This is a genomic window from Sandarakinorhabdus sp. (assembly GCF_040398665.1).
Taxonomy (GTDB): Bacteria; Pseudomonadota; Alphaproteobacteria; order Sphingomonadales; family Sphingomonadaceae; genus Sandarakinorhabdus.
This window is the reverse complement of sequence record NZ_JBBATQ010000001.1, coordinates 278,798-321,871: the sequence shown is the minus strand read 5'-3', so window position 1 is coordinate 321,871 and position 43,074 is coordinate 278,798. Positions and strand designations below refer to the sequence as shown.

Sequence of the window (43,074 nt, the reverse complement as noted above, 5' to 3'; positions counted from 1 at the left end):
CGGCGAAGAAGCTTGCTGCGAAAAAGACCTCGGCCGACCCGGCGTGAACCCGAGTAATTTGGCTCCGAGCTTGTTGGCAACGCAGGGGGGCACTGGTTTGTGGCGGAATCCGTACAGTCTTCCCGATCGGGAACGTCAGCGCCTGTTCGGACCGTGATCTGCATCAAGCTTCCCGATCGGGAAGTATCTTGTTGGCAAAGGCTTAGAGTTGTGTCTATATTCCCGATCGGGATGAAAGGGACGACGCACCATGCTTACCGTAGCAGAACTGGCCAAGGAAATTGCGGCCTCCCGAAAGCATGTGGGCCTGACACAGCGCGAGTTGGCACTTGCGATCGGCAGCGGTGAGCGCTTCATCGTCGAACTGGAAGCCGGCAAGCCGACCGTCAGGCTAGGCATGGCACTGGCAGCCGCCCATGCCGTTGGGCTGCGCATCGTCATTGCAGGCCACGTCAAAAGACAACCAGAGTGACCATCCCGATCTGGTCAGACTTCGGCCAAGTTGCCGATATCGTGCCTGATGTCGATGGCGGCCATCTGCGTTACACGCCGGCATGGTTGTCCAATCCGGCGTCATGGCCCATCTCGCTGTCAATGCCGCTCACCCAGGCTGAACATGTTGCGGATCGGCTGTTGCCCTGGCTGATGAACCTGCTGCCCGAAGGCGAGCCGGGAATAATGGCCCGTCGGCGATTGGGCATGGCCGCCGACGATGTGATCGGTCAAATCCGCGCGCTGGGTCGAGATCTGTCCGGTGGATTGTCGTTCGCACCGCCATCGCCGGGGCGGTATCTGCCTATTGGTGATGCAGATGATCTGGGCAGGATCATAAACGAATTGCCCGCGCGCCCGTTTCTGATCGGAGATGAAGGCGTGGCAATGAGCCTTGCCGGTGCACAAGAGAAACTACCGGTCGCCATTTTCGATGACCAGCTGTTCATCCCGGCCGATGGCGCTGCTTCCACTCATATTCTCAAGCCGGACAATCACCGGCTGCACGGCAGCGTGCAGAATGAGGCTTTGTGTATGGTGCTGGCCGCGCGCTGTCGCCTGCCAGTCGCGCCGGTCACGACCGGCATTGCCGGCGACCGCACGTATCTGATGGTTGAACGATTTGATCGCACCAGGTCTGGCGATCTGGTGCTGCGCCGCCATCAGGAGGATTTTTGTCAGGCGTTAGGCCGCACACCTGGTGAGAAATACGAAAACAATCAGACCGGTCGTCCCGGGCCCTCGCTGCAAATGCTGTTTGATCTGGTCAGGCAGCATATGACGGCTGCCGACACGATCCGGCTGCTCGATGCGGTGATCTTCAATATCGCCATCGGCAATGTCGATTCTCATGCCAAGAATTACAGCCTGTTCCTCGACCAGCAGCCTCCTCGTTTGACGCCACTTTACGACCTGATGAGCGGAATTGAATGGCCCGGGATCACGCGCAACCATGCCCAGCGCGTTGGCGACGAGCGGGTAGGCGCGCACATAACCGGCAAGCATTGGCGGCGCTTTGCCCAGGCGGCCGGGCTGGCGGTGCCTGCCACCCTCAAACGCGTCAAAGCCGTGTGCCATCAGGTGACAAAGCATATTGGCGCTTCGGCAACGCAGGTGGCTGTAATGCCGGCCGGCCCCGGCCCGATGCTCGATTTGTTCGCGAACAGCATCGCCGAACGTGCTGCGCTGGTCGCTCGCAATGCCTCACGGCTGGACGATCTATAGGATATATTTCGACAAGTCGCTGTTGCCTGCGATGGCGCCCAGTTCGGCGGTGACCATGGTCTCGTCCACCGTCACCGTCTCGCCCCGCCGTTCATCCGCATCGAAGCTGATCTGCTCCAGCAGTTTTTCCAGCACGGTGTGCAGGCGGCGGGCGCCGATATTTTCCACGGTTTCGTTCACTTGGGCGGCGATGCGGGCGATGGCATTGATGCCATCGTCGGACACGGTCAGCGTCACGCCTTCGGTGGCCAGCAGTGCCGCATATTGGCGGATCAGGCTGGCTTCGGTATCGGTCAGGATGCGGCGGAAATCGGCTTCGGTCAGGCCTTTCAGTTCGACGCGGATGGGCAGGCGGCCTTGCAATTCGGGCAGCAGATCGGACGGCTTGGCGACATGGAAGGCGCCCGACGCGATAAACAGCACATGGTCGGTCTTCACCGGGCCGTACTTGGTCGAGACGGTGGTGCCTTCGATCAGGGGGAGCAGATCGCGCTGAACGCCTTCGCGGCTCACGCTGCCGCCGCGCACATCGGATACGGCGATCTTGTCGATCTCGTCGAGGAAGACGATGCCGTTGGCTTCGGCATTGCGCACGGCTTCGCGGGTGATTTCATCGTCATCCAGCCGCTTGTCGGATTCCTCGGCCAGCAGCGCGTCCCAGGCGGCCTCCACCTTCATCTTGCGACGTTTGGTGCGGCCGCCCATGGCCTTGGCCATCATGTCGGACAGGTTGATCATGCCGACCTGGCCGGGCTGCATGCCGGGCATTTCGAAATTCGGTGCGCTTTCCTGCACCTCGATCTCGACCTCGCGGCCTTTCAGATCGCCGGCCTCGAACCGCTGGCGAAAGGCGATGCGCGTGGCCTCGCTGGCATCCTTGCCGACCAGTGCATCGAGCAGGCGCGCCATGGCGGCCTCCTCGGCCTTGTCCTTCACGCCGGCGCGGCGGGTTTCGCGCACCAGCCGGATCGATTCCTCCACCAGATCGCGGATGATCGAATCGACATCACGGCCGACATAGCCGACCTCGGTGAATTTGGTGGCTTCGATCTTGATGAATGGCGCGCCGGCCAGCCTGGCGAGCCGGCGGCTGATCTCGGTCTTGCCGCAGCCGGTGGGGCCGATCATCAGGATATTCTTGGGCACCACTTCGTCGCGCAGATCGTCGGGCAATTGCTGCCGGCGCCAGCGGTTGCGCAGCGCCACGGCGACGGCGCGCTTGGCATCATCCTGGCCGACGATATGGCGATCGAGCGCTGCAACAATGGCGCGGGGGGTCAGGGTTTCGCTCACGCTTCGGCCCCGTGGGCAATGATTTCCAAGGTCAATTCCTCGTTGGTATAGACACACAGATCGGCGGCGATCTTCATGGCGCGCCGGGCGATGGCTTCGGCATCATGATCACTGTCGGCCAGAGCGCGCGCGGCGGCGAGCGCGAAATTGCCGCCCGAACCGATGGCGGCAATGCCGCCCACCGGCTCCAGCACATCGCCATTGCCGGTGATCACCAGCGTCACCTGCGCATCGGCGACGATCATCATCGCTTCCAGCCGGCGCAGATAGCGATCGCTGCGCCAATCCTTGGCCAGTTCGACGGCGGCGCGCAGCAATTGGCCGGGGTGGCGCTCCAATTTGGCCTCCAGCCGTTCGAACAGGGTGAAGGCGTCGGCGGTGGCGCCGGCGAAACCGCCGATCACCTCGCCCTTGGCGCCGAGGCGGCGGACCTTGCGGGCGTTGGGTTTCATCACCGTCTGGCCCATCGTCACCTGGCCATCGCCGGCGACGACCACCTGGCCATTCTTGCGCACCGAAACGATGGTGGTGCCGTGAAATTGGGGGAGTTCGCTCATTTGGTCGTCCGATACTGCTGATACGCCTATGTAGGGCGCGCGCCGGGCGATGAAAGAGGCCGATCCTTTGTCGCAGGCTGGCGCAGACCAGCTTGGGGCTGGTAGAAACCCCTATGGCAGCGCCCGGCACCCTCATCACCCATGATCTCGCGCGCGCTCGCCCGGCGCCGCCCGGCGGGCCGGGGCTGGCGCTGTGGCACCTGGTTGGCCGCTTCGCGCTGTGGCTGGGCGGCTGGAAAATCGCCGGCAGCTGGCCGGCCGACGCCAAGATGGTGGTGACGGCGGCGCCGCACACATCGAACTGGGATGGCATCTGGATGCTGGCGGCGGCCGGCGCCTGGCGGGTGCGGTTGCGGTACATGGGCAAGAAAAGCCTGACGCAGGGCCCGTTCGGCTGGCTGGTGCGCTGGACGGGCTGCATCCCCATCGATCGCAGCCAATCCAATGATGTCGTCGCCGCCATGAAACAGGCCTTCGCCGCCACCGACAGCCTGTTCCTGGTGATCCCGCCGGAAGGCACGCGCAGCGCGGTGGAGAAGTGGAAATCCGGTTTCTACCACATCGCCGTGGGCGCGAACGTGCCGATCAGCTTTGCGGTGATGGATTACGCCACCAAGACGGTGCGCATGCCGGCGACCTTGTGGCCGAGCGGCGATTATGCCGCCGATCTGGCGATCATCCAGGGTTTCTATGCGGATGCCCACGGCAAGAACCCCGCCGACTTCGTGATGACAGGGAGATAGCTGGCCAAATTGATTCTGAATCTCGTTAGTGTGACAGATTTGCCACTTTTTGTGTCCAACGAGTCACGGCGGACTCAGTTCGTCGCACATGTCAAGGATTTTTTGTAGACACTACCATCTCTGGAATGATACCTTAAGGGTGCGGGGTTAATCTAGGGCTAAAGAAATGATTTTGACTGAAAAACAAAGGGTTGTTCGGTCGAACTATGAAGCGTTTGAAGTGCTTCTCCCGACCCTTTTAGCGACAAATTTTGGTCAGTACGTTCTTCTACGTGATGGACAATGTGCTGGGCTGTTTAACACTGCCATCGAAGCATTCGGTGCCGGTGAGGAGAAATTTGAAGATGGTCTTTTTTCTGTGCAAAAGGTAGAGTCTAAGGCCGTCGACTTAGGGTTCTTCTCTCATGCCGGATATACAAGGGCAGCATAATCGATCGCAGGTAATAGTGCCTTTGGCGTTGCGACCGGTGCTACCGCCGCAGGCTAGACCAGACTCTTTTTCTATGTCGAATCCGTTCAATCTTCAAGTTTTGGACGGACTATTTGATACCGGGGCGCAGACAACCTGTATCACTCCAAGGGCTGCTTCCAAAATCGGTCTTTCTCCATTAGGTGTTTTACCTATACAAGGAGTTGGCGGCGTAAATCTGCACAACTATTACTTATTTCGAATCGGGTTTGTTGATATGCAGGCGAATGAATTTGGCGGAACAAACCCCCACATTCATTTTGTTGAGAAAGACATAGAGGGTCCAGAATTCGACTGTGGTCCTAACGCTGGATTTGATATTTTAATTGGGATGGACTTGATATCCGCAGGTACATTGACAATTGGCCGAAATGGCCGATTTAAATTCAGCTTTTGAGGTGGTTCAGGCCCAGCCTTGCCGCATGTGTAGCAATGCTCTAGGCGCAGCGCGCAAGGAGCAGACCGTTGAACCCACGCATTGCCAGCATCCATCGGGCCACCAAGGAAACCGATGTCGCCGTCACCGTCAATCTTGACGGCAGCGGCGTGTATGACGTGTCCACCGGCATCGGCTTTCTCGATCACATGCTCGAACAATTGTCGCGGCACAGCCTGATCGATCTGACCGTGAAAACGAGCGGCGATCTGCACATCGATGGCCATCACACCACCGAAGACACCGGCATCGCGCTGGGCGAAGCGGTGGCACGTGCGCTGGGCGACCGGCGCGGCATCACGCGCTATGGCGACGCGCTGATCCCGATGGACGAAACGCTCACCCGCGTGGCCCTGGATATTTCCGGGCGTCCCTATCTGGTGTGGCGCACATCGTTCAGCCAGCCCAAGCTGGGCACGCTCGATACCGAGATGTTCAAGGAATTCTTCGCGGCCTTTGCCGGCAGCGCTGGCATCACGCTGCACATCGAAACGCTCTATGGCGTGAACAATCACCACATCGCCGAAAGCTGCTTCAAGGGCGTCGCGCGCGCCTTGCGGGCGGCGGTGGCCATTGACCCGCGCAAGGCCGATGCGATCCCCAGCACCAAGGGAACGCTTGGTGGTGCCTGATCGGGTTGCGCCCAAAACGGTGGCAGTTATCGATTACGGCGCTGGCAATCTGCGATCGGCGGCGCGCGCGCTGGAACGGGCAGGCGCGGACGTGGTGGTGACCGATGATCCGGCCGCGATTGCCGATGCTGCGCGCATCGTGCTGCCCGGCGTCGGCGCCTTTGCCCAGTGCATCAATCAGCTCAGGGAACGCACCGGGATCGAGGCGGCGCTGAACGAAGCGGTGAACCAGCGCGGCGTGCCGTTTCTGGGCATCTGTGTCGGCATGCAATTGCTGGCCAGCGAAGGCCATGAACATGGCGTGCACGCCGGGCTCGGCTGGCTGCCCGGCATCGTCAGCCGGCTGCAACCGGCGGACCCGGGCCTGAAAATCCCGCACATGGGCTGGAACCGCGTCACGCCGGTGAAGGACGCGCCGGTGCCGGCCGGCGATGCCTATTTCGTGCACAGCTTTGCCTTTGGGCCGTTTGACGCCGACGATACCCAGGCGGTGAGCGACCATGGCGGCGAATTTGCCGCCATCGTGAAACGCGGGCACATCACGGGTGTGCAGTTTCACCCGGAAAAAAGCCAGGCCTATGGCCTCGCCTTCCTGCAGAGTTGGTTGGCATCATGATCGTCTTTCCCGCCATCGATCTGAAGGGCGGCCAGTGCGTGCGCCTGGCCGAAGGTGACATGAACCGTGCCACGGTTTATGCCGACGATCCGGCTGCACAGGCGGCGCTGTTCCGCGCGGCGGGGGCCACGCATCTGCATGTCGTTGATCTGGATGGCGCGTTCGCCGGCGACAGCCGCAACGCCGATGGCGTGAAGTCGGCGCTGCGTGGCTTTGGCTCCGGCAAGGTGCAGGTTGGCGGCGGCATCCGCACTGCCGCGCATGTGGAGGGCTGGCTGGCGGCCGGCGTGTGGCGCGTGGTGATGGGCACCGCGGCGCTCGACAATCAAGATCTGGTGCGCGGCCTTGCCGCCGATCATCCGGGCTGCATCGTCGTGGCGGTGGACGCGAAGGACGGCATGGTCGCCACGCGCGGCTGGGCCGATGTCTCGGCGCTACCAGTCGCCAATCTGGCCAGGCGTTTCGAGGATGCCGGGGTGGCGGCGGTGCTGTTCACTGATGTCGGCCGCGACGGCATGCTGAAGGGCGTGAATATCGAGGCCACCGTGGCGCTGGCGGCGGCCACGTCGCTGCCGGTGATCGCGTCGGGCGGGGTGGCCAGCATCGCCGATATCCACGCGCTGGTCGGCCAGGCCGGGATCGAAGGCGTCATCACCGGGCGCGCGCTTTATGATGGCAGGCTTGATCTGGCCGAGGCCATAAGGGTCGCGGCATGACGCTCGCGGTCCGCATCATCCCCTGCCTCGATGTGGCGGGTGGCCGCGTGGTCAAGGGCGTGAACTTCGTCGAACTGCGCGATGCCGGCGATCCGGTGCAGGCCGCTGCCGCCTATGATGCCGCCGGCGCTGACGAGCTGTGTTTCCTCGACATCACCGCCAGCCACGAAAATCGCGGCACGCTGATCGCCATGGTCGAGCGCACCGCCGATGTCTGCTTCATGCCCTTGACCGTCGGTGGCGGCGTGCGTTCGGTCGAGGATGCCCGTGCGCTGCTGCTGGCCGGGGCCGACAAGGTGGCGGTGAACAGCGCCGCGGTGGCGCGGCCCGCGCTGATCGGTGAACTCGCCATGCGCTTTGGTGAACAATGCGTGGTGGTGGCGGTGGACGCCAAGCAGACCGCGCCCGGCAAATGGGAGATTTTCACCCACGGCGGCCGCACCCCCACCGGCATCGATGCGGTGGCCTATGCCATCGACGCCGCGAAGCTGGGCGCCGGCGAAATCCTGCTCACCTCGATGGACCGCGACGGCACCAAGGCCGGCTATGACCTGGCGCTCACCCGCGCCATCGCCGATGCAGTGCCGGTGCCGGTGGTGGCATCGGGCGGCGTGGGCGGCGTCGCCGATCTTGTCAGCGGGGTGCGCGACGGCCATGCTTCGGCGGTGCTGGCCGCCTCCATCTTCCATTTCGGCGAAGTCACCATCGCCCAGGCCCGCGCCGCAATGGCCGCCGCCGGCCTGCCAGTGCGCGCGCCGTTCGCGGGAGCGGCCTGATGGAGCGGTTCGATCAGTTGCTGGCCACCATCATCGAACGGCGCGCTGCCGATCCGGGCAGCAGCTATGTCGCCAAACTCACCGCCAAAGGCCGCGCGAAAATGGCGCAGAAACTGGGCGAGGAGGCCGTGGAGACGGTGATCGCCGCGGTTGCCGATGATCGCACGGAGATGGTGGGCGAAGCCGCCGACCTGATGTTCCACCTCGCCGTGCTGCTGGCCGACATGGGGCTGAGCTTTGACGATATCCGCGCCGAACTTGCCCGCCGCGAAGGCGTGTCGGGGATCGACGAGAAGGCGAAGCGGGCGACGTAGGGTCGGCTCTCCTTAACAAACCCAGTCATGCTGGCGAAGGCCAGCATCCAGCGTGGAGCCTGAAACGGACGACGAAAATCATGCGGAAATCGCGCATGGATGCTGGCCTTCGCCAGCATGACGTGGTGCTTTTGGGGAGCGGGTTGCACCGGCCCCGAGCCTGCCCCTCTTCACGCAATCCGGCTGAACGCCTTCAATCGCCGCGCCGTCGCCTGCGCCGCCTTCGCGTCACCGCGCGCCAGCACCGCCGCCAGTTCCAGCCCCTGCCGCTTCAGCAGGGCTTCAAAGCCGTCGTTCGCCGGCAGCGCGTCCAGCCCCTTCAGCATGCCGGCGGCGCGCGTCGCATTGCCGGGGTCCAGATCCAGCAGCGTGATGGCGAAGAACACCCGCGTCGATGGCAGGCCCGGCGACAAGCGCAGCGCCTGTGCATAGCAGCGTTCCATCTCGGATTTCTTCGCGCCCAGTGCCGTGCCGGCCAGGAAACTGCCCACCGTCGCCACCGCGCCGCCATGCCAGCCGCCCAGCGCGCCCCAGGCCAGGCTGTTGTCGGGGTGGGCGGCCAGGATGGTTTCAAAGCGGCGGCGGACATCCTTGGCCAGGCTGATGCCGCGGGTCAGTTGGGCGCGATAGGCGATGGCGACGGCCTTTTGCAGTTGCGCTTGCACATTGCCCGGTTCACGCGCCAATGCCTTGTCGAAATCGGCTTCGGCGGCGGCCACCTGCGCCAGCGCCCGCTCCTTGTCGGCCGTCTGATAGCCGGCGATGGACAGTTGCGCCCGCCCGGCCAGGATCAGCCCGCCCGCATCATTTTCCGCCCGCCCCTCGCGCACCGCCGCTGCCCAATCGCCAGTGCGGAACGCATCAATGGCCGCGGCATTGGCCGGCATGGCGATGATCAGCAACAGGGCGGACAGGGCGGTTTTCATGCGATAGGCTTTCATTGGGACAGTTGCGGCGCTTGTCCCGCAGTTTCGATGAACGGGCAATGAGGGTTGCCCGGTTCACAACGCCGCGCCATCATGGCCGTTCCCAGCGGATGGAGGCAGGCATGGGCGATTTCTCGGACAAATCGGAGATGGTGCCGGGCGGCGGACGCGGCATCGGCGCCGCCATCGAGCGCCACTTCGCAGTGGCCGGCGCGAGCACGTCCAATATTACCATGAGTGAATTGAAAGTTGCTGTCGTTACACCTACAATTGGGACCAAATACCTTAAACGAAATTTGGAATCGGTATCAAAGCAAACATACAAGACGAATCATGTCGTGGTTATTGACGGTCCTCAATATTATGATAATTTCGATTTAGCCGAATACAACGATAAGACCGTGATTAATTTACCCGAGAATACGGGTGCTGGTGGTTACAATGGCCATAGAATTTATGGCGCTATTCCGTTTCTGATTGATGCAGATTACTTTATTTTTTTAGACGAAGATAATTGGATTGACGAGAATCATGTTCAATCACTGGTTGATGCTGTTAAAGATAAAGATTGGGCTTTTTCGCTAAGAAAAATTGTAAATAAAGATGGGGATTATATTTGTAATGATGACTGCGAAAGCTTGGGATCATGGCCAACCTGTTTGAATGAAAATGAATTCTTTGTTGATGTTGGTTGTTATTTTTTACCCAAGAAATTGGCAGTTCAATTGGCACCGATTTGGTATAGACGGGCAAGGCATCCACAAGAACAACCGGAAGTTGACCGCTTATTGATGCACTTGTTGAGGCAGAATAAACTCAATTTTACGAATACTGGTGAATACACTCTAAATTATATGGTAGGAAATCGAGAGGATTCTGTCCAAGCCGGTTTCTTTGAAAGTGGTAATAAGTTCATGGAACAAAAATACGGTGGTATTTTCCCTTGGAGAAAAGAAAATCACAATAAATAAGCCAATGGCTTGAAGGTGGAAATGATAGGACCCTTGTGCGCAAATTATCGTAAAATAAATATGAAATAGAAATCAGAGACGTTGCCAAAAAATGTTTGATTCCGTAATATATTCTGGGGCCATTTTTATGGCCGTAAATTTCTGAAATATAACGCGCATTTGATAATTGTTGATATTGATGACGAGAATGTTGATAAGACAATTCTCTAATTGATGTAAGGCGAAGTTCTACATCAAATATTCAAACCATCGATATTGGTATTGGGATGATTGCCGCATTTTTGATATTTGCAGCCGGCGGCAAGGGACACAGATACATAATGTTAAGCTATTCCGGATCGGCTGATGCCGCCGCCGCCATCGCGGCCGAAACCGGCGCCACCGCCGTGCAGGCCGACAGCGCCAATCGCGATGAACTGGTCGCCGCCATCGTCGCGGCCGTCGCGCTCGATATCATGGTGATCAACGCCGGCGTCGCCATCATGGGCGATCCGCTGAAGCTCGATCCCGATGCCGTGGACCGCCCGATCGATATCAACGTGCGCGCGCCCTATTTTGCCGGCGTGGAGGCCGGGCGCCAGATGCACGACAATGGCCGCATCATCATCATCGGCTCGGTGAACGGCGATCGCGTGCCGGGGGCAGGCTTCACCGCCTACGCGCTGTCCAAATCCGCCGTCCAGGGCATCGGCCGCGGTCTGGCCCGCGATTTCGGCCCGCGCGGTATCACCGTCAACGTCGTGCAACCCGGCCCGGTGGATACCGACATGAACCCGGCAGAAGGCCCGATGGCCAAACGCATGCACGCATCGATGGCCATCCCCCGCCACGCCCACACCGACGAAGTCGCCGCGCTGGTGCTGTACCTCGCCAGCCCGGCGGCTGCGATGATCACGGGGACGACTCAGACGATCGACGGTGGGTTGGGGATTTAGGCGGCTCGCCTCAAGTTGAAGCAGTGAACTCCCTCTCCCTTGCGGGGAGGGCGACTCGGCGCCAGCCGAGCGGGGTGGGGGTTCCCGCACGTTGATGCCGAAATCACCACGCAATCGAACTTGCAGAAGGAAAAAGGAGCCTCCGGCGGCCAGGGTCGACGACCCTGGACCCATTTGTTTTGGGGCGGTGCGTGGGGGGAACGGGCGCTTGATATTCAACGCCGTTTCAGGCGAAGGGCGTGATCATGGCAATTCAGGTTTCAGTCAGCGAAGATGGGAGCATCAGCCTGCCTCTATCGGTTCGCATACGGCTTGGCCTAGCTGGCAGCGGGACGGTGTTTCTGGAAGAAACCGAAGACGGCGTGGTGCTGCGCACCGCCGCGCAAGCCGTGGCGCGCGCCCGGGCGCTGGCCAAGCGCTACACCGAAGGCAAAGGCGGCTCTGACGAATTTCTGGCGAATCGCCGTGCCGAAAGTGGCGCGTGAGCCACGACGGGGCGGGTCTTCGATGCGTCCGTGCTAATTGCCATATTGAGTACCTGCCGGCGTGGACAGTGGACCGGTCGTGGGTGATTCTGGCCGTGTCTTTGGGGTTTGAGGTACACTTGGTCCGCTGAACGCATCATCGCAATGGCCGGTAGGCAGTGGTTTCCTCATTGGCAGCGTCGGCGACGTGCGTCCCGCATGCTCCTAGGCCTTGCGCGCAACAACCGTAAGCCAAGGTCCCTGGACACCGTCATACCCGCCGCCCGTTATTTCTTTCACGGTGACGTTGGCCCACGGCGCTGCCGCCTGATAGGCCTGAAGGGCCTGAGTATATGAGAGATAATTGAAATAACGGCCGAAACGGTCCCGGCCAGCCTGTCCGCCGCCCTTGTAGCTGGCGAAGTGCAATCCGCCCGGGATCAAGGCGGCGTGAATAGCAGTCAGCACAGACGGCAGATCGTCGACCGGTACGTGTAGGAGCGATGCAGACGCATAGACGGCATCATAGGCATCCCGCGCTTCGAGTTCGTCGAACCGCATGACCCGCACCGGCATGCCAAGCCGCTCTTCGGCCTTTGCGGCTATTTCCGGTGTGCCATCGGTGGGGTGCACGTCGAATCCGCGCTTTGCCATGAACGCGGCGTCCAGCCCGCCGCCACAACCAAGTTCCATGATCCGAGCGCCGGGCGGCAGCAGATCAAGGAAGCCTTCCAGATGCCGGCTTATGCCGCCCATCGCCGATGCCGTGTAGACCGGCGCCTCATCCGAATAGAAACGCAGCGTTGCAGGATCGTAAGGCATCGGGTTCAGCTCAGGACGTCATTCGGGTTGGCCAAGAATAGCAGGCGTGGGGTCGACAGTCGTCCCCTGTGGGCGAAGCGGCGTCAGACCTCCAACGCATCCGCAATCAATGCCCGGCTTTGCGCCAACCCATAAAGCGCGATGAAGCTGCCCATGCGGGGGCCGTTGGGGGTGCCGATGAGGATTTCGTAGAGCGATTTGAACCAGTCGCGCAGGTTTTCGTAGCCGGCGGCCTTGCCGGTTTCGTAGACGACCGTCTGATAGGCTTCGGCCTCGGCGCCTTCGCCGACCTGCGCCAACCGTGAAGACAGATCGGCCAGGGCCGCCGCTTCGGCCGAAGTGGGCGCGCGGCGCTTCAACGTGGGCACCACGAAATCGCGCGCATAGGCGGCGGCGTGGTGGACCAGGCGGTCGAGTTGCGGGTGTGTGGCCGGTGATGTGCCGGGGGCATAGCGTTGCACGAAGCCCCACAGCCGGGCGGGATCGTCGGTGGCCGCCACCGACGCGAGGTTCAGCAGCAATGAGAAGCTGACCGGCAGATCGACGCTGGGCGGCTTGCCTTCGTGGATATGGTGCACCGGGTTGCCGAGCTGCTGGTCCAGCGGTTGTTCCGGGTAACGGCCGAGGAAATCGGCATAATCCTCGATTGACCGGGGGATCACGTCATAATGCAGGCGCTTGGCCTTGCGCGGGCTTTGGAACATGTAGAGCGCCAGGCTTTCGGGCGGGCCGTAATCCAGCCATTGCTCGATGGTCAGGCCATTGCCCTTGGACTTGGAAATCTTGGCGCCTTCGCCGTCGAGGAACAGCTCGTAATTGAACCCGGCCGGCGGCACCGCGCCCAGCGCGCGGACGATCTTGCCCGACAGCATGACCGAATCGATCAGATCCTTGCCGGCCATTTCATAATCGACGCCCAGCGCCAGCCAGCGCATCGCCCAATCGACCTTCCATTGCAGCTTGCAGGCGCCGCCGGTGACGGGAACGGTGACGCTGTCGTTGGTGCCGGGGCGGATGTAGGTGACGGTGCCGGCATCGACGTCGCGCGCCACGATCGGCACCTGCAGCACATGGCCGGAAACCGGATCGATCGGCAGGAACGGCGAATAGGTGGCGCGGCGTTCGGGGCCCAAGGTGGGCAGGATGATCGCCATCACATCATCATAATGCGCCAATATGCGCAGCAGCGTCGCATCGAACATGCCGCTGGCGTAGCAGTCGGTGGAGCTCATGAACTCATAGTCAAAGCCGAAGCCATCCAGAAACGCGCGCAGCCGGGCATTGTTGTGCGCGCCGAAACTGGCATGCGTGCCAAAGGGATCGGGCACCTTGGTGAGCGGCATGTTCAGCGCGGCGCGCAGCATCTCCGGGTTGGGGATGCCGTCGGGCACCTTGCGCAGCCCGTCCATGTCGTCGGAAAAGGCGATCAGGCGGGTGGGCACGCCGGGTGCCATCGCTTCGAACGCGCGGCGCACCATGGTGGTGCGCACCACTTCGCCGAAGGTGCCGATGTGCGGCAGGCCGGATGGACCGTATCCGGTTTCGAAGATCACCGCGCGGCCAGCGGGCACGCCATCGGGATAGCGCGCCAGCAGCTTGCGGGCTTCTTCATACGGCCAGGCCTTGTTTGCCAGCGCGGCGGCCTGCATGGTTTCAACGGATATGGTCATGGCTCTGTCTTGCTTGCATTGTGACGCCCATGTGGCGGGAGCGGCCGATGGTTGCAACTGAATTGGCCATATCGGCACTTGTCGCCAGCCATGCCGGCGTGTGGATCGCCGATGCCGATGGCCGCGTGCGCGGGGTGGGCCGCGGCGAAGCGATTGCGCGCGCCGGGGATAGCCCGCACCTGCTGCTGAACGCGCCGGTCACCGCCAGCCGGCTGGGGCTGGGGGAACTGTCGGGCCTCGATCTGCTGGAATTGTTCGCCTTTCTGTGCCCCGCGCGCTTCTGTGTGCCGACGCCGCGCGGGCTGGCGGCTGCCTTGGGCCTGCCCGAACCGGCCGGCGATGCCGATGCAGCCTTCCTGCAGCGCGCCGCCGGGGCGTTGCTGGCGCTGGCGGCGCGAAAGGATTGGCCCGAACGCCACGGCGCCTGGACCATATTGCAAAGCCTGGCGCGGCAACGCTGGGCGTGGGCGCCGCACCTGTTGCGCCTGATTGCCAAACCGGAAAAGCCGGAACGCCATGTGTTTCAATCGTTGCCGCAGTGGGAGGAAGCCGCGCCGCGCCCGGCGCCGCGCGTGGTGACGCTGCCGGCCGGCGAGGTGGCGGCGCAGTTGGCCCGTCTGGTGGGCGCAGGCGCCGAACAGCGAGACGGGCAACGTGCCTATGCCGCCGCCGTCAGCGCGGCGTTCGAGCCCCGACAGCGCGGCGATGGCCCGCACATGGTGCTGGCGGAGGCCGGGACCGGCATCGGCAAGACATTGGGCTATCTCGCCCCGGCCAGCCTGTGGGCAGACATGGCCGGCGGCGCGGTATGGGTGGCGACCTTCACCAAGGCGCTGCAACGCCAGTTGGACAGCGAAACCGCGCGCGTGTGGCCCGATGCCACCGAGCGGCGCGCCAAGGTGGTGGTGCGCAAGGGCCGCGAAAATTATCTCTGCCTGCTCAATCTGGAGGATGCCGTGCAGGGCGGCTTCGGCGGGCGGGCGGCGGTGTTTGCGCGGCTGGCCGAGCGCTGGGCCGAATATAGCCGCGATGGCGACATGGTCGGCGGCGATCTGCCCGGCTGGCTGCCGGCGCTGTTCGGGCGGATGAGCTTTGCCGGGCTGACCGATCGGCGTGGCGAGTGCATCTATGCCGCCTGCCCGCATTACCGCAGTTGCTTCATCGAACGCGCGACGCGGGCATCGGCGCAGGCCGATCTGGTGATCGCCAATCATGCGCTGGTGATGATCAACGCGGCGCGCGGCCGGGCGGAAGGCGCCGGGCTGAACCGCATCATTTTCGACGAAGGCCATCATCTGTTCGACGCGGCGGACGCGACCTTTGCCGTGGCGCTGACGGGCCGTGAAGCGGTGGAGCTGAAGAACTGGCTGCTCGGCCCGGAGCGCGCGGCCGGGCGGGGCCGGCGGCGCGGCCTGTCGGCGCGGTTGGCCGACGCGATCAGCTATGACGACGAAGCCGCGCGCGCAGTCGAGCGCATCACCGAAGCGGCGCGCGCGCTGCCCAGCGAGGCCTGGTTGCAACGTGTGGCGGCCGATGCCGGCGACGGCGCGCTGGAGGCGCTGTTTGCGGCGGTGCGCGCCCAGGTGCTGGCGCGCGCGCCGCCCGAAGATGCCGACGGCGGCTATGGCCTGGAAACCCAGGTCGCCGAGGTGCTGCCGCGGCTGGTGGAGGCGGCCGGCGACGCCAGCGCCGCGCTGGGCCGCATGGCCGGGCCGATGGCGCAACTGGAAGCGCGGCTGGCATTGTTGCTGGATGATCCGCCCGATTGGCTCGATGGCCAGGGCCGGGCGCGGGTGGAAGGCGCGCGGGCCGGCCTGGTGCTGCGCGGTGCGCTGTTGGGGGCGTGGCAGCAGTTGCTCGGGCGCTTGGGCGGCCCGGCCGATGCGGATTTCATCGATTGGCTGGAACTGGCGCGCGCCGATGGCCGGTTGCTGGATGTGGGGGTGCAGCGGCGCTGGCTTGATCCGATGCGGCCGTTTGCCGGTGCCGTGCTGGGTCAGGCGCATGGCGTGGTGGTCACGTCGGCCACCTTGCGGGCGCGGCCCGACGCGCTGGCGGATGACTGGCGCGATGCCGATGCGCGCACCGGCGCGGCGCATCTGCCGGTGCCGCCCAAGCATTTCGCCGCCACCAGCCCGTTCGATTATGCCGCCCAGGCGCGCGTGCTGATCGTGACGGATGTGAAACCGCGCGATATCGCGGCGCTGGCCCATGCCTATCGCGCGCTGATCGAGGCGGCCGGCGGTGGCACGCTGGGTCTGTTCACGGCGATCGCCCGGCTGCGCGCGGTGCATGCGCGGCTGGCCGATCCGTTGGCGCGCGCCGGGCTGCCGCTTTATGCCCAGCATGTCGATCCGATCGATACCGGCACGCTGGTGGATATCTTCCGCGCCGAACCGGGTGCGTCGCTGCTGGGCACCGATGCTTTGCGCGATGGGGTGGATGTGCCGGGCGAATCGTTGCGGCAGGTGATCATGGAAGGCGTGCCATGGCCGCGCCGCACCGTGCTGCACGCCGCACGGCGGCTGGCCGATGGCGGCAATGTATTTGATGATCGGGTGACGATGGACCGGCTGGCGCAGGCCTTTGGCCGCCTGATCCGCCGCGCCGATGATCGCGGCCATTTCGTGCTGCTGGGGCCCGCAGTGCCCTCGCGGCTGCTCGGCGCGTTTCCGGCCGGCGTGCCGATCGATCGGGTGACGCTTGATCAGGCGGTCGCCATGGTGAAGGCGGGGATCAACGCGTCTGGCCAACCGTCCGGCGATATGCCAAGCCTTGGTCGGTCAACTTCGCCGGGTGCCACTTGAAAACGCTCACGCTGCTGCGCCATGCCAAATCGGGTTATGACGATCCGTTGCTGCGCGATTTCGATCGGCCATTGAACGATCGCGGCCGGCGAGCGGCGATGAAGGTCGGGCAATGGCTGAACGCGGCGACCCGGCGCGGCGACATGCCCGATCACCGGCTGGTGTTTGCCTCGCCTGCGGTGCGGGTGCGCCAGACCATCGAGGGGCTGGAAGCCGGCATGAGCCGGCCGCTGGCGCCGGTGTATGAGAGCCGCATCTATCTGTCCTCCTCCGCCACGCTGATCGAATTGTGCGCGGGATTCTCCGATGAATTTGCCGATGCCATGCTCGTCGGTCACAACCCGGGGCTGGAGGATCTGCTGCTGGAACTGGTGCCGCCAGGCGGCGATTTGCGCGCCGAGGCCGAGCTGAAATACCCCACCGCCACGCTCGCCCGGCTGGACATCGCCATCGATCGCTGGGCGCAGATTGATGGCGGCCGCGCGGAACTGGCGCGCTTTGTGCGGCCGCGCGATCTCGATCCGAGCTTGGGGCCGGATGATTGATTGGCTGACTATGTCCTGCTGAACCTGTTGTTTGCAGGAAGCGGGCCACCTCACAACCGCAGCACGCGCCCCAATCGCCCGCGCGCTGCCCACATTACCGCCGCGCCGGCCAGCGGAAAGCACGCGTGCATCACCCAGAAGGCGGGTGCGTCCATGGTTTCGTAGAACCGCCCCAGCCAGCCGGACATGGTGCTGCCCAGGAACACAGCGAACTGCACCGCGCCCAGCATGACGCCGGTCACCGCCACCGGCGCGCTGCGCGAAAACAGGGCGTTCATGGTGGGCACCAGGTAGAGCCAGCCGGTGTTGAGCATCAGATGGAAGCCGACCACCCACAGGAACGGCGTTTTCGCCGACCCGCTGCCGGCCGCCAGCCACAGGAAGGCGACGCCCATCAGCGCCATGCCGATGCCGATCTTGCCGAGTTCTTTCGGCTCGCGCCCACGCGCCGCCTGCCAGCGCCACAGGGCGAGCACCGGCGGCACCGCCAGGATCGGCGCCAGGCTGTCGATGGCCTGCAACCAGGTGACCGGCACTTCGAGGCCCAGCACCATGCGATCAAGATGGTCACGGCCCCACAGCGCATAGACATTCCACACTTGGCTTTGCGCCAGCCAGAACAGGCTGGTGAGCAGCATCACCGCAATCAGCGCTGCAATGGTCTTGCCGTCGCCGGGCCCAAGCCGCGCGGCACGGCGGGTGGAAGGGGGTGTGTCGGCGGGCATCAGGCCATTGCCGATCAAAAGGGTGATCGCCGCCAGCGCCATGCAGGTGCAGGCCGCGGCGAAACCCCATTGCCAGTTCACCACCTCCCCCAGCGCGCCGATCAGCAGCGGGCCGAGGAACGCCCCGGTGTTGAGCCCGGCGGCGAGAATGGCAAAGGCCGCATCGCGGCGGCCATCGTCGCGCCCATAAAGATGCCCGGTCTGCGCATTCAGATTGCAGCGCAACGCGCCGGCGCCAAAGGCGCAGACCAGCAGGCCGGGCAGGAACAAGGACGGCGTGATCACCATCGCCATGCCGGCGCTCGCCAGGATCGCGCCCAGGATGCAGGTCAGGCGCGGCCCCCACAGGCGATCGCCCAGCCAGCCGCCGAGCAGCGGCGTCAGAAAGAACAGCCCGAGATAAAGCCCCATGGTCTGGGTGGCGAGCGCCTGATTGCTCATCGGCCCGAACAGGCGCTCGACGATGCTCCGCCAGAGATCGAAGCCGCCGACGCTGGCGACTTCGGCCGGCGTGAACAGGAAATTCGCCATGTAGAGGATCAGCAGCGATTGCACCCCATAGACGCCGGCGGCCTGCAAGCCTTCGGCCACCGTGACGATGGCAAGGCCAGCCGGGTGGCCGGCGAAATCTGGTTTGTCCCCCATGCTGCTACCGTGGCGTGTGGGCAGGGATTGGGCAAGCGGGTGGTTGTGCCGCAGGCCATACGCCCTCAATCGTCGCGGCGGCGTTCCCGCTCTGCCTTGCGGCGGGCTTTCTCGGCCTGCTTCGCCGCGCGCTTTTGCGCGTCTTCCTGTTTGCGCAGGGCGCGGCCGCGCTTGATGTCGGCTTCTTCCTGGCTTTCGGTGGCGGTGTCATACACCACTTCACCCAGCTTGATCGGCGCGGTGATGACTGCCGTGGCCACGGCGCAGCCGCCGAGCAGAGCCAAGGGAAGCAGGACGAGAGCGCGGTGCATGCGCCTCTTATGCCAGCGCGCCCGGCTCCAGCGCCAGCAGTTTCGGAATGGCGGCCTTGAACGGGAAAAAGCCCTTGGTGGCGCGCGGCCAGGCGACATCATCCCAGGCGCGGCGCAGGCGCACCAGCGCCACGCCATCGGCGGCCAGCGCCGGGGCCAGCATGTCCAGCCGGTCCTTCACCGGGCCGACCGGCGCATCGGCGGTGATGATCTGGCGCAAGCGGTGACGCGCCGCCCAATCACGCATGGCATCCACGCCGAAGGTGGCATCGACGCGTTCGGGTTCCAGGCCGAAACGGCTCGCGGCGCGGGCGAGACCATCGCCGATCATGGCCATCGCAACGCGGTGCTTCAGCGGCGCCGGCGTGCCGCCGATGTCCGGCGTCGCGGCCAGCGCCACCAGAGGGGGCAGGGCCTGTTGATCGAGGCTGCAATCTTCGGTGGTGATGAACAGGCCGGTGCGCAGCATTGGATCGGCGCGCATCGCCGGCACCGGCGGGATCGGCGGCGGGATGGTGTCAGCGGGCCAAGGCGCGGCCTCGCGCGCCAGCGGCGCCGCGACCCGGAACCGCCCGCCCGACAGATCACGGATCAGATCGGCGCGCGCCAGATAGGTCTTGCCCGGCGTCTGCAGGCCCACCACCCAGCGCCAACCCAGCGTGTTGCTGGCCGGGCAGGCATCGAGCAGATGCTGATAGAAGAACGCCGCACCCAGCTGCCACGGCAGCCGCAACGTGAAGCACCAGATGCTGGCAAAGCTCATCCGCACATGGTTGTGCAGCCAGCCGGTTTCGATCAATTCGTGCACCCATGCGTCGAAACAATCGATGCCGGTGGTGCCGGCCATGGCCTGCGCGTAACGGCGCTGCCATCTGCCATCGTCGGCCAGCATCGCCTGCATGCGCACGACATCAGCTTGCCAGCGCGTCCAGATTTCGGGGCGTTGCTGTAGCCAGCCCACCCAATAGCTCCGCCAGCAGATTTCCTGGACGAATTTCTCCGCGCCGGTGAAGCCGTGCGCGGCGATGGCGGCGGCGGCGACCTCCTGCTCGCTCACCAGCCGGCGGCGGATGGCGGGGGACAGAAGTGACGTGGTGGCAGCGCCACCCGGCCCGCCATCATGGTTGCGCCGCGCCGCATAGGCCCGGCCGGCCAGGGGCACGAATTCGGCGACGCGGGAAAGCGCATCGGCGCGAGTGAGGGGGAAACGCATGGCCGCGGGGATAGCGGTTTTGTCGTGGCTGGGAGCGCGCAGTGATGTCGCGGGGTGCGGCTCAATCCCCGGCTCAATCTTCCCCGAACTTGTCCGTCACCAGGCCGACAAGCTTCGACAGCGCGGCCTCGGCCTCGCGCCCCGTCGCGCTGATCTCGATGTCGTCGCCCAGGGCGGCGGCCAGCATCATCAGGCCCATGATCGACGTGCCGGTGACGGACGCGCCATCGTGCGCAACGGTCACGTCCGCGTCGAAGCTGGAGGCGAGTGTCACGAACTTGGCGCTGGCCCGTGCATGGAGCCCGCGGCGGTTGCTGATCGTGACCCGAACCGGGCCGGCAACCTCGCTCAAGCCGCCTCACCCAGCATGCGGCTGGCCACGGCGATATATTTGCGGCCGGCATCCTGGGCTGCCTGCACGGCGGCGGCGACCGTGCCGGTCTTGCGCACGCTGGCCAGCTTGATCAGCATCGGCAGGTTGACGCCGGCGATCACCTCGACCTGCGGGCCGAGCAGCGAAATCGCGAGATTGGATGGCGTGCCGCCGAACATGTCGGTGAGGATGATGACCCCCTGGCCGCTGTTGCAGGCGGTGACGGCGTCGGCGATGTCGGTGCGGCGCACCTCCATATCGTCATCGGCGGCGATGCAGATCGCCGCCACGCAGGGCTGCGCGCCAACGACATGCTCCATGGCGGCCCGAAACTCGGCCGCCAACCCCCCGTGGGTTACCAGAACCAATCCGATCATTGGTCGCTGCCCTCACGCCCTTCGACTGAGTCTGTCAATGGGGCGCCTGCCACAACGGCGGCATCGCCCGCCAATTTTGCGATATCCCGATGCACCAGCGCCACGGGTTGCCCGGCCGCCACCAGCCGCGCCGCCAGATCGCGCGCGGTGGCAACACTGCGATGGCGCCCGCCGGTGCAGCCAATGGCAATCGTCAGATAGGCCTTGCCTTCGCGGGCATAGCCGGGAAGCAGGGTGCGGATAAGATCATCGAACTTGGTGAGCGTGGCGGCATAAAGCGGATCGGCTGCGACAAACGCCGCCACCCGGTCATCCTCGCCGGTCAGGGGCCGCAACGCGACATTCCAGTGCGGATTGGCCAGGAAGCGGACATCCAGCACCAGATCGGCATCGCGCGGCAGGCCGGCGGCAAAGCCGAAGCTGAGGATGGTGACGGTCAGCCCCGGCGACAGGCCGCCGAACCGCTCTGCCACGCGGGCGCGCAGATCGGTCACCGACAATTCGGTGGTGTCGATGACCAGATCGGCCCAGCGCCGCAGCGGCATCAGCAGGTCGCGCTCCGCGATGATGCCATCGATGGCCGGGCGATCCAGGCTGAGCGGGTGGCGGCGGCGGGTTTCGGAAAAGCGCCGGATCAACACATCGTCGGCGCAATCCAGGAAGATCAACCGCACATCGCGCCCCGCATCGCGCAGCGCCGCCACGCGCGCCGCCAGCGCGGTGGGATCGAAGGCGCGGGTGCGGGTGTCGATGCCCAGCGCCAGCGGGCGGCCAGCCACGCCGGCGATCAACGCATCGAGCAGCGACAGCGGCAGATTGTCCACCACTTCATGCTCGGCATCCTCCAGCGCGCGCAGCACGGTGGATTTGCCGGCACCCGAAAGGCCGGAGATGATCAGGATCGGCTGGCTCACGCCGCGACTTGTGCCGGGAAGCCCGTGGCTTGCCAAGGCCCGCGCCGCGCGCTGCGGCGCCGAATCGCCGAACGGATCAAAAGCCAGCATGGGCAGGGTTACGCCCGCCACCGGAAATTGTTCAATGTCGGGCATGCGGCCGGGGGGTCGGCCAAGATCCAGCACCAGCGCGATGGGGGCAGGCGCCGTCGGTTCGGGGACGATGCCCAGCCCCCGCACTTCCAGCAGACCGGCCAGCCGCGGCGGCGCGCTCGCCACAGGTCCGTGTTCGCAAGCCGTCACCACCACCCGATCATCAGCCACCAACTGCCAGCCACACGCCACCAGACGCAGTGCCAGATCGGATTTGCCGGCACCCGATGGCCCCAGCAGCAGCACGGCGCGGCCATCCAGCGCAACCGCCGTGGCGTGCAGCGTTTCAGGCATGGTCTTTGGCACCGGATCAGGCCGCCGGCAGCAACACGCGGAACCGGCCGCCGCCACCTTGGGCCTCCTCCACCACGATCTGGCCGCCGTGCGCGCTGACGATGGCGGCGGCGATCGACAGGCCCAGCCCGGAATGGCGGCCAAAATCCTCCGTCGGCGGCCGTTCGGAATAGAATCGGCGGAAGATGTCGCCGCGGTTGGCCGACGGCACGCCGGGCCCCTGATCGGTGACGACCAGTTCGACCTGTTCACCAACACGATCAACGGCAAGGGTGACGGTTCCGCCGTCTGGCGAGAAGCTCAACGCATTGTCGATCAGGTTGCGCAGCACTTGCGCCAGACGGCTGGCGTCGCCTTCGATCATCACCGGCGCCGGCAGGCCGGCGCGCTGCACCGCCAGCCCCCGGGTCTGCCCATGCGCCTGTCCGGCGATGCCATAGGCGCTGACCAGGCCATCGGCGAGCGCGCCGGCATCGACCGGCTGGAATCCGGTGCGCGACAATTCCGCATCCAGCCGGCTGGCATCGGCGATATCGGTGATCAGCCGATCGATGCGCCCGACATCATCGCGGATCACGTCCAGCAACTGATCGCGCAACGCCGGCTGTTCGACCTGGCCCAGCACATCGACCGCCGAGCGCAGCGAAGCGAGCGGATTCTTCAGCTCATGGGCGACATCGGCGGCAAAGGCTTCCGTGGCATCGATCTGCCGCCTGAGCGCGATCGACATGTCGGAAACGGCGCGGGCCAGCGCGCCGATCTCGTCGCGGCGATCGGGCAGGCGTGGCACCACCACTTCGCGCCGCCGGCCCAGCCGCACCCGGTGGGCCGCAATCGCCAGCAAGCGCAGCGGGCGCACGATGGTGCGTGTCAGGTAAAACGACAGCCCCAGGGTCAGTCCCGAAACGCTGAGCAGGAGCCAGAAGGAGGTGAGGCGTTCGGCCCGCAGGATGCGTGACACATCTTCGGCATTGTCCATCAGATGCACCACGCCAAGGCCCGGCACGGGCACCGCGGCCCCCACGATGATGCTGCCATCGATGGCGCGGCGCAGTTCCGTGGCGGGCTGGCCGGACTGGCGCGCCACCTGCACCTCGCGCCACTGGCCGGCACGATCCGGCACGGCCTCGGCATAGTGCGGCAGCGTGCGCGCGCTCAGCAACTGCTCGAGAAGCCGGTCGATGAATTTTGCCGATGCGCGCTGCCAAGAATAGCCATCGGGATCTTCGATGGCAAAGCGGCGCGTGGGCTCGAAGCGCCAATTGTCGGTCAGCACGCCGCCGTCGTTTGCATAAAGCCGCACGCGCGTGCCCCGCGCAAAGTTCAGCCGTTCAAGCCCGGCAGGAAGATCGCCCGCGAGACCGGCAATCGCCAGGGCTTCATTCGATATGGCGTTCGTGCGTTCATCCAGCAGGCGGGCGCGCACCGTATCGAGATAGAGCAGCATGATCGCCAGCACGATCACCGCGAGCAGGTTCACCGCAAAGATGCGGGCGCGCAGCGAACCAAAGCCGAGGCCCCGGCGCCATTCCTGCACCGCCTCCTCTGCCCTCACATCCTATTCCTCGTTGAAACGGTAACCGACGCCATACAAGGTCTCGATGGCTTTGAACTGGTGATCAACCGCGCGGAATTTCTTGCGCAACCGCTTGATATGGCTGTCGATGGTGCGGTCATCGACGTACACGTCATGGGCATAGGCCGCATCCATCAACTGGTCGCGCGACTTCACGAAACCGGGCCGTTGCGCCAAGGTTTCCAGGATCATGAATTCGGTGACCGTCAAGGCCACATCGCCGCGGCGGCCTTCGCCGGCATCCCAATACACGCGGTGGCGCGCCGGATCCATGTTCAGCCGCCCGCGCACGATGGGATCGACCACGATGTCATCCGCGGCATCGGGCGCGGCGCGCCGATTGGCGGTGCGGCGCAGCACGGCACGGATGCGTTCGATCAACAGGCGCTGGCTGAACGGCTTGCCGATATAGTCGTCGGCGCCCATGGCCAGGCCGAGCGCTTCATCGATCTCGGTGTCCTTGCTGGTCAGGAAGATCACCGGCACCTGGCTTTTCTCGCGCAGGCGACGCAGCAGCTCCATGCCGTCCATGCGCGGCATCTTGATATCGAGCACCACCAGATCGGGCAGATTTTCCAGCAGGGCTTTCAGGGCGCTATCGCCGTCAGAATAGAGCCGCACCGCAAAGCCTTCGGCCTGCAGCGCGATCGACACCGACGTGAGGATGTTGCGATCATCGTCGACGAGGGCAATCGTGGGGACAAGCGTGGTCTGGTCCATCGTCGCCTATGTGAAGCGACAGCGCGTCTTTCGCAAGTCCAGCGCGTAGATTGCACAGGCCGCGCGCAAATTCAGCCATGTCAGCATTGTCCATGCTACGACGTTTTGACGGATGTTAACGTGTCGGCTATGCGGGCCGCCATAAAAGGTCGGCTCGGCTTTTGGAGGCGAGTTTGGCCCCGGAATTCAGGAGTAGAATCGTGCCATCCACTATTGTTCCCGCCTTTGGTCTTGCATCGCAGGGCTATGCCACGCCCGCCAGTCTGCACTGGAATCTGGCCACGGGCCCGCTGGTGGAACTGGCCGTGCAACGCGGTGAAGGCATGTTGTCGGAACATGGCGCGCTGGTGGTGAAAACCGGCAAGCACACCGGCCGCAGCGCCAACGACAAGTTCATCGTGCGCGATGCCGAAACCGATGGCACCATTTGGTGGGACAAGAACAAGAGCATCACGCCCGCGCAATTCGCCGCGGTGAAGGCCGATTTCCAGGCCGCGCTGGCGCAGAAGGCCGATCTGTTCGTGCAGGATCTGTTCGGCGGCAGCCAGCCCGAGCACCGGGCGCGGGTGCGGGTGATCACCGAACATGCCTGGCACAGCCTGTTCATCCGCACGCTGCTGGTCCGCCCCGGCGCCGATGAACTGGCGGATTTCGTACCGGAATACACGATCATCGATCTGCCGTCGTTCCGCGCCGATCCGGCCCGTCATGGCTGCCGCAGCGAAACCATCGTGGCGGTCGATTTCACCAACAAGACCGTGCTGATCGGCGGCACCGCCTATGCCGGCGAAATGAAGAAATCGGTGTTCTCCATCCTGAACTATCTGCTGCCGGAACGCGGCGTGATGCCGATGCACTGTTCGGCCAATATCGGCCCGGATGGCGACACGGCGATCTTCTTCGGCCTGTCGGGCACCGGCAAGACCACGCTGTCCGCCGATGCCAGCCGCACGCTGATCGGTGATGATGAACATGGCTGGTCGGATACGGCCGTCTTCAACTTCGAAGGCGGTTGCTATGCCAAGATGATCCGGCTGTCGGCCGAAGCCGAGCCGGAGATTTACGCCACCACGCGCCGGTTTGGCACGGTGCTGGAAAATGTCGTGATGGATCCCGACACGCGGGTGATCGATCTGGATGACAACAGCCTGGCGGAAAACAGCCGCGGTTCCTATCCGATCGAATTCATCCCCAACGCGTCGGCCGACAACATGGGCCCGGTGCCGCGCAACATCATCATGCTGACCGCCGATGCGTTCGGCATCCTGCCGCCGATATCCAAGCTGACGCCGGATCAGGCGATGTATCACTTCCTGTCGGGCTACACGGCGCGCGTCGCCGGCACCGAAATCGGCGTGACCGAACCGGATGCCACCTTCTCCACCTGTTTCGGTGCGCCGTTCATGCCGCGTCACCCGTCGGTTTATGGCAATCTGTTGAAGTCACGCATTGCCAAGGGCGGCGTGGATGTGTGGCTGGTCAACACCGGCTGGACCGGCGGCAGCGCCACCGCCGGTGGCAGCCGCATGCCGATCAAGGTGACGCGCGCGCTGCTCAACGCCGCGCTCGACGGCAGCCTGAAGACGGCGGAATTCCGCACCGATGCCAATTTCGGCTTTGCGGTGCCGGTGGCGGTGCCGGGCGTGGACAGCATCATCCTCAACCCGCGCGAAACCTGGGCCGACAAGGCGGATTATGATGCCAGGGCCAAGGCGCTGGTCGGCATGTTCATCGCCAATTTCGCGGCGTTCGAAGCGCATGTCGATCAGAGCGTGCGCGAAGCGGCCCCCAGCGCCGCCTGAGCAATCGGCGGCGCCAGCGCTGTGGCCGATGGGCCACATCCGCAACACAATGTGCGCCGCCTCACGAATTACGCACATTGCCCTGTTGTCATGGCAACGCTGCGGCGCAACAAAAGTGCCGCAATTGTCAGGATAGGGGCGATACCGTGTTGAACAAGAAAATGCTGCTGCTTGCTGGTTCCGTGCTGGCTGGATCGCTGGCCACCGCAACCTTGGCGCAGGATCAGACGACCGCTGCAGCCGCCGAGACCGCCGCCGAAGAACTGGTGGTCACCGGCTCGCGCCTCAAATCCAGTCCAAACGAAACCTCGGCCTTGCCGATCACCACCGTTGATGCCGCCGCTTTGCGTGCACTGGGCAACAGTGATCCCACGGCCACGTTGCGCCAGATTCCGGCGCTGCTTGCTTCGGGCACTGTGGCCGATTCCATCGAGCGCGGTGCGGGCGGCATTGGCCAGGCCACACTGAACTTGCGCCAGTTGGGCGCCAACCGCACGCTGGTTCTGGTCGATGGCTATCGCCATGTTGCCGGTGTTGCCGGCAGCCAGACGGTCGACGTGTCGACCATCCCGAATGCGCTCATCGAACGGGTCGACGTCCTTACCGGCGGCGCTTCGGCTGTTTATGGCGCCGACGCTGTCACCGGTGTGGTCAACTATGTGCTGAAAAAGAATTTCCAGGGGCTTGCCCTTGATGGTCAGTTCGGAATTTCCGATTTTGGCGATGGCAACAGCTATCGGCTGGAAGGCACCTGGGGCACCAACTTTGCAGACGGCAAGGGCAATGTCACCTTCTCGGCCGGCTACACCAAGGACGAGGAAATCCTGTTCTCGGCGCGGCCCTTCACGGCTGACAACGGCCGCGGCAACAACAGCACCACCTATGCCAACCCGTTCCGCCGGTTCCAGAAAGGCGACATCAACGCCGCGACCATGCCGAACTTCGCCAACTATTACCGCGTCGGTGGCCCTGGCCCGCGCACCAGCCGCATCGCCTTTGGTCCCTCCATCCCGACCGCGGCGCAGTTTGCCACCCAGTTCCCTGGCGTTACCCCGACAGCGGCGGAAAGCGCCCTGATGGCCCGCGCCGCCGGTGCGCCGTCGCTGGTTATTGGCAGCCAGCCAGCCTTTGGTATCTCGTCCAACGCCGGCCTGATCTTCCGCGGTGATTTCGCCCGCTTCACCACCGATCTCAACAACAATGGCATCGCGGACTGCAACGAAAGCTTTGTTGGTTGGACCGGCTTTGGCGGCGGCGGTTGCTACGTCTCCACCCCCGGCGGCGGCGTGAAGATTTTCCAGGACGGCATCATTTCCACCAGCCAGAACCAGTTCGGTGGCGATGGCGCCCCGGAACGCGTCAATGCCCAGTCCTTGATCCCCGGTTCGGAACGCATCTATGCCAACTTCCGCGGCAATTATGAATTCTCGCCCGCTGCCGAAGTGTTCATCGACGCCAAATACACCCGCAACAATGCGATCAGCCGCAGCGCCTACAACAGTTTCTATGATACGCTGCTGATCACGCCCGACAACCCGTTCATCCCGACGGTGCTGCAAGGCCAGGCCGATGCCGGCGGCGGCCTGCGCGTCTCGCGCGACATGACCGACCTGGGCGACGGCATCAGCCGGGCGCGCCGCGAAACCTATCGCATCGTGGCGGGCGTGCGCGGCGAAATCAGCTCGCACCTGAATTATGAAGTGGTCGGCAACTGGGGCCGCACGGACAACGCGAACACCTTTGAAAACGCCGTGCTCTATGATCGGCTGTTCGCTGCCATCGATGTGGTGCGTGGTCCCAATGGCCAGCCAGTCTGCCGCGTCAGCACCGGAAACACCACGCCGCATCCGGGCTCGGAAACCTTCCCGCTCATTGCGCCCGGGTTCTTCAGCTTCCGCCCCGGCGACGGCACCTGCGTGCCGGCCAACATATTGGGCGGTGCCAATTCGATCAGCAAGGCCGCGGCCGATTGGATCACCGCGCCGACCACCAACCGCTTCCGCCTCGAACAGACGGTGCTGACGGCCCTGTTCACCGGCGATACCGGCGGTTTCCTCAACCTGCCGGGCGGTGCCATCCAGTTTGCCTTCGGCGGCGAATATCGGAAGGAAGAATCCACCTCCACATTCGATCCGCTGGTGCTGGGGATCATCCCGCAAACCGGCCCGGCCAACATCGTGGGCCGGTTCATCGGCGATGTGGAGCCCACCAACCAGTCGCTGATCTTCGATCCCACCAACCGCACCAACAATGCCGGTGGCAGCTTTGACGTGAAGGAAGTGTTCGGCGAAGTGAAGGTGCCGATCCTGAAGGACACGCCGTTCTTCCATGAACTCACCGTGGGCGCGGCGGCCCGCTATGCCGATTACTCGACCATCGGCGGCGCTCTCACCTGGAATGTCAGCGGCACCTGGGCCCCGATTGAGGACATCAAGTTCCGCGGCACCTATGCCCGCGCCATCCGTGCGCCCAACATCACCGAATTGTTCGATCCGGCGCAGGGCACCACCTTCCGGCCGTCCGATCCGTGCGATCTGATCAACCAGAATGTGAACCCGGGCCGTCGCGGCAACTGCCTTGCCGCCGTGACGGCGCTGGGCATTGCCAATCCCGCGACCTTCCTCGCCAATTACAATGATCCGCTCACCGGCCGTTTCGGCGGAACCATCAGCGGCAATCCCAATCTGCAGGAAGAAAAGGCCACCACCTTCACGGTGGGCACCGTGGTTCAGCCCCGCTTCGTGCCGGGCCTGACGCTCAGCGCGGATTATTATTCGATCAAGATCACCAACGCCATTCAGGCGTTGACCGCGCAGAACATCGTGGACACCTGCTACGACAACACGCAGTTCCCCAACAGCTTCTGCTCGCTGTTCGAACGCATCGGGCCCACGGCGCCGGGCAACACCTCGGCCAATCAGCCCAATCTGTTCGGCTTCCGCACCCTGCGTCAGACCCAGTTGAACTTTGCCAAGATCGAAACCGCCGGTGTCGATTTCTCGGTGAACTATCGCTTCACCTTGTGGGACAAGAACAACATCAGCCTGGGCCTGAACGGCAACTGGACCAAGCAGGTCAATCGCTTCTTCGATCCGACCAATCTCAACAACATCAATCCGGCGCTGCGCGAATTGTCGGTGCCTGAATGGGCAGGCGTCGGCTCCGTCAACTACAACCGCGGCGCCTTCAGCTTCGGCTATAATGTGCAATATGTGCAGTCCACTGCGGCCGCCAGCGCGATCCAGATCGAAACCATCGACACGCAATTCGGCCCGGCCGGGTTCGCACCGGATTACTGGATCCACAACATCAACTTCAACGTGGATATCCTGAAGGACCGCTTCAGCGTCTATGGTGGCGTCAACAACCTCACCAACGCTGCGCCCTATCTCTCGTCGTCGGCCTATCCGGTGTCGGGGATGGGCCGCTTCTACTTCGTGGGCATCCGCGCCAAGCTCTGATGCGAAGGGCCTGAAACGCGAAAGGGCGGCCCGCAAGGGCCGCCCTTTTTCGTTGCTGCATCCCCTCTAGCCTGGCAGCCTGGCGAGGATGAAGCGCGCCTGGTTTGATGCTCCTGCTGAAGTCTTCGCCAAGCTGGATCCGCTGACGATTCTTGGTGCGCTGTCGTGTTCGCCTTTTGCCGATGAGCCGGCGCAAAAATCCGCCTGGCAATTCGAGGTGGAACATCTGCAACCCATTGCCGCTGCTTTGCCCAACGCTCATTTCTTTCTGGAATTCGGCATTCCCCGCATGGGCCGCCGGGCGGACGCGCTCATTGTAGCGGGCAGTCTGATTTTCGTTCTGGAATACAAGGTCGGTCGGCGTGACTTTCCCATCCACGCGCGTGAACAGGTCCATGGTTATGGTTTTGATCTCAAGGTCTTCCATCAAACTAGCCACGACAGGACCATCATTCCGATCTTGATCGCCACCAAGGCCCCGGCCCAACCGTTGGAACTTGGCTTTGCCCATGAAAATGGCGTGCTGGCGCCGATCAATTGCGCGCCCAAGGATGTGCTGCCCACCCTGCAACGCTTCATCGCCATGGACAGTGCGCCCGCAATCGACCCGGATGTGTGGGCAGAAGGCCGTTATGCACCGACACCGACCATTATCGAGGCGGCAGAGGCGCTCTATGCGGGGCATGACGTTGACGAAATCTCTCGCCACGAAGCCGGAGGCGAGAACCTCGCACGCACGTCTGCCGCCATTGAAGCCATCGTGAATCAAATGAAGGCTGAAGGCGCGAAGGCCATTTGCTTTGTCACCGGTGTGCCAGGTGCGGGCAAGACGCTGGCGGGCCTTAACATTGCTGCTGGGCGCTTGAAGCGGGACATTGGCGAGGATTCCGCCTTGCTGTCCGGCAATGGGCCCTTGGTCGAGGTATTGGCCACGGCGCTAGGCCGGGATTTTCGTGACCGTGCCAAACGCCGTGGGCTCAAGAAGGACCAGTTGCATCTGCTGGGTCGGGCACCTGACAAGCTGATTCAGGCAGCCCACCGGTTCCGGTCTGATTATCTGAAGGACAAGGGGCCGCCACCAGAGCATGTGATTATCTTTGACGAGGCCCAAAGAGCCTGGGGTCGCACCAAGGCAGCCCGTTACATGGCCGGGAAGGGCCACCATGATTTTGATCAATCCGAGCCATCCTTCTTCCTGTCGGTTATGGACCGCCGGCCGGATTGGTGCGTGCTGGTTTGCCTGATCGGAGAAGGTCAGGAGATCCATGATGGCGAGGCCGGCGTCGCCGAATGGGTACGTGCGCTACAGGCTGATCGGCGGCACTGGCGAATTTTTGCGCCGCCCAAGCTGCTGGACACGGTGGGCCAACTGGATCCGGTGTTGATCCACTATCTTCAGCAGGCCGAAACTGTGCCTGATTCCCGCTTGCATCTCGACGTGCCGGTGCGCTCCTTCCGGTCGGACAAGGTTGCGCGATTTGTCGCCGCAATCCTTGCAGAGGACGCGGATGCGGCGGCGGCCTGCCGGCCAGACGCCTGCGACTTTCCGATCTACTGGACCCGTTCGATCACCGCGGCGCGTCACTGGTTGCGGTTGCAGCGCCGGCCCAACGAGCGATCCGGGATGCTGGCGTCATCAAACGGGCTGCGATTGAAGCCGGAAGGCCTGTTTGTGAAAGCGCGAATCGATGGGCCGGTGTGGTTCCTCAATCCGGCGCACGATGTCCGCTCTTCGTCGGCACTGGAAGAGGTCGCAACCGAGTTTGACGTGCAGGGTCTGGAACTGGATTGGACCTGCATTGCCTGGGATTTGAACCTGCGCCGCACCGACCACTGGCATGCCCGCGAGTTTGAAGGCACCAAGTGGCGTCAGGTCAGCCAGAGCAGCAGCGGGATCAGCAAGGCCGATTATGTGAAGAACGCTTATCGCGTGCTGCTCACCCGGGCGCGACAGGGGATGGTCATCTTCGTGCCGAGAGGTGATGCCGCCGATGAAACGCGCCCGCCGATAGAATATGACGAGATTGCCAACTGGCTGACGTCCTGCGGAATTCCGGAACTGCTCTCAGCTTAAGGCGACCGCTGATGGATCCCGCATTCGGTCTTTTCGAGGCCGGGCCAGCGGCCGGCGCGGGGGTCCTGGCCGGGGAGGACTTTGGCGGTGCAGGGCACGCAGCCAACGGAGGGGTAGCCTTGCGCTTCCAGTGGGTGGAGCGGCAGCTTGCGGGCGGCAAAGGCCGCATCCACCGTTTCGCGGGACCAATCGGCGAAGGGATTGATCTTCAAGCGGCCTTCGTCGATCTCGAAACGCGGCAGCGCAGCCCGGGAGCGGCCCTGATAGGCCTTGCGGCCGGAAATCCAGGCTCCGAACGGCGCCAGTGCGCGGCGCAGCGGCTCCACCTTGCGCAAATCACAGCAGCCATCGGCATCATAGCGCCAACGGGTGCTGGTGGCATCCTTCTGGGCCAGCAGGCGCGGATCGGGGCGATAGACGCGCAGATCGGTGAAGCCCAACTGTTCGGCCAGCGTGTCGCGATAGGCGAGGGTTTCGCCGAAGATCTTCTGGGTGTTGATGAAGATCACCGGCACATCCTTGCTGGCCGACGCGACCAGATCGAGCAGCACCGCCGATTCGCTGCCGAAGGAGGAGACCACGGCAATGCGGTCGTTGAGTTCGCCAAGGATGAGGTCGGCCAGCATGTCTTGCGCCGGCACGGCGGCATAATGCGCCGTCAGCCGATCGGCGTCGGCTGCCGTGAACAGCGGCGCGGTGTCGATGCTGTCGACCGCGCGCTGCCGGGCGGCCTCAGGCACCGCGCAGCGCCCAGACCGGCGGGCGGCCATCGGCGGCCTTCATGTAGACATGGGCGAAGCGTTGCAGCGTGCGCGTCACCACGGCCGGATCGAACGGCAGATCGGATCGCACGGCATCGAAACCGGCGCGCACCAGAAAGCCGAGCTGATCGATCTTGAGATCACCGACAGCGCGGATTTCGCCCGTGAATCCGGCCTCACGCAGGATGCGCGCGCTGCTGAAGCCGCGGCCATCGCGGAATTTGGGAAAGACGATGTCGATGCGGTGCAGCGTGGCGAGGTGCGGGATCAGCGCGCGGGCGTCGTCGGCCGGTGCCAACTGCACGGCAGTGTCGCCCTGCTGGTGATCGACGAGCGCAACCGCCGCCGCATCATGCACGGCATCGTCACGCAGGCGGAGCAGATGGGAATCAGCCATATACGGCCTCCTTGAACGGGGCGGCGCCAACCCGGCGGTAGGTATCGAGCAGGCGTTCGGCCGGGTCGCTGCGCAGGGCCTTGTAGCAATCGACGACCTTTTCGACGGCGACGACAATGCCGTCTTCATCGAAACCGGGGCCGAGGATCTTGGCCAGGCTGGCATCTTCGGCACCGGAACCGCCGAGCAGCAGCTGGTAATTCTCGTCACCCTTGCGATCGACGCCCAGGATGCCGATGTGGCCGGCATGGTGGTGGCCGCAGGCGTTGATGCAACCGGAAATCTTGATCTTCAATTCGCCCAGATCGGCTTCCTGCGGCGCCAGTTTCACCGCCAGTTTCTGCGCGATCGGGATGGAGCGGGCATTGGCCAGCGTGCAATAATCAAGGCCGGGGCAGGCAATGATGTCGGACGCGCGATCGAGATTGGCGGTGGCCAGCCCAGCCCCCACCAGCGCCTGCCACAGCGTGAACAGATCGGCGCGCCGCACATGCGGCAGCACCAGATTCTGCGCGTGGGTGACGCGGATTTCATCGCCGGCATATTGCTCGGCCAGATCGGCGATCAGGTCCATCTGATCGGCGGAGGCATCGCCGGGGATTTCGCCGGGCGCCTTCAGGCTGATGGTGACGATGGCATGGCCGGGCACCTTGTGCGGGTGCGTGTTCACCGCCACCCAGTTGGCGAAACCCGCATCCGACAGATCGATATCGGCCGGCGCGTCGGCGTCCAGCGCGGGCGGGGCGAATTGCGCCACGATGCGCGCCAGTTCGGCGGCCGGCGCATCAAGCCCGAGCGGTTTCATCTGCGCCCACTCGGCCTCCACCTGCGCGGTGAATTCGGCCGGGCCCAGATCGTTCACCAATATCTTGATGCGCGCCTTGTAGATATTGTCGCGCCGACCGTGGCGATTGTAGACGCGCAGTATCGCTTCCATGTAGCTGAGATAGTCGGCCATCGGCAGATAGTCGCGGATGACATGTGCCAGCAACGGCGTGCGGCCCATGCCGCCGCCCACCAGCACCTTCATGCCGATCTCGCCCGCATCATTGCGGATCAGTTGCAGGCCGATGTCGTGCAACTGGATGGCGGCACGATCGGTATCCGAACCGGTGACGGCAATTTTGAACTTGCGCGGCAGGAAGGAAAATTCCGGGTGCAGCGTCGACCATTGCCGCAGCAGCTCGGCATAGGGGCGCGGATCGGCAATTTCATCTGCGGCGGCACCGGCGAATTGATCGGAACTGATGTTGCGGATGCAATTGCCGCTGGTCTGGAAGGCATGCATTTCCACGCTGGCCAGATCCGCGAGCAGATCGGGCGTCTCTTCCAGCTTCATCCAGTTGTACTGCAGATTCTGGCGCGTGGTGAAATGGGCATAACCGCGATCATAGCGCCGGGCGATATGGGCCAGCATGCGCATCTGCCGCGCGCTGAGTGTGCCATAGGGGATGGCGACGCGCAGCATATAGGCGTGCAGTTGCAGATAGAGACCGTTCATCAGCCGCAGCGGCTTGAAGGCGTCTTCGCTGATTTCATTGTTCAGCCGGCGCTGCACCTGGTCGCGAAATTCCTCGACGCGGGCATCGACAATGGCCTGATCATATTCGTCGTATTTGTACATCAGATCGCGTCCACAGGCAGGGAGGGCAGGGCAAAATCGGGGCGGACACTGGGGCCGACGGCGCGCACGCGTTCGCGCGTGGAGCGCGGGCGCCAGCCGGTGTCGGTGGCGTCCACATCGACCAGCACCAGATCATTGATGCGTTCCGCCGCGGTCAGGCGGGCGACCAGCGCCTCGGCTTCGTCACCAAGCGCCACGGCATCGTTCAGGTGCAGGCTCCAGTCGTTGCCGGTCCACCACAGCACATCGCCGGTTTCCAGGCGGTTGCCGGTCAATACACGGGGCATGGGATTTCCTTTGCAAGGGCAAGTGCTTTGGCCGGCAGGGTGGCGACAGCGCCGACGATGATCAGCGCCGGCGATTCGATGGCTTCGCGCGCCACCAGATCGCCGAGATCGGCAAGCAGCGACGTCACCATGCGCTCCCCGGCCTGGGTGGCGCGTTCGATCACCGCGACCGGCGTTTCGGGGGCGAGGCCGTCGGCCATCAACTTGTCGGCAATGGCCATGGCGCCGGCCAGGCCCATGTAGATCACCAGCGTGCGGCCCTTGCCGGCGAGGCCGGCCCAATCCTGATCCGCCAGCCCGCGACATTCGCCGGCCACGAAGCTGACGATGGAGGCATGATCGCGGTGGGTGAGCGGCAGCAGCAGCGACGCCGAAGCGCCATTGGCGGCCGAAATGCCGGGAATGGCTTCCACCGGTACACCGGCCGCCTGACAGGCCACCACTTCCTCACCGCCGCGACCGAAGATGAAGGGATCGCCGCCCTTCAACCGCACCACGATGTTGCCGGCGCGCGCCTCGGCGACCAGCAACGCGCCGATCTGGTCTTGCGGCAGCGTGTGGCGCGCCCGGCGCTTGGCAACGCCGATGCGGCGGGCAGCGGGTGGGATCAATGCCATGATGTCTGGGCTGACCAGCCCGTCGTGCACCACGACATCCGCCGACGCCAGCGCCCGCACGGCCCGCATGGTCAGCAGATCAGCGGCGCCAGGGCCGGCGCCGACCAGAATCACACGGCCTTTCGGAGAGGGATCATCCATGTCCCCCCTTGCCGCAGCCGGCGGCAAGGGGGGAGCAAGGCTTTCTTTTGGTGGCGTTAGCGCAAGTTGGGCGTGGCCGCGCGGCCCGCGGTCATTCCGTTCCGAACGTGCGCTGCCACCAGCCCTTGCGCGGTGCCGGCGCCGGCTCGGCTGGTTCTTCGGACACCGGAGCAGGCGCTGCCGGCGCTTCGGCTGCGACCGGTTCGGCGGGTGCTGCTGCCGGCGCTTCTGCCGCCGGTGCATCGGCCTTCTTGCGGCGGCTGCGCTTCGGCGCGGCGACGACTTCCGGCTCCGGCGCGGCGGCGATCACCGGCTGCTCCGGCTCCGGCGCTGCAACGGCGGCCTCAACAATGGCCTCTGGGGCAGCATCTGCCTTCTTGCGGCGCGATCGGGCCGGCTTGGCTGCAGGCGTTTCGGCCGCGGCGGCGGGCTCTGGTGCCGCTGGAACCGGCTCGGCGGGTTCCGCGGCGACCGCTGCGCCCTCGGCGGCTGGCTTGCGGCGGCTGCGCTTCGGCTTGGCCGGCACATCGGCTACGGCTTCGGCCACGGTTTCCACGACCGGCGTTGCCACCGCCGCGGGGTCGCTCGCGTCTTCGCCGGCGCCATCGCCCGCACCATCCGTCGTGCGATCGGCGGTGCCGCGACGGCCGCGACGGCCACGGCGGCGGCGCTTGCGACGCGAACCGTTGGAGTCACCATTGTCGCCCTGGTCATCACCATCGGCATCGCCGCCATCGTCGGCTTCACCGGAATCATCGCCCGCTTCATTCGCGTCCGCAGCCTCGGCAGGGGCGACATTGGTGTCTTCGCCGTCCTCGCGGCGGCCGCGGCCACGCCGGCGCCGACCACGCCGACCACGCCGATCGTCGCTCTTGCTGTCCCGGCTGGATTCGTCGCGGCCTTCGTCCCCGTCGCGATCCCCGTCGCGATCGCCGTCGCGATCATCGTCGCCGTCGGCGTCGCTCTCGTCCAGTTCCGGCTCGTCATCCACGTTCTGGATGGCCGGCAGCGGTGCCATGTCCACGCGCTTCGAGGGCGGCGCGCCGCCGGCATCGATCTCGAAATTCGGCCCGATCAGGCCATCGTCCGGGCGCGTCAGGATGGCGACGCCATAGAGTTCTTCCAGCTCGGCCAGCTCGATGCGCTTGCGATTGAGCAGATAGACCGCCACCTCTTCGCCGGCGCGCAGCGACAATTCGCTGTGGCGGCCGCGCAGGGCCTCGGCCTCCAGCGCGCGCAGGGCGGCCAGCGCCGCCGACGCCACCGAACGCACCATGCCAGTGCCTTCGCACATCGGGCAGATATGGGTGGAGGCTTCCAATATGCCGGTGCGCAGGCGCTGCCGGCTCATTTCCATCAGGCCGAAGCTGGAAATGCGGCCGATCTGCACGCGGGCGCGATCATTCTTCAACGCTTCCTTCATGGCCTTTTCGACCTTGCGGACGTTGGAGCCATTTTCCATGTCGATGAAATCGATCACCACCAGCCCGGCCATGTCGCGCAGGCGCAGTTGCCGGCCGATTTCGTCGGCGGCTTCCAGGTTGGTCTTGGTGGCGGTTTCCTCGATGCCATATTCGCGCGTCGAACGGCCGGAATTGATGTCGATCGACACCAGGGCTTCGGTCGGGTTGATGACGAGATAGCCGCCGGATTTCAGCTGCACGACCGGCTGGTACATGCTCTCCAACTGGCCTTCGACGCCGAAGCGCTGGAACAGCGGCACCGTGCCCTGATATTCCACCACCTTGGCGGCGTGGCCGGGCATCAGCATCGACATGAAGCGGTGCGCGGCATCGAAACCGGTGCGGCCTTCCACCAGCACCTGTTCGATATCGCGCGTGTAGATGTCGCGGATGGCGCGCTTGATCAGCCCGCTGTCTTCATGGATCAGCGCCGGGGCCTGGCTGGCCAGCGTCTTTTCGCGGATTTCATCCCACAGCCGGGTCAGATAGTCGAAATCGCGGCGGATATCGGCGGCGCCGCGCTTCAGGCCGGCGGTGCGCACGATGGCGCCCATGCCCGATGGCAGGTGCAGATCGGCCATGATCTGCTTCAGGCGTTTGCGATCCGCCGGATTGGAAATCTTGCGCGAAATGCCGCCGCCGTGCGCGGTGTTGGGCATCAGCACGCAATAACGGCCGGCGAGCGACAAATAGGTGGTCAGCGCCGCGCCCTTCGACCCGCGCTCTTCCTTCACCACCTGGATCAGCATCACCTGGCGGCGACGGATCACCTCCTGGATCTTGTAGCGGCGGCGCAGCGCCATGCGCTTGCGGCGCAGGGATTCGGTGGGCTCGTCATGCTGCCCGCCGGTTTCCAGCACATCGTCGTTTTCGTCGCCGTCATCGTCGTGGCCATTGTCATCGGCGGCCAGTTCGGCTTCTTCGCGCAGCAGGGCTTCGCGATCTTCCTTGGGGATCTGGTAATAATCCGGGTGGATTTCGGAAAACGCCAGAAAGCCATGGCGATTGCCGCCATATTCCACAAAGGCGGCTTGCAGCGAAGGTTCGACCCTGGTGACCTTGGCGAGGTAGATATTTCCCTTCAGCTGACGCTTGTCGGCTGATTCGAAATCAAACTCCTCGATGCGTTGGCCATTGACCACGGCCACCCGTGTTTCTTCCGGGTGGCGGGCGTCGATCAGCATGCGATATGACATGAAAATGCTCCGTAGCGCGCGGCCATGCGCCCGAGCCCGGCAAACGGGCGGCGTCAGAACGGCGCGAAATGAAAAAGCCGGCATCGGGCCGGAGAGAGGCAAAAACAGCGGCAAACGAGCGCGATGCGGCCAAAACACCGTCAGCCGTGCAACGCGTGGTGCGCGGTGCGTCAGCCTGGGGGTGCGTAGCGTTCATTCGTATCCCTGCAACTGGGTGCTGTGCCGACGAGCGGCTCCAGCCTGTCTTCAGCGCGGCTCCGCCAAACACCAGACCCGAAACATCAAGCCTCTGGGCTGGCAGCGCGGAAGCGCGCAGAAAACGGCAGCGCACGATGCGCTGTGATCTTTCTGCTAGCAGGCACTTGGCGGTGCGGCAAGTGTCCGGCATTGACGCAACATCTTGGCGGGGATTTGGGAGGCGATGTCATGGTATCCGGCTTTTGGTGGACTGCTGCTGCGGTGGCGCTGGTGACGGCCCAAAATGCGACGCTCGCGCAGACGAGCGCCCAAACCGCCGTGCAACCGGCGCCGCTCACGCTTGAGCGCGTGTTTGCGTCACCGGCGCTGACCGGCGCGCGGCCGCGCGTGCTGAAATTGTCGCCCGATGGCCGGTTGGCCACCTTGCTGCAGAATCGCCCCGATGATCGCGCCCGCTTCGATCTGTGGGCGGTGGATACCGCCACCGGCGCGCGGCGCATGCTGGTCGATTCCACCCGTCTGGCCGGCGGGCCGCTTTCTGAAGCCGAGCGCATGAACCGCGAGCGCCAGCGCATTGCCGATGTGCGGGGGATCGCCGATTACGCCTGGGCGCCAGACAGCAAGCGCTTGCTGGTGCCGGTGGATGGCGATCTGTGGGTCGCGGGCCTCGATGGCCAGGTGCAGCGGTTGACGCAGACGCCGGACACCGAAACCGATGCCAGATTGTCGCCCAGGGGCACATATGCCAGCTTTGTGCGCGATGGCCGGCTGTTCGTCGCCGATCTGGCCACGGCACAGGCACGCGAGGTTGCGGGCGAATCCGCGCCGGGCGTGCGCTGGGGCGCCGCGGAATTCATCGCGCAGGAAGAATTGGGCCGCTTCGATGGCCATTGGTGGTCCCCCACCGACGCCCGCATCGCCGTGGCGCGTGTTGATGAAGCGCCGGTCAACCAGGTCACCCGTGCCGCCATCGGTGCCGATGGCACGCGATTGTTCACCCAGGCCTATCCCGCCGCCGGCACCGCCAACGCCGATGTGTCGCTGTGGATCATCAACCCCGATGGCAGCGCGAAGGTGCAGGTCGATCTCGGGCCGGACAAGGACATCTATGTGGCGCGCGTTGCCTGGGCGCTCGATGGCAAGACGCTGTATGTGCAGCGACTGCCGCGCGATCAGAAACGGCTGGACATATTGGCGGTCGATCCGGCCACCGGCGCGTCGAAGATCATCCACAGCGAGACCAGCGCGACGTGGATCAATCTGCACGACATTTTCCGGCCGCTGAAGGACGGCAGCATCCTGTGGGCCAGCGAAGGCGATGGCTATCGCCATCTTTATCGGCTGGCCGATGGCCGCGCGCAGCAACTGACCAGCGGGCGCTGGGTGGTCGATGATCTGGTCGGCGTGGACGAAAAGCGCGGCCGCTTGTGGTTCACCGGCTTTGCCGATTCCACGCTTGAAAGCCATGTCTATGCGCTCGATTGGCAGAAGCCGGCGGCAAAGCCGGTGCGACTGACGGCGCCGGGTGGCTGGCACGAGGCGGTGATGGATGCCGCCGGGCAGCGCCTGATCATCACGTCGACCACGCCGCGCCAGCCGGCGCAGGTCTGGCTGGCCGATGGCACCGGCAAACGCCTGGCCTGGGTGATCGAGAACAAGCTGGACGCCAGCCACCCCTATGCGCCCTATCTCGCCGCGCATATCGAGCCTTTATTTGGCACGCTCACCGCTGCCGATGGCCAGGCCATGGACTGGCGGCTGTTGAAGCCCAAGGGTGCCGGCCCGTTCCCGGTGCTGATGCAGGTCTATGGCGGGCCGCACGCGCAGAATGTGCATCGCCGCTTCCCGGCGCCGATCGAACAATATCTGGTGCAACACGGCTGGGCGGTGTTCCAGCTCGACAATCGCGGCAGCAACAACCGCGGCAAGGCATTCGAAGACCCGATCAACCGCGCCATGGGCGGCGTGGAAGTCGCCGATCAATTGCAGGCGCTGGCCTGGGTCAAGCAGCAGGCGTGGGCCAGGGCCGACAAGGTGGCGGTGAACGGCTGGTCATACGGCGGGTTCATGGTGCTGAAACTGCTGGAGGCCGCGCCGGGCGCCTTTGCCGCCGGGATCGCCGGCGCGCCGGTGACGCGCTGGGAATTGTACGACACCGCCTATACCGAACGCTATCTCGGCAATCCGGCGAAGGACCCGGTGCCGTATCAGACGTCGGGCGCGCTGCGCGATGCCACGAAGATCGCTGATCCGCTGCTGCTGATCCACGGCATGGCCGATGACAATGTCGTGTTCGAAAATTCGACGGCGCTGATGTCAGCCTTGCAGCGCGCCAACCGGCCGTTCGATCTGATGGTCTATCCCGGCGCCACCCACGCCACGCCGGGGCTGGAACTGCATACGTGGATCACGCGGCTGAAGTTCCTCGGGCGCACGGTGTCGCCGACGGGGTATTGAAACGAAAAAGGGCGGCCCCGATGGAGCCGCCCAATTCTTCCGGACGATGGCCCAAAATTACCGCGAATAAAATTCCACGACCAGGTTCGGTTCCATCTTCACCGGGTACGGCACTTCATCGAGCGTCGGGATGCGGACGTAGGTGGCCTTCGGGCCTTCCACGGACACATATTCCGGCACGTCGCGCTCGGACAGGCCTTGCGCTTCGAGCACCAGTGCCATTTCGCGGGCCTTGGCGCCCAGTTCGATCACATCACCCGGCTTCAGGCGGGCCGAACCGATGTTGCAGCGGCGGCCGTTGACCAGGATATGGCCATGGTTGACGATCTGGCGGGCGGCGAACACGGTCGGCGCCCACTTGGCGCGGTACACCGCGATATCGAGACGCTGTTCGAGCAGGCCGATCAGATTCTGCGAGGTATCGCCCTTCATGCGCACCGCTTCGGCATAGACCTTGCGGAACTGCTTTTCGGTGACGTCACCGTAATAGCCCTTCAGCTTCTGCTTGGCGCGCAGCTGCAGGCCGAAATCGCTGACCTTGCCCTTGCGGCGCTGGCCATGCTGGCCGGGGCCATATTCACGCTTGTTCACCGGGCTCTTGGGACGACCCCAGATATTCTCGCCCATGCGGCGATCGAGCTTGTATTTCGCGTTGGAACGCTTTGACATGTTGAGTCCTTGGCTTTGCGACGACGTTGTTCCCGGTCCCGCCGCGCCAGCCCACAATATGCCAAAAACATGATTGCCACTGGCGTGGGCCACCACTTCACCGGGGTGTGGGGCCAAACGCGAAGCGCGCGGCTTAGGGGGGTGCATGGCCAGAGTCAAGGTTGCGCGGCTGATCGCCGGCCAATTTCCTTGACTTTGCGGGCACAACTGGTCACCAGCACCGCTTCATTCGATTTTGATTCCGGAGCCAATCCCCATGGCACGTGTGACTGTAGAAGATTGCGTCGACAAGGTGCCGAACCGGTTCGATCTGGTGCTGCTGGCCGCGCACCGCGCCCGCAACATCTCGTCGGGTTCGGAACTGACCATCGATCGCGACCGGGACAAGAACCCGGTGGTGGCGCTGCGCGAGATCGCCGAGCAGACCGTCCGTCCCGCCGACCTGCGCGAATCGATGACGCTGGGCATGCAGAAGGTCCAGGCCGAAGATGATGACACGCCCGATGTGATCGGCTCGCTGTCGGCATCGGCCGAAGCGCTGCGGATCACCGCTGCGCAGCCGCCGCGGAACCAGAACATGGGCGGGGATTACGAGTAAGGCGGCTGAAAATAGCGCAGCTGTTTTCAGGCTCGCCGCACGCCGGCCGGCGACCAAAAAAGGCGGCTCCCCAGCCGCCTTTTTCGTGAGTCGTCCGACCCCGGATCAAGTCCGGGGCAAGCATTGCGGCTTTGCCGCGCTCTTTCTTTCTATCTTCCTTCAGCAAACGCAGCGGACTCGGCGGCTCCGCCGCCGGCCGCGCCCGCAAAACCCAAACGTCGGCCCTGCGGCACACCCCACCCCCAGCCCCTCCCGCAAGCGGGAGGGGAGCAGATCGTACACGGACCATACGGCTCCCCTCCCGCTTGCGGGAGGGGCTGGGGGTGGGCAGTGGTCGCATATCCACTGTCAAAGCTTGCGCCCCCATCCAATCCCCTTCACGATGGAGGGCTATGTTGCGCCAGTATGAGTTGGTCGAGCGGGTCAAGGCTTATGACCCGGAAGCAGATGAGGATCTGCTGAACCGCGCCTATGTGTTTTCGGTGAAGGCGCATGGCAGCCAGTTGCGCGCCAGCGGCGACCCTTATTTCAGCCATCCGGTGCAGGTCGCCGGCATCCTCACCGACCTGAAGCTGGATGACAAGACCATCGCCTGCGCCATCCTGCACGACACCATCGAGGATACGGTGGCGACGCACGAG

41 protein-coding genes (1 of these 41 running past the window's edge) are annotated in these 43,074 nt (G+C 64.3%); 21 read left to right on the top strand and 20 right to left on the bottom strand.

Translation table 11 applies throughout. From position 1 onward, the window contains the following. Nucleotides 1-250: 250 nt before the first annotated feature. Complete coding sequence (locus tag ABWP22_RS01500) at nucleotides 251-472, top strand: helix-turn-helix domain-containing protein (protein ID WP_353198156.1); 222 nt, start codon at nucleotides 251-253, stop codon at nucleotides 470-472. Continuing rightward, nucleotides 469-1,716 carry a type II toxin-antitoxin system HipA family toxin gene (locus tag ABWP22_RS01495; protein ID WP_353198155.1) on the top strand — a complete coding sequence of 416 codons (1,248 nt, stop codon included), beginning with the start codon at nucleotides 469-471 and terminating at the stop codon, nucleotides 1,714-1,716. Before ABWP22_RS01500 ends, ABWP22_RS01495 begins: the two co-directional genes overlap by 4 nt. On the opposite strand, the gene hslU is transcribed toward ABWP22_RS01495, so the two are convergent. Beyond that, entirely contained in the window at nucleotides 1,711-3,009 is a 1,299-nt protein-coding gene (hslU, locus tag ABWP22_RS01490; RefSeq protein WP_353198154.1) for an ATP-dependent protease ATPase subunit HslU, read from the bottom strand. The genes ABWP22_RS01495 and hslU overlap by 6 nt on opposite strands. Beyond that, the gene (gene hslV / locus ABWP22_RS01485) at nucleotides 3,006-3,566 is read right to left on the bottom strand and encodes an ATP-dependent protease subunit HslV (protein ID WP_353198153.1); all 561 of its coding nucleotides are present in this window, start codon (nucleotides 3,564-3,566) and stop codon (nucleotides 3,006-3,008) included. Before hslV ends, hslU begins: the two co-directional genes overlap by 4 nt. A 113-nt stretch (nucleotides 3,567-3,679) precedes the next feature. Between hslV and ABWP22_RS01480 the strand changes: the two genes are divergently transcribed. The 8 genes from ABWP22_RS01480 to ABWP22_RS01445 all read left to right on the top strand — a co-directional run bounded on the left by ABWP22_RS01480 (nucleotide 3,680) and on the right by ABWP22_RS01445 (nucleotide 8,268). Continuing rightward, nucleotides 3,680-4,309 carry a 1-acyl-sn-glycerol-3-phosphate acyltransferase gene (locus tag ABWP22_RS01480; protein ID WP_353198152.1) on the top strand — a complete coding sequence of 210 codons (630 nt, stop codon included), beginning with the start codon at nucleotides 3,680-3,682 and terminating at the stop codon, nucleotides 4,307-4,309. A gap of 166 nt (nucleotides 4,310-4,475) precedes the next feature. Next, on the top strand, nucleotides 4,476-4,739 hold the full coding sequence (locus tag ABWP22_RS01475) for a hypothetical protein (protein ID WP_353198151.1): 264 nt from the start codon (nucleotides 4,476-4,478) through the stop codon (nucleotides 4,737-4,739). Nucleotides 4,740-4,812: 73 nt separating this feature from the next. Further along, nucleotides 4,813-5,175 (top strand): aspartyl protease family protein, encoded by a 363-nt coding sequence (locus ABWP22_RS01470; protein ID WP_353198150.1) that lies wholly within the window; start codon nucleotides 4,813-4,815, stop codon nucleotides 5,173-5,175. A gap of 68 nt (nucleotides 5,176-5,243) precedes the next feature. Continuing rightward, nucleotides 5,244-5,846: an imidazoleglycerol-phosphate dehydratase HisB gene (gene hisB, locus ABWP22_RS01465; RefSeq protein WP_353198149.1), complete on the top strand. Its 603-nt coding sequence runs from the start codon at nucleotides 5,244-5,246 to the stop codon at nucleotides 5,844-5,846. Beyond that, nucleotides 5,806-6,462 carry an imidazole glycerol phosphate synthase subunit HisH gene (gene hisH / locus ABWP22_RS01460; RefSeq protein ID WP_353198148.1) on the top strand — a complete coding sequence of 219 codons (657 nt, stop codon included), beginning with the start codon at nucleotides 5,806-5,808 and terminating at the stop codon, nucleotides 6,460-6,462. The genes hisB and hisH overlap by 41 nt, the downstream gene beginning before the upstream one ends. Then, the gene (hisA, locus tag ABWP22_RS01455; protein ID WP_353198147.1) at nucleotides 6,459-7,178 is read left to right on the top strand and encodes a 1-(5-phosphoribosyl)-5-[(5-phosphoribosylamino)methylideneamino]imidazole-4-carboxamide isomerase; all 720 of its coding nucleotides are present in this window, start codon (nucleotides 6,459-6,461) and stop codon (nucleotides 7,176-7,178) included. The genes hisH and hisA overlap by 4 nt, the downstream gene beginning before the upstream one ends. Then, nucleotides 7,175-7,954 (top strand): imidazole glycerol phosphate synthase subunit HisF, encoded by a 780-nt coding sequence (hisF, locus tag ABWP22_RS01450; protein ID WP_353198146.1) that lies wholly within the window; start codon nucleotides 7,175-7,177, stop codon nucleotides 7,952-7,954. Before hisA ends, hisF begins: the two co-directional genes overlap by 4 nt. Then, nucleotides 7,954-8,268: a phosphoribosyl-ATP diphosphatase gene (locus tag ABWP22_RS01445; protein WP_353198145.1), complete on the top strand. Its 315-nt coding sequence runs from the start codon at nucleotides 7,954-7,956 to the stop codon at nucleotides 8,266-8,268. The genes hisF and ABWP22_RS01445 overlap by 1 nt, the downstream gene beginning before the upstream one ends. Nucleotides 8,269-8,438: 170 nt before the next feature. On the opposite strand, the gene ABWP22_RS01440 is transcribed toward ABWP22_RS01445, so the two are convergent. Beyond that, complete coding sequence (locus ABWP22_RS01440; RefSeq protein WP_353198144.1) at nucleotides 8,439-9,194, bottom strand: tetratricopeptide repeat protein; 756 nt, start codon at nucleotides 9,192-9,194, stop codon at nucleotides 8,439-8,441. Nucleotides 9,195-9,226: 32 nt separating this feature from the next. Here ABWP22_RS01440 and ABWP22_RS01435 point away from each other — a divergent pair, with 32 nt between their 5' ends. The 3 genes from ABWP22_RS01435 (at nucleotide 9,227) to ABWP22_RS01425 (ending at nucleotide 11,585) form a co-directional block, all read left to right on the top strand. Continuing rightward, complete coding sequence (locus tag ABWP22_RS01435; protein WP_353198143.1) at nucleotides 9,227-10,165, top strand: glycosyltransferase family 2 protein; 939 nt, start codon at nucleotides 9,227-9,229, stop codon at nucleotides 10,163-10,165. Between the two features lie 266 nt (nucleotides 10,166-10,431). After that, complete coding sequence (locus ABWP22_RS01430) at nucleotides 10,432-11,100, top strand: SDR family oxidoreductase (protein WP_353198142.1); 669 nt, start codon at nucleotides 10,432-10,434, stop codon at nucleotides 11,098-11,100. 245 nt (nucleotides 11,101-11,345) lie between these two features. After that, nucleotides 11,346-11,585 (top strand): AbrB/MazE/SpoVT family DNA-binding domain-containing protein, encoded by a 240-nt coding sequence (locus ABWP22_RS01425; protein WP_353198141.1) that lies wholly within the window; start codon nucleotides 11,346-11,348, stop codon nucleotides 11,583-11,585. Between the two features lie 204 nt (nucleotides 11,586-11,789). On the opposite strand, the gene ABWP22_RS01420 is transcribed toward ABWP22_RS01425, so the two are convergent. Both ABWP22_RS01420 and ABWP22_RS01415 read right to left on the bottom strand, forming a co-directional pair. Next, the gene (locus tag ABWP22_RS01420) at nucleotides 11,790-12,386 is read right to left on the bottom strand and encodes a class I SAM-dependent methyltransferase (RefSeq protein WP_353198140.1); all 597 of its coding nucleotides are present in this window, start codon (nucleotides 12,384-12,386) and stop codon (nucleotides 11,790-11,792) included. A gap of 83 nt (nucleotides 12,387-12,469) precedes the next feature. Beyond that, nucleotides 12,470-14,056 carry a lysine--tRNA ligase gene (locus ABWP22_RS01415; RefSeq protein WP_353198139.1) on the bottom strand — a complete coding sequence of 529 codons (1,587 nt, stop codon included), beginning with the start codon at nucleotides 14,054-14,056 and terminating at the stop codon, nucleotides 12,470-12,472. A gap of 47 nt (nucleotides 14,057-14,103) precedes the next feature. Between ABWP22_RS01415 and ABWP22_RS01410 the strand changes: the two genes are divergently transcribed. Then, nucleotides 14,104-16,863, top strand: coding sequence for an ATP-dependent DNA helicase (locus ABWP22_RS01410; RefSeq protein ID WP_353198138.1), 2,760 nt, complete (start codon nucleotides 14,104-14,106; stop codon nucleotides 16,861-16,863). Further along, entirely contained in the window at nucleotides 16,860-17,408 is a 549-nt protein-coding gene (locus ABWP22_RS01405; RefSeq protein ID WP_353198137.1) for a SixA phosphatase family protein, read from the top strand. The genes ABWP22_RS01410 and ABWP22_RS01405 overlap by 4 nt, the downstream gene beginning before the upstream one ends. A 50-nt stretch (nucleotides 17,409-17,458) precedes the next feature. Here the strand turns inward: ABWP22_RS01405 and ABWP22_RS01400 are convergent, their stop codons facing one another. From ABWP22_RS01400 to ABWP22_RS01365, 8 genes are all read right to left on the bottom strand, one after another. Next, nucleotides 17,459-18,778 carry a peptide MFS transporter gene (locus ABWP22_RS01400; protein ID WP_353198136.1) on the bottom strand — a complete coding sequence of 440 codons (1,320 nt, stop codon included), beginning with the start codon at nucleotides 18,776-18,778 and terminating at the stop codon, nucleotides 17,459-17,461. Nucleotides 18,779-18,843: 65 nt separating this feature from the next. Beyond that, nucleotides 18,844-19,089, bottom strand: a complete 246-nt coding sequence (locus tag ABWP22_RS01395) for a hypothetical protein (protein WP_353198135.1) — start codon at nucleotides 19,087-19,089, stop codon at nucleotides 18,844-18,846. Between the two features lie 7 nt (nucleotides 19,090-19,096). Then, the gene (locus tag ABWP22_RS01390; RefSeq protein WP_353198134.1) at nucleotides 19,097-20,302 is read right to left on the bottom strand and encodes an FAD-binding domain-containing protein; all 1,206 of its coding nucleotides are present in this window, start codon (nucleotides 20,300-20,302) and stop codon (nucleotides 19,097-19,099) included. Nucleotides 20,303-20,375: 73 nt separating this feature from the next. After that, nucleotides 20,376-20,654, bottom strand: a complete 279-nt coding sequence (locus ABWP22_RS01385; RefSeq protein ID WP_353198133.1) for an HPr family phosphocarrier protein — start codon at nucleotides 20,652-20,654, stop codon at nucleotides 20,376-20,378. Then, on the bottom strand, nucleotides 20,651-21,052 hold the full coding sequence (locus ABWP22_RS01380) for a PTS sugar transporter subunit IIA (protein ID WP_353198132.1): 402 nt from the start codon (nucleotides 21,050-21,052) through the stop codon (nucleotides 20,651-20,653). The genes ABWP22_RS01385 and ABWP22_RS01380 overlap by 4 nt, the downstream gene beginning before the upstream one ends. Continuing rightward, complete coding sequence (gene rapZ, locus ABWP22_RS01375; protein WP_353198131.1) at nucleotides 21,049-22,392, bottom strand: RNase adapter RapZ; 1,344 nt, start codon at nucleotides 22,390-22,392, stop codon at nucleotides 21,049-21,051. The genes ABWP22_RS01380 and rapZ overlap by 4 nt, the downstream gene beginning before the upstream one ends. Nucleotides 22,393-22,408: 16 nt before the next feature. Continuing rightward, nucleotides 22,409-23,947 carry a sensor histidine kinase gene (locus ABWP22_RS01370; protein WP_353198130.1) on the bottom strand — a complete coding sequence of 513 codons (1,539 nt, stop codon included), beginning with the start codon at nucleotides 23,945-23,947 and terminating at the stop codon, nucleotides 22,409-22,411. 3 nt (nucleotides 23,948-23,950) lie between these two features. After that, a complete protein-coding gene (locus tag ABWP22_RS01365; protein ID WP_353198129.1) occupies nucleotides 23,951-24,688 on the bottom strand; it encodes a response regulator transcription factor in 738 nt (245 codons plus the stop codon). A 200-nt stretch (nucleotides 24,689-24,888) separates the two neighbouring features. Here ABWP22_RS01365 and ABWP22_RS01360 point away from each other — a divergent pair, with 200 nt between their 5' ends. The 3 genes from ABWP22_RS01360 (at nucleotide 24,889) to ABWP22_RS01350 (ending at nucleotide 32,025) form a co-directional block, all read left to right on the top strand. Further along, a complete protein-coding gene (locus ABWP22_RS01360; RefSeq protein WP_353198128.1) occupies nucleotides 24,889-26,490 on the top strand; it encodes a phosphoenolpyruvate carboxykinase in 1,602 nt (533 codons plus the stop codon). A 161-nt stretch (nucleotides 26,491-26,651) separates the two neighbouring features. Further along, nucleotides 26,652-29,951 (top strand): TonB-dependent receptor domain-containing protein, encoded by a 3,300-nt coding sequence (locus tag ABWP22_RS01355; protein WP_353198127.1) that lies wholly within the window; start codon nucleotides 26,652-26,654, stop codon nucleotides 29,949-29,951. A gap of 88 nt (nucleotides 29,952-30,039) precedes the next feature. Further along, complete coding sequence (locus ABWP22_RS01350; protein ID WP_353198126.1) at nucleotides 30,040-32,025, top strand: DNA/RNA helicase domain-containing protein; 1,986 nt, start codon at nucleotides 30,040-30,042, stop codon at nucleotides 32,023-32,025. Here ABWP22_RS01350 and ABWP22_RS01345 read toward each other — a convergent pair. The 6 genes from ABWP22_RS01345 to ABWP22_RS01320 form a co-directional block, all read right to left on the bottom strand. Further along, entirely contained in the window at nucleotides 32,022-32,765 is a 744-nt protein-coding gene (locus tag ABWP22_RS01345; RefSeq protein WP_353198125.1) for a phosphoadenylyl-sulfate reductase, read from the bottom strand. The two genes, ABWP22_RS01350 and ABWP22_RS01345, sit on opposite strands and share 4 nt — an antisense overlap. Beyond that, nucleotides 32,758-33,183, bottom strand: a complete 426-nt coding sequence (locus ABWP22_RS01340; RefSeq protein WP_353198124.1) for a DUF934 domain-containing protein — start codon at nucleotides 33,181-33,183, stop codon at nucleotides 32,758-32,760. Before ABWP22_RS01340 ends, ABWP22_RS01345 begins: the two co-directional genes overlap by 8 nt. Beyond that, nucleotides 33,176-34,807 carry a nitrite/sulfite reductase gene (locus ABWP22_RS01335; RefSeq protein WP_353198123.1) on the bottom strand — a complete coding sequence of 544 codons (1,632 nt, stop codon included), beginning with the start codon at nucleotides 34,805-34,807 and terminating at the stop codon, nucleotides 33,176-33,178. The genes ABWP22_RS01340 and ABWP22_RS01335 overlap by 8 nt, the downstream gene beginning before the upstream one ends. Beyond that, the gene (locus ABWP22_RS01330; protein WP_353198122.1) at nucleotides 34,807-35,094 is read right to left on the bottom strand and encodes a DUF2849 domain-containing protein; all 288 of its coding nucleotides are present in this window, start codon (nucleotides 35,092-35,094) and stop codon (nucleotides 34,807-34,809) included. Before ABWP22_RS01330 ends, ABWP22_RS01335 begins: the two co-directional genes overlap by 1 nt. Continuing rightward, nucleotides 35,079-35,852 carry a uroporphyrinogen-III C-methyltransferase gene (gene cobA / locus ABWP22_RS01325; protein ID WP_353198121.1) on the bottom strand — a complete coding sequence of 258 codons (774 nt, stop codon included), beginning with the start codon at nucleotides 35,850-35,852 and terminating at the stop codon, nucleotides 35,079-35,081. The genes ABWP22_RS01330 and cobA overlap by 16 nt, the downstream gene beginning before the upstream one ends. 91 nt (nucleotides 35,853-35,943) lie before the next feature. Beyond that, nucleotides 35,944-38,511, bottom strand: coding sequence for an Rne/Rng family ribonuclease (locus ABWP22_RS01320; protein ID WP_353198120.1), 2,568 nt, complete (start codon nucleotides 38,509-38,511; stop codon nucleotides 35,944-35,946). A 426-nt stretch (nucleotides 38,512-38,937) separates the two neighbouring features. On the opposite strand from ABWP22_RS01320, the gene ABWP22_RS01315 reads away from it, so the two are divergent. Then, complete coding sequence (locus ABWP22_RS01315; protein WP_353198119.1) at nucleotides 38,938-41,166, top strand: S9 family peptidase; 2,229 nt, start codon at nucleotides 38,938-38,940, stop codon at nucleotides 41,164-41,166. A gap of 57 nt (nucleotides 41,167-41,223) precedes the next feature. Here the strand turns inward: ABWP22_RS01315 and rpsD are convergent, their stop codons facing one another. Next, nucleotides 41,224-41,835 carry a 30S ribosomal protein S4 gene (gene rpsD / locus ABWP22_RS01310; RefSeq protein ID WP_353198118.1) on the bottom strand — a complete coding sequence of 204 codons (612 nt, stop codon included), beginning with the start codon at nucleotides 41,833-41,835 and terminating at the stop codon, nucleotides 41,224-41,226. 256 nt (nucleotides 41,836-42,091) lie between these two features. On the opposite strand from rpsD, the gene rpoZ reads away from it, so the two are divergent. Together rpoZ and ABWP22_RS01300 are read left to right on the top strand one after the other, a co-directional pair. Then, nucleotides 42,092-42,433, top strand: a complete 342-nt coding sequence (gene rpoZ, locus ABWP22_RS01305) for a DNA-directed RNA polymerase subunit omega (protein ID WP_353198117.1) — start codon at nucleotides 42,092-42,094, stop codon at nucleotides 42,431-42,433. Between the two features lie 392 nt (nucleotides 42,434-42,825). Then, nucleotides 42,826-43,074: the 5' portion of a RelA/SpoT family protein gene (locus ABWP22_RS01300; protein ID WP_353198116.1), read on the top strand. Its footprint extends 1,860 nt past the window's final position; only the first 249 of its 2,109 coding nucleotides appear in the window; it begins with the start codon at nucleotides 42,826-42,828; the stop codon falls past the right edge of the window.

Coding starts and splice junctions, on each gene's coding strand:
- ABWP22_RS01425 (WP_353198141.1), top strand. CDS start 11,346: ATGGCAATTCAGGTTTCAGTCAGCGAAGATGGGAGCATCAGCCTGCCT.
- ABWP22_RS01440 (WP_353198144.1), bottom strand. CDS start 9,194: ATGAAAACCGCCCTGTCCGCCCTGTTGCTGATCATCGCCATGCCGGCC.
- ABWP22_RS01355 (WP_353198127.1), top strand. CDS start 26,652: ATGCTGCTGCTTGCTGGTTCCGTGCTGGCTGGATCGCTGGCCACCGCA.
- ABWP22_RS01410 (WP_353198138.1), top strand. CDS start 14,104: ATGGTTGCAACTGAATTGGCCATATCGGCACTTGTCGCCAGCCATGCC.
- ABWP22_RS01415 (WP_353198139.1), bottom strand. CDS start 14,056: ATGACCATATCCGTTGAAACCATGCAGGCCGCCGCGCTGGCAAACAAG.
- ABWP22_RS01320 (WP_353198120.1), bottom strand. CDS start 38,511: ATGTCATATCGCATGCTGATCGACGCCCGCCACCCGGAAGAAACACGG.
- hisH (WP_353198148.1), top strand. CDS start 5,806: ATGCGATCCCCAGCACCAAGGGAACGCTTGGTGGTGCCTGATCGGGTT.
- ABWP22_RS01475 (WP_353198151.1), top strand. CDS start 4,476: ATGATTTTGACTGAAAAACAAAGGGTTGTTCGGTCGAACTATGAAGCG.
- rapZ (WP_353198131.1), bottom strand. CDS start 22,392: ATGCCTGAAACGCTGCACGCCACGGCGGTTGCGCTGGATGGCCGCGCC.
- rpoZ (WP_353198117.1), top strand. CDS start 42,092: ATGGCACGTGTGACTGTAGAAGATTGCGTCGACAAGGTGCCGAACCGG.
- rpsD (WP_353198118.1), bottom strand. CDS start 41,835: ATGTCAAAGCGTTCCAACGCGAAATACAAGCTCGATCGCCGCATGGGC.
- ABWP22_RS01330 (WP_353198122.1), bottom strand. CDS start 35,094: ATGCCCCGTGTATTGACCGGCAACCGCCTGGAAACCGGCGATGTGCTG.
- ABWP22_RS01500 (WP_353198156.1), top strand. CDS start 251: ATGCTTACCGTAGCAGAACTGGCCAAGGAAATTGCGGCCTCCCGAAAG.
- ABWP22_RS01420 (WP_353198140.1), bottom strand. CDS start 12,386: ATGCCTTACGATCCTGCAACGCTGCGTTTCTATTCGGATGAGGCGCCG.
- ABWP22_RS01335 (WP_353198123.1), bottom strand. CDS start 34,807: ATGTACAAATACGACGAATATGATCAGGCCATTGTCGATGCCCGCGTC.
- hisF (WP_353198146.1), top strand. CDS start 7,175: ATGACGCTCGCGGTCCGCATCATCCCCTGCCTCGATGTGGCGGGTGGC.
- ABWP22_RS01395 (WP_353198135.1), bottom strand. CDS start 19,089: ATGCACCGCGCTCTCGTCCTGCTTCCCTTGGCTCTGCTCGGCGGCTGC.
- ABWP22_RS01480 (WP_353198152.1), top strand. CDS start 3,680: ATGGCAGCGCCCGGCACCCTCATCACCCATGATCTCGCGCGCGCTCGC.
- ABWP22_RS01400 (WP_353198136.1), bottom strand. CDS start 18,778: ATGGGGGACAAACCAGATTTCGCCGGCCACCCGGCTGGCCTTGCCATC.
- ABWP22_RS01380 (WP_353198132.1), bottom strand. CDS start 21,052: ATGATCGGATTGGTTCTGGTAACCCACGGGGGGTTGGCGGCCGAGTTT.
- hisA (WP_353198147.1), top strand. CDS start 6,459: ATGATCGTCTTTCCCGCCATCGATCTGAAGGGCGGCCAGTGCGTGCGC.
- hslV (WP_353198153.1), bottom strand. CDS start 3,566: ATGAGCGAACTCCCCCAATTTCACGGCACCACCATCGTTTCGGTGCGC.
- ABWP22_RS01445 (WP_353198145.1), top strand. CDS start 7,954: ATGGAGCGGTTCGATCAGTTGCTGGCCACCATCATCGAACGGCGCGCT.
- ABWP22_RS01340 (WP_353198124.1), bottom strand. CDS start 33,183: ATGGCTGATTCCCATCTGCTCCGCCTGCGTGACGATGCCGTGCATGAT.
- ABWP22_RS01365 (WP_353198129.1), bottom strand. CDS start 24,688: ATGGACCAGACCACGCTTGTCCCCACGATTGCCCTCGTCGACGATGAT.
- cobA (WP_353198121.1), bottom strand. CDS start 35,852: ATGGATGATCCCTCTCCGAAAGGCCGTGTGATTCTGGTCGGCGCCGGC.
- ABWP22_RS01315 (WP_353198119.1), top strand. CDS start 38,938: ATGGTATCCGGCTTTTGGTGGACTGCTGCTGCGGTGGCGCTGGTGACG.
- ABWP22_RS01350 (WP_353198126.1), top strand. CDS start 30,040: ATGAAGCGCGCCTGGTTTGATGCTCCTGCTGAAGTCTTCGCCAAGCTG.
- ABWP22_RS01390 (WP_353198134.1), bottom strand. CDS start 20,302: ATGCGTTTCCCCCTCACTCGCGCCGATGCGCTTTCCCGCGTCGCCGAA.
- ABWP22_RS01430 (WP_353198142.1), top strand. CDS start 10,432: ATGATTGCCGCATTTTTGATATTTGCAGCCGGCGGCAAGGGACACAGA.
- ABWP22_RS01470 (WP_353198150.1), top strand. CDS start 4,813: ATGTCGAATCCGTTCAATCTTCAAGTTTTGGACGGACTATTTGATACC.